Here is a 55088-nt window from a genome sequence, read left to right on the forward strand (position 1 = left end):
CCAGATGGCGCAGATCCTCGGGGACGAGAAGCGGACCGGCGCCATCGCGGCGGTGGCCGCCGAGCTCGCGCAGCGGCGCAGCGTGCTGTTCATCGGTAGGCGTCGCGGCTACCCCGTGGCCCGCGAGGGGGCGCAGAAACTCAAGGAGGTCTCCTACATCCACGCGGAGGCCTACGCGTCGGCCGAGCTGAAGCACGGACCCCTCGCGCTGGTCAGCCCGGACCTTCCGACGGTCGCCGTCGTGCCCGACGACGACCTGCTGGAGAAGAACTCCTCCACGCTCGCCGAGATCCGCGCTCGCCGGGGGCCGGTGATTGCCGTGGCCCACCGGGAGCTTCCTGCCGACCTCGCCGACCACACGATCCTCGTCCCGAGGAACGAGCCCGAGCTGGACTCGATCCTGATGTCGGTGCCGCTCCAGCTGCTGGCCTACCACGCCGCCGTGTCCCTGGGACGCGACGTCGATCGTCCCCGCAACCTGGCCAAGAGCGTCACGGTCGAATAGCCCAGGTCACCGCGGCCTGTGAGTGCGTAACAGTGTTAGAACACTGTTACGCACTCACAGGGGCTTGGGAGCTGAGGAGATGGAGATGAGGTTGAGGGCGGAGCAGGCCTGGCAGCGGGCGCAGCCGGCCGCGGCGGTGTCGGCGCCGAGGCCGCGCTCGGCGAGATAGGCCGCGACCTTGCGGTAGATCGGTTCGGTGTACTCGCGCGGCGGCGCAGGCACGTCCTCCAGCAGCGAGCCCTCGACAGGCCGCAGCGGCACGACGAACGGGTAGACGCCGATGTCGATCGCCCGCTTGCACATGGCGACCGTGAGATCGGGGTCTTCGCCCATGCCGAGGATGACGTAGGTGGAGACGCGGCCCTCGCCGAAGAGTGCGACGGCGCGCTCCCACGTCCGGAAGTAGGTGTCGATACCGGTGCGGTACTTGCCCGGGGCAACCCGCGCCAGCACCGCGGGATCGAAGGTCTCGATGTGGATCCCGACCGCGTCGATCCCCATGCCGTGGACCTGGTTGAGGACATCGAGGTTGCGCGGCGGTTCGAACTGGACCTCGACGGGTAGCCCGGCGGCCTGCTTGACCGCCTCCCCGCATCGGGCGACGTAGAGCGCGCCGCGGTCGGGAGCGACGGAGGAGCCGGTCGTCAGGGTGGCATCGACGGCGCCGTCGAGGTCGCGAGCGGCGACCGCGACCTCGGCCAGCATCTGCGGGGTCTTCTTGGCGATGGTGCGTCCGGCGGCCAGCGAAAGCCCGATGCCGCAGAAGCCGCATTGGTCGGAGGTGCCCCAGTAGTTACAGGCCTGGACCACCGTGGAGGCCAAGGAGTCCAGGTGCATCAGGGCGATCTGGTGATAGGGGACGCCATCGGCGGTCGTCAGGTCGTAGAAGCGGGGCCGGGAGGTGCCGGAGACCGACGCGAGTTTGACGCCGTCGCGGTAGATCCCCTGCCCCTCGTCCTCTGCGCGCAGCGCGTACGGGGAGTCGGCGCGGGGTGGGACCGTGGCGGGAACACCGTCGATCCACATCATCCCGGAGTCGGACGGACCGGCGCCGCCCTGGCGGCGGGTTTCCAGCTCGGTCTCGATCCGCAGTCCTACCGCCTGCAGTTCCATGATGAGGGCCGCCACGGCGGAGGAGTCCGCCGGACCTGCCGGAGTGGAGGCCCCGGAAGGCTGTGCGGTATCCAACACGTCGGTCATGCGACAAACCACCTCGGGATCGCGAACAGGTTGCATCCACTATAAGAGGTGAAGTGTCGGATGCGATACGTCAGGTTTCGGAACGGTGTGAGTACCGCGACGATGGCTCATGATCGCGTCATGGCTCCACGGCGCGCGTCGGGGCGTCTCGACGGGACTGTTGTGGCTCCATATCGCGAGATGCGGGGCGGATGGCCCTCGCACCCGAGCAGGCTCGCCGCCCGGACGGGACGCTACCGGCGCCGATGTCCTATCGCAGTCTGATGAGTCGCACCCCGACCGACGCCGGGCCGTTCTTGGCGGTGCCCGCGTTCGTCATCGGGGTCGAGGCGGTGCTGGAGAAAGGCGTGAGCCCGCCCGGGGTGCTGCCCTGGCCAGGCGGCGGGGCGGACGACTCCGGTTGCGTCCTGGTCGGCTGGGCTGTCCCGGTCGGCTGGGCTGTTGTCCTGGTCGGCTGGGCTGTCCCGGTCGGCTGGGGCGTCCTGGTCGGCTGGGGTGTCGTCGGGGGCGCGGTCTGGGCGGCCGTCGTTCTGGTGGACCGTTGCGCGGTGGTGGCCGACGGCGAAGCCTGCCGCGGGAGTGACGACGGTGGCGTGGCCTGCCGGGTGGTCGGCGGGCTGTCGCTGGTCGGATGGGAGTGCTCGGTGAAGCTTTGCGGCGCCTTCGCCGCGGGCCGACCGGTGGTGGTCGGCGCCGGTTCGGTCGAGCTGGTGGTCGAGGGCTTCGTCGTGGGCGGTGGGGTGGTGGTCGGCGGCGGGTGCTCGCCGGTCGGGTGGATCTGCTCGGTCGCGGTCTTCCCGGACGTCGGGGACGGCGTGGTGCTTGCCGGCGGTTCCGGTGGACGAGGCGGCGGTTGGGCGGAGGGGTCGGCGGTCGGGGTCACGCCGGTATGAGGGGCCACGGCCGCCGAGCTGGCGGCCGGGGTGGACGCCGACGGTCCGCTCGGTGCCGCGGCGGCCGCGCCAGGGCCGGTCGCAGGGGTGCCGCGGTCGGCTTTGGGGATCGCGTCGGCCGGTAGTTTCGCCGTCAGCTGGTCGTGCTCGCGGCGCAGCTCGTCCCGGCCGTCACTGGGGCGGATGTCGGGCAGGGCCGAGCGCACCTCTGCGATGCTGCGGGCAGCGTCGGCGGTACGCCCCTGCTGCAACGCCACCCGCGCCTGCGCCAGCTGGTCGTTGGCCGTGACCGCTGCCTCGATCGAGCGCGCATGATCGGTGTACAGGACCCTCGTGACGGTCCAGAGCGGATCGCCGGGCCGCGCGCTGTGCGCGCCGACGGCCAGTCCCGTCACGACGACCAGCGTGAACAGTGCCGCGACAGCCAGGCGGACGACGTGACGAGCCAACCATGCCGGGTGCGTGGCGACCGCTGGCCGAACGACCGATGGCGGGGCGCCCGCAGTGCAGGGTGCCTCCGCGGCCGGTTCGGGCGGGTGCTCGTCCTCCGCCTCCGGTTCCCGTACCGATGCGACCCAACCGGCCAGCATCGCCGCCAGCCGTTCGTCGACGTCATCGCTCTCGACCAGCTCGGGGTCGGGCCACAACTGCCCGGAGCCGAGGGCATCGAGCAGGGCATCATCGGCGTGGACGGCGCTCAGGTCGAAGGGCTGGTCATCCTGTCCAGCTCCGGCCGGGCGACCGTTGTCGCCCTGGTCCTCGGCCGGATCTCGCACGCGACCCTCCCCGTCAGCCCTCGCCCAAGGAAGTCGCCGCGGGTCGCACCAGCGTTACTACGGGTCAGGAGCTGGGTAAACCGGGCGCTATCGGGCATCCGGCCATTGCTGACCTTCGTCGTGGCTGCATCCAGAGTGCGGCGCGGCCAGGCCGTCCCGCAACCTCTCGTCGCATGGGTGCGCGTCACCCGCGCGGGGTCGCGTGCTCTTCGAGGACGGCTACTCGTGCGTCGGCGTCGGCCCATCCGCTGGACCAGGCGGCAACCGCGATCGCCGAGGTCTTCATTTCCACGGCAACCCCGCTGAGCAGCTCGACGAACTCCTGGAGGGCGGGGTTGTGGCCGACCAGCACCGCCGTCCTGGCCTCCTCGGGCAGCTTCCGGACCACGGTGAGCAGTTCGCGGGCGTTCGCGGCGTACACCCGCTCGTCGAACCGAGGGGCGGGCGGGTCGTCGAGCTCGCCCGAGGCGAGCTCCCATGTCTGCCGGGTCCGCAACGCCGGCGAGCAGACCACCGTGTCGATACCACCGACGTGCGCGCGTAGCCACCGCCCGACCGCGGGCGCGTCCCGGAGGCCGCGCTTGCCGAGCGGGCGGTTCGGGTCCGGGACGCCGTCGGGCCAGGCCGACTTCGCATGCCGGAGGAGCACGAGTCGATGGCGAGGGCTGACCACCCCGCCAGCCTGCCACCAGTGTGCGCTGTCGCGCTCGTGGGCATTCGGTACCGCTGGATCACCGGGCCGGCTCGACCATCCTCACAGTCAGGCCAGATAGGTTCGGCGCAGCGCCGGCAGGTCGGGCAGGTCGATCGGCTCCAGGTCCCGGCCCGTGGCCAGCTGCAGGATGTGGTCGGCGAGCAGGGGGTTGCGGGCCAGCACGGGCCCGTGCAGGTAGGTGCCGATGATCCGCCCACTCCAGGCGCCTTCGCCGTGGCCGTGGCGGCCTCTGGTGCCGTTCCCGGTTCCCGACTGGACCACGCCGAGGGGGGACTGGTCAGGTCCGAGGGTGGTCACGCCCTGGTGGTTCTCGAATCCCGTGAGCGTGCCGACACCGGGGAGCAGGCAGGACGACACCACCTCCCCGACCGCGCGGCGCGGGCCGGCGACCGTGCTGAGATCGAGCAAACCCAGGCCCGGATGGTCGTGGCCACTGCGGTCGCGCATCGTGGAGCCGAGGATCTGCAGGCCGGCACAGACGGCCAGGGTGACGGCGCGGCCGGCCATCGCCGCGCGCAGCGTCCGCTGCCGGCCCAGCCAGTCGGCGGCGAACAGCTGCGCGGTGTCCTCACCGCCGCCGATGAGATAGATGTCGCACCCCGCGGGCGGTGTGGTCGTGGCGGTGATCCGGTGGATCTGCGCGGGGATTCCCCGCCATTGGGCCCGCTTGGCGAGGATGACCGCGTTACCGGCGTCGGAGTAGGTTCCGAGGACGTCGGGCAGCAAGACCCCGATCGTCAGCTCGGCGGCGCTCATCGCTGTCCCTCCGCAGCCAGCCGCCTGCGCAGCTGGTGGAAGGCGGTGTAGTTGGCGACGAGATCGACCTTACCCGGCGGCAGCAGCGACAGCCCGGCAAGCGGGTCCGAGGCAGTCTGGTGATCGATCTCGGCGTAGCTGAGCCGGACGCCGAGGTCGGCCGCCCGCTCCCCGGCGGCCACCACCGGTCGCGGGGTGAGCTGCTCGAACGGGACGTCCCACAGCCATGAGGTGTCCCGGCCATCGGCCTCGCGAGCGTTGATGACCACCATCAGCGACCGGGCCTCGTCGAGCAGCCCGATCGTCTCGCTCCAGCCGGCGGGATTCTTCGCCAGCAGCAGACGCAGCTCATGGCCCCGGTACGTGACGACGTCGTAGCGCCCGGCCACGGCCTCGAGTTCGCCCATCGCGTGCGCAGCCCGGCACGGTTCGACTCCCAAGATCGACGCCGCGGCCAGCGCCATCACCGCGTTGCCCAGGTTGAACCGTCCGGGGATGCCGAGCGTGATCGGTATCGTGGCATCGGCGCGGACGGCCGCGCCCCCGGCGGCCCGCCAGGCGGGAACCGGGCGGGTGAGCCCGCAGGCGCACACCCACCGTTCGCCCGTGGCGTCGAGCGCGCGCCCGCACCGCGGGCAGGTCGAGGTGTCGCCCGACCATCCGTTGCCGACCGACACCCACAGCTGGTCGGCCCCCTGCGATGCGGTCCAGACCACCATCGGATCGTCGGTGTTGGCCACCACGGTGGTCTGTGGATGGCGGCTCAGGGCTGCCCCGATCGCGCTCGCGACGGCGCGTACCTCGGTGCCGCGGTCGAGTTGGTCGCGACTGAGGTTGAGCAGGATGATCGCGACCGGGTCGACGGCCTCCGCCACCTTGGCCAGGTGCAGCTCGTCGACCTCGATCACCGCGAACTCGGCCTCCCGGTCGTGGGCCAGCGCGGCCACCGCGCCATCGGCCATGTTGGAACCTGTCGCGTTGTGGGCTACGCGACCTGCCGTGCCGAGCGCTGCGGCCAGCAGGTGGCTGGTGGTGGTCTTGCCGTTGGTTCCCGAGACCAGCACCACCCGGCGCCCGGACGCCAAGCGGGCCAGCGCCGTGGGGTCGAGCGCGAGGGTGACGCGGCCCCCGATGATCGATCCGGCGCCGAGGCCGAGCCTGCGCGACACCCAGGACGCCACGAGGCCCGCGCGCACGGCGAGCTCGGTCCACCGGTCGCGCGCTCGTCGAGCGGCTCCGGGAACTCGCCGTCTGTCCAGTGCCTTCGGCGAGCTCATCTGCTGACCACCGTCCCCCAACCGGCCATGCTTTCCCCCAGCACACTCCACCACACCCCAGGCGAAAATGGTGGACCGAGTGCCGACGGTTACCGAAACTGCGTGGCTCTCGCGCCGGCGGATGATGGCACAGTCGGGCGGTCCCGCGCGGGGTGGGGCCGTAGCCCGAAACGGGGACGCCCATCGCGTCCGAACGGAGCACGGGCCGCCTTGACCATCATCGCCGCAGGGAGTGCCGACTCGCGTGTTCCCGCAAGCCGTTCGGCCTGGGTGCGACGGCGGCAGCACCCGTCCGCCAACCCAGCGTCCAGCCACAGTGGCACGGCGATGGACAGTAGCAAACGCCGGGTAGCGTGCTCGACACCCAGAGTCCGGTCGGGTACTCCCGCGGAGGGCACCGCGCTCGTGCGGACCGGACCAGCACGCGCGGCACCGCGGTCGACCGGATGCGCGCCACGTCACCGGCAACCCGGCGGCCCGGCGCCTTCACCGGGGCTCCAGCTGCGCCGCGGCTAGGCGGCCGGAGCGGTGTTGATAGTGGCTCGCACGACCGCTGCAAGTTCCGCGGAACCCGCCATCTGCCTGCCGTCCAGTTCGCGGATCAGCTCGGCGTGAAGCCGCTGCCGAGCGGCCGGTTCGAGCCCGCCGTAGATCCCGTAGGCCACATCGGTCACCAGCGCCCAGCCGAGGCAGGTCGACTGCACGGGACACGTGCGGCACAGCTCGGTCGTGACTGAAGGGCCGTTCGTCTCGCCCCGGGCGGGAGCGAACGCCATCGGGTCGATCTTCACGCAGTGACCGCGGCGCTGCCAGTCCGTTCGTTCAACACGCACCGTGGTCACGCCCTCTGCAGCTCGGCCGAGGTGTGCGGCGCGGTGTCTCCGGCGGTGGTCCGGTGGCTCTGTTCCCCCGACGGGACGACCACGACGGCACAGCCGGCGCGCGCGACACAGTCGAGTGCGACGGAACCGATCGATCCGGGAGATCGGCTGCCGCGCCGGGTACGGCCGACGACGAGCAGATCGGTGCTCTGGTTGGCGAGCCGGACCAGCTGGGCGCCCGGCTGTCCATCGAGGACGACGATCCGGATGTCGACGTCATCGGCGGCGTCGCCGAGCGCGGAGAACGCCTGGTGCACGCCCTGCATCCGGGGCGGCTCACCGGGTGCGGGCTGCGCTGGGACCGCGCCCTCCGGCTTGTGCTCCTGTATGTCCACCGCGTACAGCACCGACCCGTGTGCCCGCGCGAGCGCGAGAGCCGTGTGCAAGAGCTGGCGATCCTCGCCCGATCCGTCCACACCGACGATCACCCGTCGCTGCACAGCCGAGCTCACCCATCCCTTCCGCCGGGCGTCGGCAGCCGCGAAAGCGCCGCCCATGCCCGTGCCGCCGTCTCCTTGTCCTCCATCTTGACCTCCGGGCGCCGCCTTTCCAGCGGTCGACCCGCGCAGACTTGACGTGCCTCTGATTGCCGACCTGCGGCAACGTCGAATCCACATCCTGTTGTGCCTGTGCCCGGGAGATGCGCGATGTGCCCGGATCGGTGCCCGCCGTTGCCGTTCACCGGCAACGGCGGCAGGCGCCGTTCTGCACCCGGCTTGACAATGACGTAGGCTAGCGCCGAGCACGGTCCTTTCCGTCTGGGCCGTGCTCGTTTGCATCCGGACGGCTACCGCCGTGGCGCTGCGCACACCGGCGCCGGCGGTCAGAATGCACGTCCGGGCTGAGGCGAGGAGAATCGAGGATGACCGAGGCACCGCAAGTCTGGCTGACCCAGGACGCATACGAGCGTCTGAAGGGAGAACTCGCCGAACTCCTCGAGGAGCGCGCCGCACGCAGTTCGGGAAGTGGATCCAACGGAAACAGGGAAGCGGCATCCGACAGCGCCGATGACGCCGTCTACGCCGACCAGCGCGAGCGCGACCAGCGGATCAGGAAACTGCAGGAGATCCTGCAGAACCCGATCGTCGGTCAGGAACCGCCGGACGACGGAGTCGCCGAACCCGGGATGGTGCTCACCGTTCGCTTCGAGGACGAGACCGAGACCGAGACCTTCCTGCTGGCCGACCGGGAGCAGGGAAGCTACGGCGAGATCGAGATCTATTCACCTGACTCTCCGCTCGGCAAGGCATTGACCGGCGCGAAACAGGGCGAGCAGCGGCAGTACGAACTGCCGAACGGCCAGATGATGACGGTGTCCTTGATCCGCGCCGTGCCCTACGGGAGCCATCTGCAGGACTCCTGACCGCCGCCGCCCACGGAGGGAATCCACTCCCAGTTCGGGCCACCGCGATCCGCGTCCAGATTGCCGAACCCAGGCAATCTGGACGCTCTTTCTTGGCTCGCCCCGCCTCCAGCGATCCACGCCGCGTTAGGGCAGTATCGAGGGAGCTTCGAATTCGCTTCTGATTCCGGACGCAGGCCTGCTCGTCTCAGGAGGTGCGCGTGCTGAGTGACCATGAACGGAAGTCGTTGCGTGCGGTCGAGGATCTGCTCATCGCGGACGACCCCGTCTTTGCCGCCTCTTTTCGACGCGCTCAGCAGCGCCTCTCCGGCACCGAGAACATTCGCCTCCTCACCATCGCGACCTGCGTTTCGGTCGGAGCGACTCTGGTGCTGCTCCTGCTGTCGCTTCCCGTGCTTGCGCTGATCACCTCGGGTGCCTCGATGTATTTTTCCTGGCGCCGCGCAGATGCCATTTTCGCTCGGCAGGATCGGTGAGGCCGCCCCGCCTGCCGACCTTTTCGCGAGTCCCGGAGGTGAACCCGGAAGTTCGGGTGCCGGCGACGGATGCCGATCATGGGGTTCCGACGTGCGTGTCGCTCCGGCGACTGCTCGGGTGCGCCGTCGTCGGCGAGCACGGTGCGCATCTCGGGCACGTCCGCGACGTCGTCGTCCATCGATCGCCCGATCCGGCCGCCGCTGTGGTCAGCGGGCTGGTCGCCGATATCGGCGGCGTCCCGTTCTTCGTCTCCGCCCAGGCGGTCGCGGGCTGGCAGGCCGCCCGGGTCCGACTGCGTTCGGCGCCGGTCGAGCGCCGGTTCGTCCCGCGGCCCGACGCGCTGCTGCTCGCCCGTGGCGTGCTCGGCCGGTTGGTCGTGACACCCACATCGCGGCGGCCGACCCGGATCAGGGATCTCACCCTGCGCCGACGCGGGGCGCACTGGGTCGTCTGGGCCGCGGACACCCGTGGCGCGATCGCGCGCCTGCTCAGGGCGCCGTCGCCGGTCGAGTGGAACGCGTTGGTGCAACGACGGCTGCTCGGAACCGAGTGAGTGGACCGGCGCTCGGGCGGCCGGCGGCACCCTGACCGGTCGATCAGGCGGACGGCCTCCGGTAGATCCTCGACCGGCGAGGCCGCGAAAGGCGTGCCATCCCATCCGCCCCAACGTGATCGACGGTGCGCCGGATCGGTCCGTCGGGGGTCCGGCCTGTCGCAGGTGGGTCGGGCGTGGGCGCTGTGTCCCGCCATATTGCCGAACCCTGGCAGTCTGGCTCCGGCGTCGACCGCGACGTCCGGTCCCGCGATGCTGCCGGGTCCTGACAGGTCGCGGCGCCGACGGGACCGGAAGCCGGATCGGGAGTGGCGGGGATGACAGGGGCGGGCGGACAGCGCAGGGCCGAGTGGGCCGAGGAGGCGTGGCTGGCCGAGGTGGCCCAGGATGCGACCCGGGCGGCGGGCGGGGCATCGGTCGAACTGCTGGGCGACTACCTGTCGCTGCTGGCCGAGGCCGCCGCGACCGGGCACCGGCCGCAGCCCCAGGAACTGGAGGCCGTGGGCCTGCTGGGGCGCCGGGCCGCCGAGTCGGGCATGTCCGCGGGCAACGCGGTGCAGCTGTACCTGTCCGCTGCGTGGCGACTGTGGCGGGAACTGCCCTCGGTGGCTCGTTCCGCTGACGGCGAGACGGTCCGGCTCGCCGCCGAGGCGGTGCTGCGTGCGGTGGACCGTGCGGTGGCGAGCCTGGTCGACGGCTACACGGCCGCCCGCAGGGACATGGTGCGGCGGGAGGAGACCCTGCGCCGGGAGCTGATCGAGGACCTGCTGCGCGGTGACGCCGACGTCGGTGGGCTCGTGGAGCGGGCGGAGCCGTTCGGTCTCGACATGGCGCAGCCCCACCAGGTCGCGCTCGCGGCGCCCACCGGCAGGCTGGCGGAGGCCGAGGCCGCGATCGGTTCGCTGGAACGCGCCGCGGTGCAGTGGCTCGGGGATCGGGACGTGCTGATCGCGACCAAGGACGGCTCGATCGTCGTGGTGGCACCGGCCGACCCCAACCGCACGTCCGCAGCTGCGTCCGCGGCCAGCACCGACAACCTCGGCTCCTTCATGCACTCCGAGCTCAGCCGCTCGGCGCGCGGCGGCCCCTGGCGGATCGCCGTCGGAAGGCCGTACCCGGGGTCCTACGGCATCGCCCGCTCCTACGAGGAGGCGCGCGAGGCGTTGACGATGGGGGTTCGGCTGCGCCTGGACACCCCCGTCATCCACGCCGAGGAACTGCTCATCTATCGCGTTCTGCTGCGTGACCAACCCGCGATCGCCGACCTCGTCCAGGCGGTGGTCAGCCCGCTGGCCGCCGCCCGGGGTGGCGCCGAACCGCTGCTGGCGACCCTCGACGCCTACTTCGCGACCGGCTGCGTGGTCACCGAAACCGCGCGCAGGCTGCATCTGTCGGTGCGGGCGGTGACCTACCGGCTCGACCGGATCGCGACGCTGACCGGCTACGACCCCGCCGATCCCGCTCAGCGGTTCACGATCCACGCGGCCGTGCTCGGCGCGCGGCTGCTCGGCTGGCCCCAGCACGACCTGACCGATGTCGGGCGGCGGGGCGGCTGAGCGACGAGGGCCGGCAGGGCGCGGTGCTGGGGCACGCGTCGTTGCCGGGTCTCGGCAGCCTGACGGTGCTGATGTTGTCCGGAGTCGGGCCCTGACCCGGTCGCGGGCCCCCCGGCATCGTGGGCGCGTGTTCGGAGGGTCCTTCGAACCGGGCGTGCGGATCCCGACGGCGCGGTCCGCACGCCACGCGCCGGATACCGGGGCCCGCCGGCCGAGGTGCCCCCGAGAGCTTGCGAGGGATCGCGATGACATCCGCCCGACGCCGCGTGATCGTCGGTGTGACCGGGTCGCTGACCAATCTGCGAGCCCTGCGCATGGCCGTGGACCAAACCAGGCAGCGGGACGCCGTGCTGTACGCGGTCCAGGTGTGGGAGCCGGACAGGACCGAGACCCCGTCGGGGGCCGAGCCGACATCGGGGATCTTCCCCCGGGTCCTGCACGTGCACAAGGCGTTCACCGAGGCGTTGGGCGGCCTGCCACGCGATGTCGACGTGCGCCTGGTCGTCGTCGAAGGCCAGCCCAAGGTCCGGCTGGCGAGGCTCGCGGACAAGGACACCGACCTGCTGGTCGTCGGTGCGTCGACCCGGAGTTGGCGGCGGCTCCGGCTGGGTGACTCGGTGGCCGCCTACTGCACCCGGCACGCGCGCTGCCCGGTGCTGGTCGTCCCCCCGCACGAGATGGCCCGCGAGGCACTCGCCCGCCGTGACGTGGCCTGGTCGCGGTCCTGAACGGTCAGGGATCCGTGACGTAGATGCCTGGGACCCGGCCACCACCTCGTGGCGACCGGCCCGCAGCAACACACCGCCGTCCTCGGCGCGCCCTCGACGTCGATCCGGCGACGGCCACCGCCGTCCGGGAGAGCTGGGCGCTGGTCGAGCCGCGGTTGCCCGAGTTGGCCACGACGTTCTACCGGTTGCTGTTCGAGCACGTCCCGCAGGCACGCACGCTGTTCCCGGGGAACCTGCCGCCGCAGCGCAGCCGGTTGCTGCCCGCCCTCGTCGATGTCCTCCAGCGGGTCGACCGACCCGGCGAGCTGGTCCCGGTCCTGGCGCAGCTCGGCCGCGACCATCGCAAGTTCGGCATCGACGCCGTGCATTACGAGGCCGTCGGCGCGGCGTTGCTCGCCGCCCTCGAGGACCAGCTCGGTGACGCCTGGACGGCCGAGCTCGCCGAGGCGTGGGCGGGGGCCTACTCCGTCGTCTCCCGCACCATGCTCGCCGGGGCGAGAGCCGGGAACGGACCCGCGACCTGGCTGGGCCGGGTGGTCGATCACCACCGGATGGGGTGGGGTCTGGCCCTGATCACCGTGCAGACGCTCGAACCGATGCCGTACCGGGCGGGCCAGTACCTGTCCGTCGAGACCCCGCAGCGGCCGCGGTCGTGGCGCTACCTGTCACCGGCGAACCCGCCCCGGCCGGACGGGCTGTTGCAGTTCCACGTGCGGGCCGTGGCGGGCGGCCTGGTCAGCCCCGCGATGGTGGCGCACACGCGGGTCGATGACGTCTGGCGGCTCGGGACACCGATGGGCGGGCTGCACCTCGGTGTCGAGTCGGGACGCGACCTGCTCCTGGTCGCGGGCGGTACGGGCGTCGCACCGATCAAGGCGATCGTGAACCAGCTGGCGGCCCAGGGCGGACCGTGCCGGACCCACGTCTTCGTCGGGGGCCGGACCTGGAACGACCTCTATGCGGTTCCGGGGCTGACCGCCCTCGCCCACCGCAGCCCGTGGCTCGACGTCGTCGCGGCCGTCGAGCAGAACGCCGGGGAGGCCGAGCACGGTCCGGTCGGTGATGTCGTCATCCGGCACGGTCCGTGGACCGACCACGATGTGCTCGTCGCCGGCCCGCCGGCCATGATCCGGGCCACCTCGACCGCTCTGGTCGCGGCGGGAACCCACCCCGCTCGCATCCGGCACGACCCGCTGCTCAGCGCCTACGCCGGATAGCCTCCGGGGTCGCGCACCCCGTACCCCCAGGGAGCCCCGAGGTCGATTCAGGGTCGAGCCCCGATCCCGTCATCCCATCGATGGGACATCCTTCGTCGAGACAGCGAAACCGGACGAAGGGAACGGCCCGTGATCGAGGCCAGCGATCTGACCAAACGCTACGGCTCCACAGTGGCGGTGCAGGATCTGTCCTTTGTCGTCAAGCCGGGCCAGGTCACCGGGTTCCTCGGGCCCAACGGCGCCGGGAAGTCGACCACGATGCGGATGATCCTCGGGCTCGACCGGCCGACGGCAGGCCAGGTGCTGATCGACGGTCGTCGCTACTGCGATCTCGAGCATCCGTTGCGCACGGTGGGGGCACTACTGGATGCCCGCTGGGTACATCCGAACCGCTCGGCCCGCGCGCATCTGCGCTGGCTGGCCCGATCCAACAGGCTGCCGCGGTCCAGGGTGGACGAGGTCCTCGAACTGGTCGGGCTGACCTCGGTCGCCGACAAGCGGGCCGGTGGCTTCTCGCTGGGTATGTCCCAACGGCTCGGCATCGCCGGAGCGCTGCTCGGCGACCCGCAGGTGCTGCTGTTCGACGAGCCGGTCAACGGCCTCGACCCGGAGGGCATCCTCTGGATCCGGAAGCTGATGCAGGGGCTCGCCGCGCAGGGGCGGACCGTGCTGGTCTCCAGCCATCTGTTGTCGGAGATGGCCCTGACCGCGAGTGAGCTGGTGGTGATCGGGCGCGGCAGGCTGATCGCGCAGGCGTCCACCGCCGAGTTCGTCGAGATGGCGGCCGGGCAGTCGGTTCTCGTTCGCAGTCCGCAGGCCGCCCGGCTCAGCGCGCTGCTGACCGCGAACGGGGCGAGCGTCGTGGCCGATCCCGGTGACGGCCCACCCGGGATGCTCGTCACCGGCGTCACCGCTGAGCAGATCGGTGACACCGCCGCCGCGAACGGCATCGCGCTGCATGAGCTCTCGCCTCGGCGCGGCTCGCTGGAGGAGGCCTTCATGCAGATCACCGGCGACGAAACCGAGTACACATCGGGTTCCGGGAACGCCCGGCACCGCGCCGAGGACAACCCCGTGGGAGTGACGTCATGAGCACCTTGGCCGTCGAGCGCATCAAGCTCACCTCGACCCGTTCGCCGTGGTGGTGCACCGTGCTGGCGTTGGGCGCCACCGCGGGAATCGCCGCGCTCTTCGCGGGGCTCGCGCCCGATGACATCGAGCTGGACGTGGCGGCCACCCAGATGGGCCTCCAGTTCGGAATGATGATCATGATGGTGATGGCCGCGCTGGCCGTGACCACGGAGTACCGGTTCGGCACGATCCGGACCACGTTCCTGGCCGTCCCGTCCCGACCCCAGGCGCTGCTGGCCAAGACCGCTGTGGTCGGCCTGGTCGCCGGGGTCGTCGGGCTGGCCGCCGCGTTTCTGAGCTGGGGTGTCGCGGTACTGCTGCGGCCATCGGTCGACCTCGGTCTGCACACCGCGGCCGACTGGCGGACGGTGGCGGGATCCGGGCTCACCTACCTGTTCGCCGCGGTGCTCGCCGTCGGGCTCGGCATCCTGGTGCGCCAGAGCGCCGCCGCGGTGGCGATCCTGCTCGTGTGGCCGCTCCTGCTGGAGCAGCTGGTGATGCTGATCCCGAACGTCGGACTGGACATCCAGCACTGGCTGCCGTTCACCGCCGCCGACCGGTTCGTCTCGATGACCGAGGCGGTGCCCCAGATCCCCTACGGGCCGTGGGGTGCGTTCGCCTACTTCGCGGCGGTCTCCGTGGCGGTGCTGGTCGTGGGGATCGTGGTCGCCCAGCGGCGCGACGCCTGAACGTTCATGGTTTCGCGGTGGGCGGCGCGAAAGCCAACGCCGCACCCCCGACGAGCGCCAGAACCGCCCGAGCCCGGGAGGGTAGCTGGATAATGTGACCATGACGAGTGACGCCGATCTGCGCCGGTATCGGCGAAACCACCAGGACGAGATCGATGGCGCAGCGCTGTACCGGGCGATGGCGGAGGCGGAGGAGAGCCCGGAGCTGGCCCAGGTGTACCGCAACCTCGCCGATGTCGAGGAGCGGCACGCCCGCTTCTGGGCCGAGCGGCTGGCCCGCGCCGGCCGGCCCGTCCGTGACGATCGCCCGACGCCGCGGACCCGGCTGCTGATCTGGCTGGCCGGCCGGTTCGGCGCCGGGATTCTGGTGCCGACGGTGACCCGGTCCGAGGTCGCCGGCCGCGCGATGTACGACGATCAGCCGGAGGCCGCGAAGACGTCGATGCGGCGTGACGAGCGCTCGCACGCCTTCCTGCTCGGGCAGATTCGCGGCGGCGTTCCGGGGCCGGCGCTGGCCCGCTTCGAGGGCCGTCACCGGACCCCGGGCGGCAACGCCCTTCGCGCCGCGGTGCTGGGGGCCAACGACGGCCTGCTGTCCAACCTGAGCCTCGTCGTCGGGGTCGCGGGCAGCGGGGTCGCGGCCAGCACCGTCATGATCACCGGTCTGGCCGGGCTGCTTGCCGGGGCGTTCTCGATGGCACTGGGGGAGTGGGTCTCGGTGCAGAGCTCGCGGGAGCTGGTCGAACGACAGCTCGAGCTGGAGGCCGACGAGATCGCCTCGCTCCCCGAGGAGGAGATCGAGGAGCTGCGGTTGATCTACCAGGCTCGCGGGCTGCCCGAGGAGGAGGCGTACTCGGTCGCCAAACAGGTGATGGACGATCCCGACATCGCCCTCGACACGCTGGCGCGCGAGGAGCTCGGCATCGACCCCGACGAACGCGGCGGCAACCCGTGGACGGCGGCGCTGACATCGTTCGGGCTGTTCGCCATCGGGGCCGTCATACCGGTGCTGCCCTTCTTCTGGCTGGGTACCTGGCCGGGGGTGCTGGTCAGCGCGGCGGCCGGGGCGGTCGGGCTGTTCGCCCTCGGCGCGGCGACGACCCTGTTCACCGGGCGCGGGATGCTGCGGTCCGGGCTGCGCCAAACGGCGCTCGGGCTGATCGCCGCGGCGGCCACCTACGGCCTCGGGACGCTGCTCGGAGTGGCTGTGGGCTGATGCCCGAGGACCGGCGACCGATGTCGCCCACCCGCATGTCCACCAGCGCTGCCGGCAGCGCCGTGCGTATCCCGCGGAATGCCGACCGGATGGTCCGGGCAGATGTCCGCGCAGATGACCTTGCGGATGCAAGCGGTGCGGGGGAAACTCACCTGGAGCCGGGGACCGCTCCCCCCGAACCCCGACGCTCCCCGTTCGTCCACCCCGTGCAGTAGGAAGGGCCGTGGCCAGAGCTGAGCGAGAGCGACCCGAACCGCTCGGGTCGCCGGTACCCGAGACGGTGTCGGTCCGGTGTTGTATCGACGACCGATCCCATGAGGTGCCTGATTCCGAACTGGTCGTCGGCTCCGGGTACTACCGCGCGCTGTGCGGGCACATGATCGCCGCTGCGTCCATGGCCTCCCCCGACGGCGCACCTTGCCCCGACTGCTCGCAGCTGCGCGGTCCGGCCCAGAAGCAGCGCACCCGCACCGGGCGCTGAGGCGTCCGGAGCCCGCCGCGACGCATTCGGCGCCGCTCCAGATCGTGTGCCCGGCGCCGGTCACCGCCCAGTGCCCGAGTCACCGCAGGTCCCCGGGGGTGCTACGTCGTCCGCAGGTCCTTGAGCCGCTGCAGCTTGCCCACCGATCGTTCGAGAGTCTCAGGGTCGACGATCTCGCACTGAACGCTGACCCCGATCGTCTCCTTGACACCCGTGACCAGCTCCATGGCCGCCGCGGTGCGGCGCTCGGGCGGGCAGTCGGGCCGGGACTCGACGCGGACGGTGAGCGCGTCCATCCGGCCTTGTGTGCTGAGCACGAGCTGGAAATGCGGGGCGAGCCCGGGGGTGCGCAGCACGATCTCCTCGATCTGGGTGGGGAACAGGTTCACCCCACGCAGGATGATCATGTCGTCGCTCCGGCCGGTGATCTTCTGCATCCGGCGCATCCCCGGCCGCGCGGTGCCCGGCAGCAGCCGGGTGAGGTCGCGCGTGTGGTACCGGATGATGGGCAGCGCCTCCTTGGTCAGCGAGGTGAACAGCAGCTCGCCCTCCGCGCCGTCGCGCAGTGGCACGCCGTCGATCGGGTCGACCACCTCGGGATAGAAGTGGTCTTCCCAGATGTGCAGCCCGTCCTTGCTCTCCACGCACTCCTGGGACACGCCCGGGCCCATCACCTCGGAGAGGCCATAGATGTCGACCGCGTGCATGTCCATCCGCTCCTCGATCTCGGTGCGCATCTGCTCGGTCCACGGCTCCGCGCCGAAGATGCCGATCCGCAGCGACGAAGCAGCGGGGTCGAGACCCTGCTTCTCGAACTCGTCGATGATCGTGAGCATGTAGGACGGCGTCACCATGATGATGTCGGGACGGAAGTCGTTGATGAGCTGGACCTGCCGCGGCGTCATTCCGCCCGAGACCGGGATGACGGTGCAGCCGAGCGTCTCGGCGCCGTAGTGGGCGCCCAGCCCGCCGGTGAACAGGCCGTAGCCATAGGCCACGTGCACCGTGTGCTCGGCCCGTCCGCCCGCGGCCCGGATGGAGCGGGCCACCAGCGCGGACCAGTTCCGGAGGTCCTGCTCGGTGTAGCCGACGACCGTGGGGCGGCCGGTCGTGCCGGACGAGGCGTGGATGCGCCGGATCCGGTCCGGCGGCACGGCGAACATGCCGAACGGGTAGTTGTCGCGCAGGTCGGCCTTCGAGGTCGTGGGGAACTTCGCCACGTCGGCGAGCTCGCGACAGTCGTCGGGATGCACTCCGTGGGCGTCGAAGCTCTGCCGGTAGAAGGGCACGTTCTCGTAGGCGTGCCGCAGGGTCCACCGCAGTCGCTGTAGTTGCAGTGCGCGAATCTCGTCGATCGACATCCGCTCGGCCGGGTCCAGCAGGTCCGCCTCGGGCGCCTCGCCCAGCCTGCGGCTGGTCGGAGGGCCGCTCGACGCCATCGTCGGAGTCGTCATCAGGCCTCCTTCTTCGCCACCAGGGTCAGTACGTCGTAGCGGGCGACGGACTCGCCGTCCTGGCGGGTCACGTCGGCGTCCCAGCGAACCTCGCCGTAGCCCGCGGTGTCGCGGGGGGTGAGCTGCTTGCAGGTCAGCGTCACGGTCAGCTCGTCGCCGAACTTGACGGGGGTGAGGAACCGCAGGTTGTCCACGCCGAAGTTGGCCAGCACCGGACCCGGGTCGGGGTCGACGAACAGGCCGGCGGCCAGCGAGACGACCAGGTAGCCGTGCGCGACCCGCTCGCCGAACAGCGGGTTGGCCGCGGCGGCCCGCTCGTCCATGTGGGCGTAGAAGGTGTCGCCGGTGAACTCGGCGAAGTGCTCCACGTCCTCCTGGGTGACGGTGCGTGGCCCCGCGACGATCGTGTCGCCGATCCGCAGCTGCTCGAGGTGTTTGCGGAACGGGTGGACCCCCTCGGTCTCCAGGGTCTCGTGCCGTTGCGAGCCCGGCACCCACCGGCCGGTGATCGCGGTGAGGGTATCGGGATCGGCCTGGACCGCCGTGCGCTGCATGTGGTGCAGCACTCCGCGGATGCCGCCCATCTCCTCGCCGCCGCCCGCGCGGCCGGGGCCGCCGTGGACCAGCGCCGGGAGCGGCGAGCCATGGCCCGTCGACTCCTTGCCGTCGCGCTCGTTGAGCACCAGCAGCCGCCCGTGCCACGGAGCGACACCGAGCACGATCGTTCGCGCGAACGCCGGATCCGCGGTGACCACCGAGCCGGTCAGGCTTCCCTGGCCGCGGGCCGCCAGCTCGATCACGTGCGCGGCGTCGTGGTACGGCAGGACGGTCGAGACCGGCCCGAACGCCTCGACCTGGTGCGGCTCGGCGCGGTCGGGGTCGGAGACCAGCAGGATCGGGGCGACGAACGCGCCCCGCTCGGGGTCGGCGTCGACCACCTCGACGCGCTCCGGGTCGCCGAGGACGATGCGACCGGCCTCGGCCAGTGCCTTGACGCTGCGCCGGACCTCCTCGCGCTGCTCGAGGCTGGCCAGCGCGCCCATCCGCACCCCCTCGGTCAACGGGTTGCCGACGGTCGTCCTGGCCAGGCGCGCCGACACGGCGTCGACCACCGCGTCGAGCTGCCGCTCGGGGACGAACGCGCGGCGGATGGCGGTGCACTTCTGCCCGGCCTTGACCGTCATCTCGGCTACGAGCTGCGCGACGTAGAGGTCGAACTCGGGTGTGCCCGGGGTGGCGTCTGGGCCGAGGATCGACAGGTTCAGTGAGTCGGCCTCGGCGGTGAAGCGCACGGCCCGGTTGACGATCACCGGGTGGGTGCGCAGCCTGGCCGCGGTGGACGCCGAGCCGGTGAACGCGACCGTGTCCTGCTCGGTGAGGTGGTCGAACAGGTCGCCGACCCCGCCCGCGACGAACTGCATCGTCCCCTCGGGCAGCAGCCCGGACGCCACGATCAGCTCGATGAGCTTGGCGGTGAGGAAGGCGGTCGGGCTCGCCGGCTTGATCAGGCTCGGGACGCCGGCCAGGAACGCGGGGGCGAGTTTCTCCAGCGGCCCCCACACCGGGAAGTTGAAGGCGTTGATCTGAACGGCAACCCCGCGCAGCGAGGTGCAGATGTGCTGGCCGACGAACGTGCCGCCCCTGCCGAGCGGCTCGACGGCGCCGTCGACGTAGACCGTGTCGTTGGGCAGCTCTCGGCGGCCTTTCGAGGCGTACGCCAACAGCACCCCGATGCCGCCGTCGACGTCGAACCGGGAGTCGAACGGCGTGGCGCCGGTCTGTGCGGAGACGGCGTAGAGCTCCTCGCGATGCTCGCGAAGGTACTGGCCGAGCGCCTTGAGCAGCGCCGCGCGCTGGTGAAAGGTCAGCTCTCGCAGCGCGGGCCCGCCCACCCGGCGGCCGTGCTCGAGGGCGGCCGCGAAGTCGATGCCGGTGGAGGACAGCCGGGCGACCTCCGTGCCGGTCACCGCGTCGTGCAGCGCTCTGCCCTCGTCCGGCGCGGTGTGCCAGCTTCCCTGCACATAGCTGCGTAGCTTGGTCATCCCGTCTCCCCTCCGGCGTGGCCGCGGCATCTCCGCGCCTGAGCCCGCGGAGCGCGGCCGGTCCGCGCCGGTGTCGCGCCTGACGTGCCGAGTTCTCCCTGCGGCGAACGATCGTTCGGTTGTTCGGTACGCTAGCATGTCCCGGTGACCCAGGACAGAGCCGAATCCGGGAACGCGACCCGGCAGGCCGCCGGTGACGCGGTGCTGGTCGAGAAGGACACGATGGTTCCCGCGGTCGCGGTGCTGACGCTGAACCGTCCGGCCCGGCACAACGCGCTGACGCTGGAGATGAAGCAGGCGCTGGTGGCCGCCGTGGAGCAGGTCGCCACCGACCCGGCGGTGCGGGCGGTGGTGCTCGCCGGATCGGGGAAGGCGTTCTGCGTGGGGCAGGATCTCGGCGAGCACGCCGAGACGCTGCGTGCCGGGGGCGGTCCGTCGTTCGACACCGTCGAACAGCACTACAACCCGATCGTCCGCGGGTTGACCGGGATGCCCAAACCGGTCGTCGCGGCGATCAACGGCACCTGCGTCGGGGCCGGGCTCGGTTTCGCGCTGGCCTGTGACCTTCGGGTGGCGGCGGAGAACGCCGTGTTCGCGACGGCGTTCGCGGCCATCGGCCTGACGGCCGACTCGGGCCTGTCGGCGTCCCTGGTGCATTCGCTCGGCGCCGCGCGAGCGCTGGAACTGCTGCTGCTCGGTGACTCCTTCACCGCCGAGCAGGCCGCCGCCTGGGGTCTGGTGCGCACCGTCGTGCCCGCGGACCAGGTGCTCGACTCGGCCCTCGACCTGGCGCGCAAGCTGGCCGCGGGGCCCACCGCGGCGTACGCGGAGATCAAGAAGGCGGTCGCGATCGGCGCCGTGTCCCCGCTGGAGGAGACGCTCGCCGCCGAGGGTGCCGCCCAGGCCCGCCTCGGGCGGACCCGCGACCACGCCGGCGCCGTCGAGGCGTTCCTGACCAAGCAACGGCCGACGTTCGAGGGTGCATGAGTCCCGCCGGCCCACGCGTTCCCGTGGAGGCTGTGTGAGTGCCGACGCTGCGCGCGGAACCGTGCCGCAGATGGATCCGGCCCGGCCGCGGAGCCGCCGGGCGCGGGGCCAGGCGGGGGCACGGCGCCCGGTCTACGACGCTGCCTCCCTGCTGGCGGTCGCGGTCGCCGAGTTCAACACCCGCGGCTACGACGCCACCTCCATGGAGGACCTCTCGCGCGCCGCGGGCATCACGAAGTCGTCGTTCTATCACCATGTCAGCGGCAAGGAGGACCTGCTGCGCGCGGCGCTCGAACGCGCCCTCGACGGGCTGTTCGCCATCCTTCAGGAGCGGCATGCCCGGTCGGGGCGGCCGGTCGACCGGCTGCGCTACATCGTGCGCCGCCAGGTCGAGGTGCTGCAGGCGGAGCTGCCGTACGTGACGTTGCTGCTGCGGGTGCGCGGCAACACCGCGACCGAGCGCTGGGCCCTGGAGCGGCGGCGCAGCTTCGACGCCACGATCGCCGAGCTGGTCCGGGAGGCCGCCGCCGCGGGGCAGGTCCGTGCCGATGTCGATTCTGCGGTCGCGGCCAGGTTGTTGTCCGGCACCGTCAACTCGATCGTCGAGTGGTACCGCCCGGGTCGTCCCGGCGCCGGGGAGCTACCGGAGGACGTCGTGCGCACCGTGTTCGAGGGTGTTCTGCCGAGGGGCTGATCGTTCGACGCTTCGCCTTGCAGGCGGCGGCGCGGTGCGTCATCATGAGACGAACGAACATTCGGTTTAGGAGGCGGGCGTGACCGCTACCGAGCAGGAGCTCTCCGCGGCCTTCGAGCAGACGATCGCGGCGGACCAGCGCATCGAACCGCGGGACTGGATGCCGCAGGCGTACCGCAGGACGTTGATCCGCCAGATCGCCCAGCACGCGCATTCGGAGATCATCGGCATGCAGCCGGAGGGCAACTGGATCCTTCGGGCGCCGAGCCTGCGCCGCAAGGCGATCCTGCTGGCCAAGGTGCAGGACGAGGCGGGCCACGGGATGTACCTCTACGCCGCGGCCGAGACGCTCGGCGTGGATCGTGCGGAGCTCACCGAGAAGCTCATCGCGAACCAGCAGAAGTACTCCTCGATCTTCAACTACCCGACGTTGTCCTACGCGGACGTCGGGGTGATCGGCTGGCTGGTCGACGGCGCGGCGATCTGCAACCAGGTGCCACTGTGCCGGTGCTCCTACGGGCCGTACGCGCGGGCCATGATCCGCATCTGCAAGGAGGAGTCGTTCCACCAGCGGCAAGGCTATGAGCTGCTGCTGGCCATGGTGCGCGGCACCGAGGCGCAGCGCGAGATGGTGCAGGAGTCGACGAACCGGTTCTGGTGGCCGTCGCTGATGATGTTCGGGCCGCCCGACGCCGACTCACCCAACACCCGGCAGTCCATGGCCTGGCGGATCAAGCGGCACACCAACGACGAGCTGCGCCAGCGGTTCGTCGACATGACCGTCCCGCAGGCCGAGGCGTTGGGTGTCACCCTGCCCGACCCGGATCTGCGCTGGAACGAGGAACGGGGTCACTACGACTTCGGCGAACCGGACTGGGACGAGTTCAAGGCCGTGATCTCCGGCTCCGGACCGTGTAACGCCCAGCGGCTCGCGCACCGTCGGCGGGCGCACGAGAACGGGACGTGGGTGCGCGAAGCGGCGCAGGCGTACGCGGACAAGCAGGCGGCCGCAGCGACGGGCAGTGAGGTGGCGGCGTGATTCCCGACGACTCCGCGGGCGAGACCGGCCCCGAGCAGGCCCCGGTGCAGGACGCGCGGCGTGGTGGCTGGCCGCTGTACGAGGTGTTCGTGCGCGGCAAGCGCGGGCTCAACCACGTGCACGTCGGGTCGCTGCACGCCGCCGACGCGGAGATGGCCCTGCACAACGCGCGCGACCTCTACACCCGGCGCAACGAGGGCGTCTCGATCTGGGTGGTGCGAGCCGAGGACATCACGGCGTCGAGCCCGGCGGAGAAGGACCCGTTCTTCGCCCCGTCCGGCGACAAGGTCTACCGGCATCCGACCTTCTACGCGATCCCGGAGGAGGTGCCACACCTGTGAACGAGCGGGCGAGCGGACCCTCCACGCCCGGCCTGCACCACACCGAGGTCGCGGAGCACGACGTCACCAACGCCTACCGGTCGCTCGCCGACACCGTCGCGCACGACGACCCGCGCTGGGCGTTCGGTTCGGGCGTGGCGGACGTCCAGGCCGAGATCACCGCACCGATCCCGGACGGCGTCGACGCCGCCGACCTTGCCGAGTACTGCCTGATGCTCGGCGACGACGCGCTGGTGTGCGCGCAACGACTGTCGGAATGGGTGAGCAACGCGCCGGAGCTGGAGGAGGAGGTCGCGCTCGCCAACATCGCGCTGGACCTGCTCGGTCAGGCCCGGGTGCTGCTGGCCCGCGCGGGCCACGTCGAGGGCCTGGGCTCGGCGGCCGGCTGGGCCGGGCGCGGCCGCGACGAGGACGCCCTCGCCTACCAGCGGGCGGAGTCGGACTTCCGCAACGTCGCGCTGGCCGAGCTGCCCGACGATCTGGACTTCGGCCGCGCGATCGCCCGGCTGCTGTTGTTCGCGACCTGGCGGCTGGCGCTGCTGCACCGGCTGCTCGGCTCGCGCGATCCGGTGGTCGCGGCGGTCGCGGGCAAAGGCGTCAAGGAGATGGCCTACCACCGCGACTACGCCGGGCGGTGGACCCTGCGCCTCGGCGATGGCACCGCGGAGTCGCACCGGCGGATGCAGGCCGCGCTCGAGGCGGTGTGGCCGCACTTCGAGGAGCTGTTCCGAGCCTCGGACGTGGAGCGGCGGCTCGCCGAATCCGGCGTCGCCGTCGATCCCGCCGAGATCCGGGCCGAGGTCGACGCGGTGCTGGACGAGGTGCTGGCCCGCGCGACGCTCGCCCGCCCGCAGGTCCCGCCCGCCGGGACGATCGGCGGGCGCGGCGGCCGGCAGGGGCTGCACACCGAGTACCTGGGCCATCTGCTGGCCGAGATGCAGAGCCTGGCCCGCCAACACCCGGGGGTGACGTGGTGACGTGCTCGCGAGCGCGCGACGCCGTGGCGAGCGTGGCCGATCCGGAGATGCCGATGCTCACCCTGACGGATCTCGGGGTGGTGCGCGGGATCGAGGTGGCCCACGACGCGGTCACCGTCACGATCACGCCGACCTACTCGGGTTGCCCGGCGGTCGAGGTGATGCGCGAGGACCTGCGCGCCGCGCTGCGCGCGGCCGGGTTCGCGCGGGTCGAGGTGCGCACCGTGTTCGCGCCGCCGTGGAGCACCGACTGGATCTCCGAGGAAGGGCGCCGGAAGCTGGCCGACAACGGGATCGCCCCGCCGGAGCGCGTCGGCTCGCCCCGCCCGGGGCCGGTGCCGCTGACCCTGACCGTGCCCTCGGCGACGGTGCGCTGCCCGCGTTGCGGTTCGCCGGCCACCGAGGAGCTCTCCCGGTTCGGGCCGACGGCATGTACCGCGCTGCGGCGATGCACCGCCTGTCGCGAGCCGTTCGAGCACATGAAGGAGCTGTGACATGACGACCACCCCGGTGGCGACGGCGGCCACCGCCGCGCGCGTCGGCAGCGAGTTCCACACGCTGCGGGTGGCCGGCATCGAGCGCCTGTGCGCGGACGCCGTGGCCGTCACCTTCGACGTTCCCGCCGAGCTGGCGGAGACCTTCGCGTTCCGGCCGGGTCAGTACCTCACGTTGCGGCGCTTCGCCGACGGGCGCGAGGAGCGGCGCTCGTACTCGATCTGCTCTCCGGCCGGGGCGCTGCCGAGGATCGGGGTCCGCCGGATCGACGGCGGGCTGTTCTCCGGATGGTTGGTCGACGGGCTGGTGCCCGGTGACGAGGTCGAGACCGCCCCGCCGTCGGGCACGTTCACTCCCGAGATCGCGGCCGGTTCCCGGCACGGCCTGATCGCGGCCGGGTCCGGTATCACCCCGGTGCTGTCGATCGCGGCGAGCGTGCTGGCCGCGCACGAGGACACCCGGGTCACGCTGATCTACGGCAACCGGCGCACCGACACGGTGATGTTCGTCGAGGAGCTCGCGGATCTCAAGAACGCCTACGGTCCGCGGCTGCACCTGTTGCACGTGTTGTCGAGGGAACCGATGGAGGCGGAGATCTTCACCGGCCGCCTCGACGCGAACAAGATCCGTACCCTGCTCGGCAGGCTGATCGCGGTCCGTGAGGTGGACGACTGGTGGTTGTGCGGTCCGCTCGGCGTGACCGACGCCGCGGTCGAGGTGCTGCTCGGCTTCGGCGTCGACAAGAAGCGGGTGCACCGCGAGCTGTTCTACGTCGACGAGCCACCGCCCGAGCTGCACCGCCCGGACCCCGCGGTCGAGGGGGCGGTCAGCGCGGTCACCGTCGTCCTCAACGGCCGGTCCACCACGCTGACGCTGCCCAGGACCGGCACCGTGCTGGACTCCGCGCAGAAGGTCCGCGGGGACCTGCCGTTTGCCTGCAAGGGCGGGGTGTGCGGGACGTGCCGGGCGATGGTGACCGACGGCGAGGTGCTGATGCGGCGCAACTTCGCCCTGGAGGACGAGGAGGTGCAGGCCGGGTTCGTGCTCACCTGCCAGACCGTGCCGGTCTCCGACGCGGTGACCGTCGACTTCGACGTATAGGGCACGCCGCCGGCACCCCGTGATCGGCTGCTTCTCGTCCAGGGGTCCGCGGCGGTTCGAGCGCCGCTACAGCTGGTCCGATCCCGTCCGCAGCACCCGGGACAGACCCAGCGCGGCGGTGCGGACGGCCGGCGCGAGCCGTTCGGTGTCGAGCCGGTTGGCCCAGCCGGTGATCGAGATGGCGGCGACCGCGCGGCCGCTGTGGTCCAGCACCGGCGCGGCGACGCAGGCGATTCCGACGGTCGACTCCTCGTGCTCCTCCGCGACCCCGCGTTCCCGGATGCGGCCGAGTTCCTGGTCCAACAGGCCCGGGGCGACGGTGGTGCGGGGGGTCCGGCGCGCCAGCCCGGCGGAAAGGACGGCGGACAGGCGCTCGGGCGGGGCGAAGGCGAGCATCGCCTTGCCCACGCCCGTGCAGTAGGCGGGCATCCGGCCGCCGACCCGCGAGCCGACCTTCGGGCCGCGCCGCCCGGGGATCTTCTGCACGTAGACGACGTCGACGCCGTCGGGCACCGCGAGATGGACCGTCTCGTGGGTGGCCTCGAACAGGTCCGCCAGGAACGGGGCCGCAGCTTCACGCAGGCCGCGCTGCAGCGGGGCGAGCTGGCCGAGCTCGAACAGTCCCATGCCCAGCCGGATGCCGCCCGGGGTGCGCTCGACGATGTTCCAGCTCGCGAGCTCGGCGAGGAGTCGATGCGCCGTCGGCTTGGGGATACCGGTGCGGCGAGACAGCTCCGCGAGGCTCAGTTCGCCGTCGCCCGGCCGGAACGCCGTCAGCAGGGTCATCGTGCGTCCGAGTACGGATTTCGGCGGGGCATCTCGTTCAGCGGAACGCATGATCCCATCATGCGTTCTGGCTCATCGCCCGCCAAACTCCGATCTCCCGTTCCGTTGAACGGAATAGCGGGGTTCCCTGCCCAGGTCCCGGGGCCGCACGCTGCGTGACATGAGCTCTACGAGAGTCACGGCCGCCATCGTCGGGCCGGGCAACATCGGTACCGATCTGCTGGCGAAACTCGAGCGCAGTGCGGTGCTGGAGGTCGGGTATGTGGTGGGGGTCGTCGAGTCCGACGGGCTCGCGCGGGCCCGCCGGCGAGGGATCACCGCCTCGGCCGAAGGGGTGGACTGGCTGCTCCGCCAGAACCCGCTTCCGGAGATCGTCTTCGAGGCCACGTCGGCGAAGGCACACCGCGCCAACGCGCCGCGCTACGAGGAGGCGGGCATCCAGGCCGTCGACCTGACGCCGGCGCATCTGGGGCCGATGGTGTGCCCGCCGGTGAACCTGAACGCCCACCTCGACGCCCCGAACGTATCGATGATCACGTGTGGCGGGCAGGCGACGATCCCGATGGTGCACGCGGTGTCGCGGGTGACGCCGGTGCCGTACGCCGAGATCGTCGCCTCGGTCTCCTCGCGGTCGGCGGGTCCCGGTACCCGGGCCAACATCGACGAGTTCACCCAGACCACGGGCCAGGCGGTCGCCCAGGTCGGGCGGGCCGCCAGAGGTAAGGCGATCATCATCCTCAACCCGGTCGAACCACCGATGATCATGCGTGACACCGTCTTCTGCATGATCGGGCCGGACGCCGACACCGACGCGATCACCGCGTCGGTGCACGAGATGGTCGCCGAGGTGCAGCGGTACGTTCCCGGTTACACCCTGCGCGCAGAACCGCAGTTCGACGCACCACGCGAGGTGTGGTCGGGCAACGGTCGCGTCGCGATCTTCCTCGAGGTCAAGGGCAACGGCGACTACCTGCCGCCCTACGCCGGCAACCTCGACATCATGACGGCCGCGGCCGCCCGGGTCGGCGAGCTGATGGCCGCGGCGAACCACGGCGCCGCGAAGCAGGAGGTTTCGGCATGACCCGTCCGACACTCGCGCACGACGTGCGGATCGTCGACACCACACTGCGCGACGGCAGCCACGCGGTGGCGCACCGGTTCACCGAGCAGCAGGTCCGCGACACCGTGCGCGCCCTGGACCGGGCCGGGGTCGAGGTCATCGAGGTGACCCACGGCGACGGGCTGGGTGGCAGCTCGTTCAACTACGGCTTCTCCCACACCGACGAGATGACCCTCATCGCCGCCGCCCGTGCGGAGGCGAAGCAGGCGAAGATCGCCGTGCTGCTCGTCCCGGGGATCGGCACCGTCGAGGACCTGAAGAGGGCCCGCGACGCCGGAGCGGACATGGTCCGCGTCGCCACCCACTGCACCGAGGCCGACGTCTCCCCGCAGCACTTCGCCGCGGCCCGCGACCTCGGCATGGAAACCGCCGGATTCCTCATGATGGCCCACCGCACGCCGCCGGAGGATCTGGCGAAGCAGGCGCGGATCATGGTCGACGCGGGCTGCCAGGCACCGTATGTCACCGACTCGGCGGGCGCGCTGCTCATGCACGAGGCCCGCGCCCGGTTCGAGGCGCTGGTCGCCGAGGTCGGCGACCAGGCCTGGGTCGGATACCACGGCCACCAGAACATGAGCTTCGGCGTGGCGAACTCGGTGATCGCGCACGAGGTCGGGGTCCGCTACATCGACGGTTCGCTGTGCGCGCTCGGCGCGGGTGCCGGGAACTCCCCGACCGAGGTGCTCGCCGCGGTGTTCGACCGGCTGGGCATCGACACGGGGCTCGATGTGCTGGGGCTGCTCACCGCGGCCGAGGAGGTCGTGCGCCCGTACCTCGACCGTTGGCCGAAGATGGACCGCAACGCGATCGTCCAGGGCTGGGCCGGGGTGTACTCCTCGTTCCTGCTGCACGCCGAGGCCGCGGCCGAGCGCTACGCCGTCCCCGCGCACGAGATCCTGCGCCGCTGCGGCGAGCGCGGGCTCGTCGGCGGCCAGGAGGACATGATCATCGACGTGGCCATCGAGCTGGCGAACCAGAAGGCCGAAGGAGACTGACGGCAGCCCACCCCGCGCGTTATGGCTCCATGACGCGCGGGGCGGCGGCGCGGAAACGCGCTGTGGCGCCATGGTGCGCTGGGGACTTCACTTGTAGTTTCTGATACTTCAGGTGTAGTTTCATGGCGTGGTGCGGCGCCGGGAGTTGCTGTTGGACGCGGCCATCCGGGTGCTCGGCGAACGCGGAATGCGAGCGCTCACGCACCGGGCGGTGGACGCCGAGGCGGGCGTTGCGATCGGCTCGACGACCAACTACTTCCCGACCCGGGAGGCGTTGTTCGTGGCGGTCGTCGAGCGGGTCTCGGTGATGGAGCGCGACCACTTCGACGAGGTCGCCGTGCGGGTCTGCCCGACGACCCCCGCCGAACTCGGGCGCGCGCTCGCCGGCTTCGTCCGGGATGCGGTCGGTGCTCACCGGGCCCTGACGCTGGCGCGGTACGCGATCCTCGTCGAGGCCGGCCACAACATCAAGATCCGCAGTCGGCTCGCCGAGACGGGAAGCCGGGTCGATGCCTGGTGCGCGAACTGGTTGCGCCAGATCGGGTCCCGGGACCCGGACCATGCCGTCCACGTGCTCGGCAACTACCTCACCGGGCTGATCCTGCACCAGCTCGCCATCCCGGACCCCGAGTTCGAACCTGCCGGGAGCATCACCGCTCTGCTCGAGTCCCTGGTCCGGCCCGGCAGTCGCCGGCCCGTGGCAGTGGACCTGCCGGAGCGCACCAGCACACCATGATCGACCCCAGGCAGGGGTCGCCCGGGTCGCGAACGGAGGAGCCGATGGAGCGCGGCGACGTGTGGACCGCGATCGATGAGCAGCGGCGTGCCCTGGTGCGCCTGCTGGAGGATCTGTCGCAGGACGAGTGGCGTCGGCCGTCGCTGTGCGACGGCTGGACGGTCCGCGATGTCGCGGCACACCTGGCTCTGCAGAACGTGACCTGGGCGATGATGCCGCGGGCGGTGCTCGACGTCGTCCGTCACGGCGGCATGAACGCCGCGATTCACGCGATGGCGTGCCGCCATGCGACGCTGCCGGTCCGGGCGATCGTCGGCGAGATCCGGGAACGGATCGGGGTGTGGCAGCCGCTGCCGACCGTCACGTTCCGCGACACGGCCATCGACTACCTGGTGCACGGCCAGGACATCGCCGTCCCGCTCGGGCGGAGTCTGACGATGCCCCGCGACCTCGCCGTCGTCGCCGCGGATCGGGTGTGGGCCCGCTCCCGGATGTTCCACGCCCGGAAGAGGCTGACGGGCTACCGGCTCGTGGCCGACGATGTCCCGTGGGCCGCCGGGCAGGGCGCCGAGGTGTCCGGGCCGATCGGGGCGCTGCTGCTGCTGCTCACCGGTCGGCCGGCGGCACTGTCGCAGCTGTCGGGTCCCGGACTCGCGGGTCTGCGCAGGCTTCTGACGTCGTCGTCCGTGGCGTAGCCCGGGCCTAGCCGGCGGTCCGGCGCCGGTAGAGGACCATCGAAACGGCGTAGGCAACCCCGAGGATGCCGATGCACCAGGCGAGCGCGATCCAGATGTCGGCGCCGACCGGGGTTCCGGCGAACAGGTTGCGGATCGTGTCCACGATCGCGGTCGCCGGCTGGTGCTCGGCGAACCAGCGCACCGGGCCGGGCATCGACGCGGTCGGCACGAACGCGGAGCTGATCAGCGGCAGGAAGACGAGCGGATAGGCGAAGGCAGTCGCCCCGTCCACGGTCTTCGCGGTCAGGCCCGGGATGATCGCGAGCCAGGTCAGCGCCAGCGTGAACAGGATCATGATCCCGACGACGGCGAGCCATTCGAGCATCCCGGCGCCGGAGCGGAAGCCGATGAGCAGGGCGACGCCCATGACGATCGCCAGCGAGATGAGGTTCGACACGAGCGAGGTCAGGACGTGCGCCCAGAGCTCCGCGGAGCGCGCGATGGGCATCGATCGGAAGCGCTCGAAGATGCCGCCCTTGAGGTCCAGGAACAGCCGGTACGCGGTGTAGGAGATACCGGAGGCGACCGTGATGAGCAGGATGCCGGGCAGCTGGTAGCTGATGTAGGAGTCCGAGCCGGTTTGGATCGCGCCTCCGAGCACGAAGATGAACAACAGCATGAACGCGATCGGCATGATCGCGGTCGTGATGATCGTGTCCGGGCTGCGCAGGATGTGCCGCAGGGAGCGGCCGGTGAGTGTGACGGTATCGCCGATGAAGCGGCTGGCGGTCACGGTCATGGCTCACTCCGCTCCATGTCGTTGGCCGACGACGGCGAGGAACACGTCTTCGAGGGTGGGCTGCTGCTCGACGTACTCGACCTTCGCGGGCGGGAGGAGCCCTCTGAGCTCCGCGAGCGTGCCGTTCACGATGATCCGGCCCTCGTGGAGGATCGCGATCCGGTCCGCGAGCTGTTCGGCCTCATCAAGGTACTGCGTGGTCAGCAGCACCGTTGTGCCGCCGTCGGCGAGTTGCTTGATGGTGCGCCACACCGCGATGCGCGCTTCGGGGTCGAGCCCGGTGGTCGGCTCGTCGAGGACGATCAGCTGGGGGCTGCCGATGAGACTCATCGCGATGTCGAGGCGGCGGCGCATCCCTCCCGAGTAGGTCGTCACCTTCCGCGCGCCCGCCTCCGTCAGCGAGAACCGCTCAAGCAGGTCGTCGGCGACCGAGCCGGGGGCAGGCAGGTGGCGTAGGCGCGCGACGAGCACGAGGTTCTCCCGCCCGCTGAGCGCCTCGTCGACTGCGGCGAACTGTCCGGTGAGGCTGATGGTCTCGCGCACCTCGGCCGACTGCGTCGCGATGTCGAAGCCGTTGACGTTCGCTGTCCCGGCGTCGGCGCGCAGCAGGGTCGACAGGATCTTCACGACCGTGGTCTTGCCGGCGCCGTTCGAGCCGAGCAGGGCGAAGATGCTGCCTGGCGCGACCTCGAAGTCGACGCCGCGCAGCACGTGCAGCTTCTTGAACGACTTCTGCAGGCCCCGGACTCGGATCGCTGGAGTGCGCTCGGCGATCGCGTCGGTCATCGTCCGGCCTCCCGATCCTGCTCCTGAATGGCCTTGTCGATCGTTGAGGCGAGTCGCCGGCGTTCCTTCTCGACCCAGCTCTTGCCCGTGCCGCGGTATGTGTCGAGGAAGGTCTCCATGAAGTCGGCGGGGTCGTCGCCCACGACCTCGCGGATCGGCAGACCATCGGCGGCGCTCCGCTCAAGCAGGTCGGCGAGATCGTCGAACATCCTCACGAGCGTCGGGCCATCATCGACGGGGCCGAAGTTCATCACATAGTGCTCAAGCCCCTTGGCCGCTTCCCGGTAGCCGGCGGGTAGCTGCTTCACGCGAGCCCGGTACGCGCGCCACTTCCGCTTGTCGTCGAGGTTCCCGAGGAGCAACTCGATCGGATTGCGCATGATCATTTCCCTTCGCGTCGGAGCTGTTCCAGCCGCCCTGCGAGGAAGCTCCACATCCTCCAGAACTCGTCGAGGTAGCCACGGCCCTGTGCGTTGAGGGAGTAGACCTTGCGCGGCGGGCCCTTCTCCGAGGGCACCTTCTCCACATCGACGAGGCCGCGTTGCTCGATCCTGACCAGGAGCGCGTACACCGTGCCCTCCGCGATGTCGGAGAAGCCCTGCTCGCGCAGCCACGCCGTGATCTCGTACCCGTAGGCGGGCCGCACGGACAAGATCGCGAGGACGACACCCTCCAGCGTGCCCTTGAGCATCTCCGTCATCTGCTTGCCCACGAACCCGCCTCTATCTACTCAGTGTCATTGAGTACTGGTACATAGTACTGCTGAGTACCAGCTTCGCAAGGCGTCTCAGCCGCTCGACCTACAGCTCCGCTAACCCCGGTGATTCATGACCGACAGCAGTTGATCTTTCGTCGGGGATTGTCGCGGGTTTCCGGGTCGGGGCGTGCGGGATCATCCGGCCTGCTGCTCTGGTGAAGGAGATTCTTCGGCTGTGGCTGGCGGGTCACTCGCTGCGCGACGGCGGCCCGCGCCGACCGCGGTCACCCAGGCCAAGGTCGACGCGATGATCGATTCAGTGCGGGAGATGGACGCAGCGCTTCAGGAGACTATTCCGGAGAGCCTGGGGTGGCCCTACCGGGAGCTTCGTCTTGAGCTGAACAACCGACCATGCGAGCGAGCGGCTGACGTTCAGCTCGCTCCGCGTGTGGTTAGCACGTGTCCGAGGGGGGACTTGAACCCCCACCCCCTACTCGGGGACTAGCACCTCAAGCTAGCGCGTCTGCCATTCCGCCACTCGGACCCACCCGCGGCCTGCGCGGCCGCGACGAAGGAAGGATAGCCGACGCCCACCGAGACCCCGTAACCGCACCCGCGATGGTAGGAAGATCCGCATGACCGGCCCCACCGCTGCTGAGGACGAGGTCGTCCAGCTGACCTCCGAGCTGATCCAGATCGACACCTCCAACACCGGCGACCCGGCCACGGTGGCCGGTGAGCAGGAGGCCGCGGAGTACGTCGCGGCCAAGCTGACCGAGGTCGGCTACGACGTCGAGGTGCTCGAGTCCGGCGCGTCGCGGCGGACGAACGTCTTCGCCCGGCTGGCCGGCGCCGACCCGGACCGAGGCGCGCTGCTCGTGCACGGACACCTGGACGTGGTCCCGGCCGATCCGAGCGAATGGTCGGTGCATCCGTTCTCGGGGGCGGTGCGGGACGGCTATGTCTGGGGCCGCGGCGCGGTCGACATGAAGGACATGGTCGCGATGACGATCGCCGTCGCGCGGCAGTTCAAGCGCGACGGTGTGGTGCCGCCGCGGGACATCGTCTTCGCGTTCGTCGCCGACGAGGAAGCGGGCGGGAAGTACGGTGCGCAGTGGCTGGTCCGCAACCGGCCCGACCTGTTCGCCGGGTGCACGGAGGCGGTCGGCGAGGTCGGTGGGTTCTCCTTGACGCTGGGTGAGGACCAACGCGTGTACCTCATCGAGTCGGCGGAGAAGGGCATCGCCTGGATGCGGTTGCGCGCCAAGGGCAAGCCGGGGCACGGTTCGTTCCTGCACGACGACAACGCCGTCACCCGCGTCGCCGAGGCGGTCGCCCGGCTGGGCAACCACACCTTCCCGCTGGTGCTCACCGACACCGTCCGGGACTTCCTCGTGCACCTGCGCGACCTCACCGGCCTCGAGTTCCCCGAGGACGACCTGGAGGGGGCGCTCGCGAAGCTGGGACCGCTGGCGCGGATCGTCGGCGCGACGGTGCGGGACACCGCCAACCCGACGATGCTGCAGGCCGGTTACAAGGCCAACGTCATCCCGTCGACCGCCGAGGCGGTGGTGGACTGCCGGGTGCTACCGGGGCGGGAGGAGGCGTTCCTGCGCGAGGTCGACGAGCTCCTCGGGCCGGACGTCACCCGCGAATGGGTGGCGAACCTGCCGCCGCTCGAGACCCCGTTCGAGGGCCCGCTGGTGGAGGCCATGGCCGCGGCCCTGCGCGTCGAGGACCCGAACGCCGCCGCGATCCCGTACATGCTCTCCGGGGGCACCGACGCCAAGCACTTCGCGGAGCTGGGCATGCGCTGCTACGGGTTCGCGCCGCTTCGGTTGCCGCCCGACCTCGACTTCGCGTCGCTGTTCCACGGCATCGACGAACGCGTTCCGATCGATGCGTTGCGGTTCGGCACCCGGGTCCTGGACAGGTTCCTGCGCACATGCTGAGGAGCGGCTGATGGATCTCACCGGCAAGGCCGCGCTCGTCACGGGCGGGGCATCGGGCATCGGCGCGGCGGCGGTCCGCAGGCTCGCCGCGGCGGGGGCGGTCGTGGCGGTCGCCGACCTGGACGAAGCGGCTGCGCGCAGGCTCGCCGACGAGGTGGGCGGCCTCGCGTTGCCGGGTGACGTGACACAGCCCGACACCATGGCGATGGCCGTCGACATCGCGGAGGACTCCTTCGGCCGGCTCAACGTCGTGCTGCTCAACGCCGGGATCACCGCGGGCCAGTCGGGGCTGGAGGACCTCGACCTCGCGGGATACCGGCGGATCATGGGCGTGAACGTCGATCACGTCGTGTTCGGACTGACCTCGGCGGTTCCGGCGCTGCGGCGCGCGGGCGGCGGGAGCATCGTCGCGACGGCGTCGCTCGCCGGCCTGCTGCCGATGCCCGGCGACGCGCTGTACACGCTGACCAAACACGCCGTCGTCGGATATGTCCGCTCGGCGGCGCCGACCCTCGCCCCCGAGGGCATCAGGGTCAACGCGGTATGCCCCGGGTTCGCCGACACCCCGCTGATCGCGAAGGCCAAGGCACAGTTCGGCGACTTCCCGCTGCTGACCGCCGAGGACGTGGTGGACGCGATCGAGCAGGTCCTGGAACGGGGCGCGCCGGGCGAATGCTGGTTCGTCCAGCCGGGCCGGGAGCCCGCGCCCTACCGGTTCCGAGGCGTTCCGGGGCCCGCGGCCGGTGACGCGCCGCCACCGATCAACTGGAGGGATCACTGATGCGAGGATGGCAGGTGCACCGGCACGGTGCGCCGAACGACGTCCTGACGTGGCACGACGATCTGCCGGACCCGCGGCCGGGACCCGGTCAGGTGCTCGTGCGGGTGCACGCCGCCGCCTGCAACTTCCCCGACATCCTGCTCTGCGAGGGCACCTACCAGGAACGCCCGCCGCTGCCGTTCACCCCGGGTCTGGAGATCGCCGGTGAGGTCGTCGCGGCGGGGGAGGGCGCCGCGGCATCCGTCGGCGACCGGGTGCTGGGCACCCCGCCGAGCGGCCGGGGTGGGTTCGCCGAACTCGCCGTCCTCGACGCCCCCGCGACTCTGCCGTGGCCGGACGGGATGAGTGCGGCACAAGCCGCCGGGATGTTCATCACCTACCAGACCGGGTACTGCGCGCTGCATCGCCGGGCGAACCTGCGCGCGGGCGAGACGCTGCTCGTGCATGCGGCGGCGGGTGGTGTCGGCAGCGCGGCGGTCCAGCTGGGCAAGGCCGCGGGTGCCCGGGTCATCGGCACCGCAGGCGGGCCCGAGAAGTGTGCGGTCGCCAAGCGGCTGGGCGCCGATGAGGTCGTCGACTACCGCGACACCGACCTGGTCGCCGCGGTGAAGGACCTCACCGGCGGGCGCGGCGCCGACGTCATCTTCGACCCGGTGGGCGGCGACGTCTTCGACGCCTCGCGCAAGGTGGTCGCGTTCGAGGGCCGGATCCTGGTCATCGGGTTCGTCGCGGGCCGGTTCGCCGAGGCGCCGACCAACCACATCCTGATCAAGAACTACTCGGTGCTCGGCGTGCACTGGGGCTACTACCGGCAGATGAACCCGGGCCTGATCCCGCAGTGGCAGGACGCCCTGGGCGCGCTGTGGGCGCAGCGCAAGATCGATCCGCTCGTGGCGGCCGAGCTTGCGCTGACCGAGGCCCCCGAGGCGCTGCGCAGGCTCGGCTCACGCGAGACCACCGGCAAGATCGTGCTCATCCCCTGAGCGGGCCCGGCCGGTGGGTGGGGCGGCGGCCGTCACGACCGGCAGGTGGGCGGCGATGACCGCGATGAACCGCGGCGCTCGGTTCCCGGCCGTCGATCATGGCGACGACGGCCCGGGGCCGCGCCGGGGCGCGATCAGACCGAGAGCTCCGGAAGCATCCGATTGGAGCGACGCCGCCGCAGCACGACCTTGCGGACTCCGCCGGGGTAAAGACGCACTCGGGCGAGTTCCCAGCCACCGAACTCGGCGTGAATGCTCAGCCGCACCGCCGCCGTCACCCGGGACACGTCACCGGGCAACTGGACGGGGCGGTACTCCCAGTCCCCCTCGCTCAGATCCCCCGCATCCTCCGCAGTCGCGCTGGGAGCTCCCACGGGCCCACCTCCCGCCAGGTCCTGCGGCCGGGCGCCGGCTGGCCCGGCTCTGAGTCAAACCCCACGTGAACGCGGGGTTGCCCCACACCATAGGCGTGGTTGCCCGGGGCTGCCAGTGGCCGATGCGGGCGAATCGTTCAGACCGGGACGCTCACGTCGTCCAGCGCCGCCCGGATCTCAGCGGGCAGCTCGATCGTCTCGGTCGCCATCGACGCCGAGAGCTGCGCGGCGTCGCGGGCGCCGACGACCGCGGTGGCGATCCCGGGCCGGTCCCGCACCCAGGCCAGCGCGACGGCCAGCGGCGAGGTGCCCAGCCCGTCCGCGGCGGTCAGCACGGCATGCACGATCCTGGCCGACCGCTCGTTGCGCCGGGCTTCGACGTAGGGGGCGAGCACGGGCGAGGCCGCGCGGGAGTCGGCCGGGGTGCCGCCCGCGTACTTGCCGGTGAGGACGCCGCGGCCGAGTGGTGCCCAGGCGATCAGCCCGACGCCGTGGTGCCGGGCGGCGGGTACCAGCTCGGCCTCGGCGGTACGTATCAGCAGCGAGTACTCCACCTGCGCCGACACCGGAACCGTGATGTTGCCCAGCACGCGGGCCCGTTCGGCGACGGTCGAGAGCTGCCATCCCGACGGCGCCACCAGACCCGCGTAGCGCACCCGGCCCGTCAGCACCGCCACCTGGATGGCCGACAGCGTCTCGTCCAGCGGCACCTCGTCGTCCCAGCCGGGGAGCTGCCACAGATCGAGGTGATCGGTGCCGAGCCTGCGCAGCGTCGCATCGAGCGCACGCAGGAGGGCGCCCCGCGCGGCCCCCTCGCCGAGCACCCCCGCGGGCAGCCCGCCCCGGCCGGCCAGCACCAGCTCCTCGCGTCGCACCCCACCGGCCATGATCTTGCCGAGGATCTCCTGGGAGCGTCCGTCGGCGTAGACGTCGGCGGTCTCGATGAACGTGCCGCCCGCGTCGACGAACGCGACGAGCTGCGCGGTGGCGGCGTCGGCATCGGTGTCGTCGCCCCACGTCATGGTGCCCAAGCCGATCCGGGACACCTGAAGACCACTGGTCCCGACCCGTCTGCGTCGCACGGGTCGCAGCCTATTGGGCGGCCATCCGACCCAGCCCGGTACGGTGCCTCGCCGTGACCGTGTCCCGTTCGGAGGCTCGTTCGTGAGCTGGCTCGAGGTCGTCGTCCTCGGCCTTCTGCAAGGTCTGACGGAGTTCCTGCCCATCTCCTCCTCGGCGCATCTGCGGATCGCCTCGGGGGCCTTCTTCGGCAATGACCCCGGCGCGGCCTTCACCGCGGTGACCCAGTTGGGGACCGAGCTCGCGGTGCTCATCTACTTCGCCCGCGACATCGGCCGCCTGGTCGCGACCTGGTTCCGCGGCCTGCGCGATCCGCAGGTGCGGGCGAACCCGGACTATCGGCTGGCCTGGCTGGTGATCATCGGCAGTGTCCCGATCGTGGTGTTCGGGGTGCTGTTCAAGAACCAGATCGAGACGGTCGCCCGCAATCTCTGGCTGGTCGCCACCACACTGATCGTCTTCGGCGTGCTGCTCGGGCTCGCCGAACACTTCGGCACGCAACGGCGCCCGCTCGACCAGCTCAGCGTGCGCGACGGCGTCCTGCTGGGGTTTGCACAGGCACTCGCCCTGGTGCCCGGCGTGTCCCGCTCCGGAGGGACGATCACCGCGGGCCTTGCCCTCGGGCTGACCCGTCCGGCCGCGGTGCGCTACTCGTTCCTGCTGGCGATCCCGGCCGTGGTCGGGGCCGGGATCTTCCAGCTTCCGGACGTGTTCGAGCCGGGGGGACCGAGTGGGATCCAGATGCTGGTGGCGACGGCGATCGCGTTCGTGGTCGGGTACGCGTCGATCGCGTGGCTGCTGCGGTTCGTGCAGACCAACACCGTCTACGTGTTCGTCGCCTATCGGATCGCCCTGGGCGCGGCGTTGTTCGCCGCGCTGGGGATCGGCGCCGTCGCCGCGGTCTGAGGCGGGGCGGCGACGACGTAGGCTCGATCACGTGACCACCCTCATCCTGTTGCGGCACGGCAGGTCGTCCGCCAACGCGGCGGGCGTCCTGGCCGGTCGCAGCCCCGGCGTCGAACTGGACGAGACCGGCCGGGCGCAGGCGGAGAAGGTGGTCGAACGGCTGGCTCCGCTGCCGATCGCGGAGATCGTCACCTCGCCGATGACGCGCTGCCGGCAAACCGTCGCGCCGCTGGCCGCCGCGCGCGGGCTCACCCCGGTGCTCGACGAGGGGTTCAACGAGGTCGACTACGGCTCGTGGACCGGCGGAACGCTCAAGGCACTGGCCAAGGAGCCGCTGTGGAAGGTGGTGCAGGCCCATCCGTCGGCGGCGGTGTTCCCCGCCGGGGAGGGGCTGGCCGGGATGCAGGCCCGCGCGGTGGCCGCGGTCCGCGCGCACGCCGCCCGGATCGCCGCCGAGCACGGGCCGAACGCGCTGTGGCTGGCCTGCAGCCACGGCGACGTGATCAAGGCGGTGCTGGCCGACGCCCTGGCCACGCACCTGGACAACTTCCAGCGGATCATGATCGACACCTGCTCGGTGAGTGTGGTGCAGTACACCGAGACCCGCCCGTTCGTCGCCCGGGTCAACGACCTCGGCGACGGCCCGGGGGCCCTGGCCGGGCTCGTACCGCCCAAGAAGCGGCGGCGCCGGAGCGGTACACGCAGCTCGGACGCCGTCGTGGGGGGCTCGACATGACAGGCAGCCCGGACGAAGGCGTGCCCGGCGCGCCCTGGTGGCCTACCCTCGGAGGTGCCATGTCACGCGTCATCCACGTCTTCCGCCAGCCCAAGCGGTTCGTCGCCGGAACCGTCGGTGAGCCCGGCGAGCGCGCCTTCTACCTCCAGGCCATGGAGGACGCCAGAACCGTCAGCGTGCTGCTGGAGAAGCAGCAGGTCTCGGTCCTGGCCGAGCGCATCAGCGCGCTGCTGACCGAGATCGTCCGCCGGTTCGGCACGGAACTGCCGGACGACGAGACCAGCCAGGACAACGATCCGCTCTCCGTTCCCCTCGAGGAGGAGTTCCGGGTCGGCACGATGGGACTGGGCTGGGACGCCGACTCGCGGTCGATCGTCGTGGAGCTGCTCGCGGTGACCGATGAGGAGATCGACGAGTCGGTCGTGCTCGACGACACCGACGAGGGCCCCGACGCCGTGCGGGTCTTCCTCTCGCCGGTGCAGGCCAAGGCGTTCGCCGAACGCGCCGAGATGGTCGTGTCCGCGGGCCGGGCGCCGTGCCCGTTGTGTGCCGAGCCGCTCGATCCCCATGGCCACGTGTGCGTCCGGCTGAACGGGTTTCACCGGCGGTCTGCGGTGGCGGACTAGAGCCACGCCGTTGGACCCCCTGGACCCGGCGGTGCCGGGAGTGCTGCGCGACGGTCGGATCGAAGTCACCGGACGGCTGGTCGACGCCTCGAACGCGACCCTGTACGGCGCCGTCACCCTCGACGGCGTCGACCTTCGCTGTGTGTACAAGCCGATCCGCGGCGAGCGCCCCCTGTGGGACTTCCCCGACGGGACCCTGGCCGGCCGCGAGGTCGCCAGCTTTCTGGTCTCGGAGGCCGCGGACTGGCATGTCGTGCCACCGACGGTGCTGCGGGAGGGCCCGTTCGGGCCGGGAATGGTGCAGGTCTGGGTGGATACCGACGAGGACCGTGAGCTCGTCACCGTCTGCGCGCCCGCCGACCTTCCGGCCGGCTGGCTGGGAGTGCTGCGCGCCCGGGACCGGCTCGGTGAACCCGCTGTGCTCGCCCACGCCGATCTACCGGAGTTGCGGGCGATGGCGGTGTTCGACGTCGTCGCCAACAATGCCGACCGCAAGGGCGGGCATGTGCTCGCGGGCGCCGACGGCCGGATCTACGCCGTCGACCACGGGCTCACGCTGCACACCGAGAACAAGCTGCGCACCGTGCTGTGGGGCTGGACCGGCCAGCGGTTGCCCGACGAGGTGCTGGCCGGGCTGCGCAAGCTGCGCGCCGCGCTGGACGACGGGCTGTGCGAGACGGTGGGCGAACACGTGACGCGCCGGGAGGTGGCGGCCCTGTCCTCCCGGGTGGATGCCCTGCTGCGGAAGCGGCGCTATCCCGAGCCCTCCCGCCACGGGCCCGCGATCCCGTGGCCCGCGTTCTGAATCCCCCGCAGCCAGCAGTTCCTCGGGCCGAACCAGCACGTTCCGGGTTCCGGTGCGCGGCGGCGGCTCGTGATCGAACTGTCGCGTCCTGCCGGGTGAGCGACGAGGAGCGGGTAGCAGGATGGAGGCCGAGGGTGCACGACCGTACCGGCGCCCAGGCGGACGACACGAGGGAGCGACGATGGCGGGACAGAGCCGAATCGGGGTTACCGGGCTGGCGGTGATGGGAGCCAATCTGGCTCGCAACATCGCGCGCCACGGTGTCCCGGTCGCCGTGCACAACAGGACCACCGCGCGGATGACCGAGTTCATCCAGGAGTACGGGCACGAGGGCACGTTCACCGGGGCGGAGCGCCTGGAGGACTTCGTCGCGGCCCTGGAGAAGCCCCGGCGGATCATCGTGATGGTCAAGGCCGGCGCCCCGGTCGACGGCGTGATCGAGGACCTGGTGCCGCTGCTCGATCCGGGCGACATCGTCATCGACGCCGGCAACTCCCATTTCGCCGACACGAAGCGGCGGACCGAGGACTGCGCCCGGCGTGGGCTGCGGTTCATGGGGATCGGGGTGTCCGGCGGCGAGGAGGGCGCGCTGCTCGGGCCGAGCATCATGCCCGGCGGGGACCCGGCTGCGTACGCGCAGGTCGAGGAGGTCCTGACGGCCATCGCCGCGCAGGTCGACGGCACCCCGTGCTGCACCCACGTCGGTCCCGATGGCGCCGGGCATTACGTGAAGATGGTGCACAACGGCATCGAGTACGCCGACATCCAGCTCATCGCCGAGGCCTACGACCTGCTCACCCACGTCGTCGGCCTGGACGCGCCGGACATCGCGAAGATCTTCGCCGAGTGGAACACCGGGGACCTGGAGTCGTTTCTCATCGAGATCACCGCGAAGGTGCTCGCGAAGACCGACGAGCGCACCGGCGGCCCGCTCGTCGACGTCATCGTCGACGAGGCCGAGCAGAAGGGCACCGGCCGGTGGACGGCCATCGACGCGCTCGACCTCGGCGTCCCGCTGACCGGCATCACCGAGGCGGTGTTCGCGCGCACCCTGTCGGCGCTGCGGGCCGAGCGGGCGGCCGCGGCGGCCACCCTCGCCGGCCCGGCGCCCGGCCGTGTGGAGAACGGATCGGACCTGGTCGACGACATCCGCCAGGCCCTCTACGCGAGCAAGGTCGTCGCGTACGCCCAGGGCTTCGCGCAGATGCGCGCCGCCTCGATCGCCAACGGCTGGAACCTCGACCTGGGGGCGATGGCCACGATCTGGCGGGGCGGCTGCATCATCCGGGCGCAGTTCCTCAACCGGATCCGTGACGCCTACGCCCAGCATCCGGACCTGGACAACCTGCTGATGGTGCCGTACTTCACCGAGGCGGTGGCGAACGCGCAGGACGCCTGGCGGCGGGTGATCGTGAAGGCCACCGAGCACGGCGTCGCGATCCCGGCGTTCTCCTCGTCGCTGTCCTACTACGACGGCTACCGTCGCGAGCGCGGTCCGGCCAACCTCATCCAGGGGCTGCGGGACTTCTTCGGGGCGCATACGTACCGGCGGCTCGATGTCGAGGGCAGCTTCCACACCCGCTGGGCGCAGGACGGCGCCGAGGTCCGCACCGACAGCTGAGCGGCTCAGCCCGGCGCCGGGTCCGGGGTGGGCAGCACGCGCGGCGGAACGCCCGGCGCGGGCTGGACGAGAACGCCCGGACCGGGTCCGGTGCCGGTGTGCGGGGCGGGCAGGTGTCTGCCCAGCCAGTCGACGAGCGCGGGCAGTTGCCCGCGCACGGCGTTCTGGTTGTGCCCGCCACCGGGGAAGACCATCGTGTCCAGCCGCACCGGCGGGGCTACGGCCGTCCGGATCCGGCCCAGCGCGGCCTTCTCGTCGGGTTCGTCGGCGCCCGCCGTGGCCAGGATGTCCACCGGGGCCGGGTGGGTGCGCAGCAGCGCGTCGACGTCGTTGGCCGCGACCAGGTCGGCTCGGTGGTCGAACAGGTCACCGGTGACGACGTCGTCGGGGGTACGGTCGAAGCCACTCTGGCTGAGCGCCACGCCGTAGAGATCGGGATGGCGCAGCGCGAGGTTCATCGCGCAGTAGCCTCCCGACGACCAGCCCGCCAGTGCCCATGCCGCGCGCTCCGGGCGGACCCGCAGCGCGCGGGTCGCCCAGGCGCGCAGGTCGGTCGTCAGGTAGGTGTCGTCGGCGACGCCGGCGTTGGCGTCGACGCACTCCTGGTCATGGCTGAACCGCGGCTCGCCGTTGGTGTCTGGGATGATCAGGATGGTCGGGGGCATCCGGTGTGCGGCGATCGCCGCGTCGACCAGGTCGGGCACCCGGAACAGGGCCGCGACCTCGCGGGGCTCGCCCGGGAACCCCGGCAGCCATTCGACGACCGGGTAGCGCACATCGGCCTGCTGCGGGTCGGTGTAGCCCGGGGGCAGGTAGACGTCGGCGTCGCGGGTGAGCCCCGAGCGGGCCCCATGCAGCACCAGGTGCAGGGTGGCTCCGTGCCCCTCGGCGGCGTGGGCGGCAAGCACCGGCAGCGCCGCGTTCAGCCCGGCCCCGTCCTCCCCGATATCGGCGACCGTCCCGTCGCCCGGGTTGCCCGACGAGCCGAGCAGCGAGCCGAGCGTGGGGTAGAAGCCGCCGAGCTGGTTCACCGCGATCCCGCAGGCCACCAGCACCGCGACGACGGCGAGCAGCACGGTCACCGTCCGTCCGGTGCGGCGACGCCGCCAGGCGTCCCAGCGGAACGGGACCAGCGCGACGAGGGCGACGGCCAGCCCGGTGGTGATCAGAATGGCCGTGGTGTCGTCCAGCCGGATCGTCGAGGCGTGGAAGCCGAGCACCCATTCAGCGTCGCAGACGGCCCTCGAGCGGAGCCGAGGAGTTCCGCCTCGGGGCGGAATCGGCGAGAGTGGGACGGTACGCGCCGCCGCGTGCAGGAGGTCGTCCGATGGTCGCCGATCCCGACGTCCCCGTCCCCGACGCGCTCGCCGCCCATGCGGCCGCGAGCCCCGGGCGCCCCGCGATCATCGACGAGCGCGGGACCCTCGGCTTCGGTGAGCTCAACGCGATGGTCAACCGGCTCACGCACGGCCTGCTCGGGCTCGGGCTCCGGCCGGGCGACCGGGCGGTGTGGTGCGGTCCGAACAGCCGCGAGGTGGTCACCTTCGTGCACGCTGCACGCAAGATCCAACTGATGGCGGTGCCGCTGGCCTACCGGTTCACCGCGGACGAGATGCGCTACGTGATCGCCGACAGCGAAGCCGTGCTGGTCGTGGTCGACGCCGAGCAGGCCGGTCGGATCGCGGCGATCCGGGCGGCGCTGCCCGCGGTGCGGCACGTTGTCGTGTTCGGTGGCGAGCCGTTCACCGGTGCGCTGGCCTGGGACGACGTGCTGGCCGTCGGTGCGGAGGGCGACCCCGCGGTCCCGGCTGGTCCGGGCGGCTCGATGATCTACACCTCGGGGACGACCGGGAGACCCAAGGGCGCGTTGCGCGGGCCGGTCGACCCCGCGATGACCGCCGCGATGGTGCATTCGCTGCGGCTGCAGCCCGGCAACGAGGTGCACCTGACCACCGGTCCGCTCTACCACTCCGGTCCGCTGGTCTGCGCGAGCCTCAACCACACGCTCGGCGGCACGGTCGTGCTCATGCGCCGCTTCGATGCACAGCGCTGGCTCGATCTGGTCCGCGAGCACCGGGTGACGAACACGTTCACCGCCCCCACGCAGCTCAAGCGGATCGTCTCACTGCCCGCCGAGGTGCTGATGCGCGCCGACCTGTCGTCGATGCGGTCGTTGGTGGTCAACGCGGCACCGATGCCCTATGCGCTCAAGCAGGAGGTGATTGCGCGGTTCGGCGATGGCTTCCTGTTCGAGGTCTACGGATCTACCGAGCTCGGCGTCGCCACTGTGCTCGCGCCGGAGGATCAGCTGCGCAAGCCCGGCTCCTGCGGGCTACCGGTGCCGGGTGTCGAGGTCGCCGTGCTCGACCCCGATGGGACCCCGGTGGCGGTCGGTGTCGCGGGGGAGCTGTTCGTCCGGTCGTCGGCCACCTACCGGGGCTATCACGGGCACGGCCCCGCCGTGGAGCGGGACGGCTGGAAGTCCGTCGGCGACGTCGGCTACCTGGACGAGGAGGGCTACCTCTCCATCTGCGACCGGCTCGGCGACATGATCATCACCGGTGGGATGAACGTGTATCCCGCCGAGGTCGAGGCGGTGCTGCATGCCCATCCCGACGTCGCCGACGTCGCGGTGTTCGGGGTGCCGTCGGCCGAATGGGGCGAATCCGTGCACGCGGTGGTCGTGCCACGGCCGGGGCGCACACTCGACCCGGACGAGCTCGACAGGCATGTCCGCCGGTACCTCGCTGGGTACAAATGTCCGCGGACGTGGAGCGAACGTGCGACGTTGCCGCGGACGGAATCGGGCAAACTCCTCAAACGGCAGCTGCGCTCCGAACACTCGGCGGGTCAAGGAAATGGCGGCATGGGGCTCACCCGATGAGCGCACGTCAGCGGGCGGATCTCACCGAGCGGCTGTTCACCCTCGCGCTGCTGATCAAGGGGATCGACGGTGCCATCGAGCTGATCGGGGCCGTCGTGCTACTGCTGGTCTCGGGAGCGGCGGTGCACCGGCTGGTGGGCGAGGTGCTGGCCCACGACCTGCTCGGACCGCCCAGCGGCTCGCTCGCCCGGCACTTCGTGGCCAGCACCGCCGAGTTCGCGTCGGGGAACCGGGCGTTCGCGGTGCTCTACCTCGCCCTGCACGGCATCGTGAAACTCGCGCTGGTCGCGGCGCTGCTGCGCCGGTGGCTGCCCGCCTACCCGATCGCGGTCGTCGTGCTGGGGGCGTTCGTGGGTTACGAGATCTTCCGGGCCACGCAGACCGGTTCGGTGGTGCTGCCGTTCCTCGCCGCGATCGACGTCGCGATCATCGTCGTGATCATCCGGGAGTACCTGCTGCTACGCGCCCGTGAGCGCTGAGTGCCGCCCGGCGGACACCGCCGCGCGAAACCAGATCCGGCTCCGGCCCGACCCGTCACTCGCCGGGCGTCAGCCAGTCGAAGGTGCGTCGCACGGCCTTTCGCCAGCGGGCGTATCCGGTCTCGCGCTGCTCGGCGCTCCACCGCGGGCTCCAGCGCTTTCCCTCGTTCCAGTTCTCCCGCAGCTCGTCGGTCGACTTCCAGAAGCCGACGGCGAGCCCGGCGGCATAGGCCGCGCCGAGCGCGGTCGTCTCCGCGACGACCGGGCGGCTCACCGGAATGCCGAGCACGTCGGCCTGGATCTGCATGCACAGATCGTTGGCGGTGACGCCGCCGTCGACCTTGAGCACCTCCAGCTGCACGCCGGAGTCGGCCGCCATCGCCTCGGCGACGTCGCGGCTCTGGTAGCAGATCGCCTCGAGGGTGGCCCTGGCCACGTGCGCGTCCGTGTTGAACCGGGAGAGCCCGAGGATCGCGCCGCGCGCCTCCGAGCGCCAGTACGGTGCGAACAGCCCGGAGAAGGCGGGCACGAAGTACACCCCGCCGTTGTCCGGCACCTGCCGGGCGAGAATCTCCGACTGCGCGGCGTTGGAGATGATCCCCAGCTGGTCGCGCAACCACTGCACCGCGGAACCGGTGACCGCGATCGAGCCCTCCAGAGCGTAGACGGCGGGCTCGTCGCCGAACCGGTAACAGACCGTCGTCAGCAGTCCCGACGTCGATCTGACGAGCTCGGTCCCCGTGTTGAGCAGCAGGAAGTTGCCGGTGCCGTAGGTGTTCTTGGCCTCGCCGGGGGCGAAGCACACCTGGCCGACCGTTGCGGCCTGCTGGTCACCGAGGTCGCCGGTGAGCGGCACCGCACCGCTCAGCGGACCCGCGGGGCGGGTCGTACCGTACGGGTCCGGCGAGGAGCTGGACCGGATCTCGGGCAGCATCTGCCGCGGGATGCCGAAGAACCCGAGCAGCTCGTCGTCCCAGTCCAGGGTCTCGAGGTTCATCAGCATGGTGCGGCTGGCGTTGGTCACGTCGGTGACGTGCACGCCGCCGTCCCGGCCGCCGGTGAGGTTCCACAGCAGCCAGCTGTCGGTGGTGCCGAAGATCGCGTCGCCGCGTTCGGCGGCGGCGCGGACGCCGTCGACGTTCTCCAGGATCCACTGGAGCTTCCCGCCGGAGAAGTAGGTCGCGGGCGGCAACCCGGCCTTGCGCCGGATGACGTCGCCACGGCCGTCCCGGTCGAGCGCGGCGGCGATGCGGTCGGTGCGGGTGTCCTGCCAGACGATCGCGTTGCAGAGGGGACGGCCGGTGCGCCGGTTCCACACCACCGTGGTCTCGCGCTGGTTGGTGATTCCCAGCGCCACCAGGTCGTTCGCGGTGAGCCCGGTCCGGTTGAGCGCGGTCTGCACGACCGCGCAGGTGCGTTCCCAGATCTCCACCGGGTTGTGCTCGACCCAGCCGGGCCGCGGCAGGATCTGCTCGTGCTCGAGCTGGTGTCGGCCCACCTCGTCACCGCCCTGATCGAAGATCATGAAGCGGGTGCTGGTCGTGCCCTGGTCGACGGCGCCGATGAGCTCGGCCATGGGTCTCCTCGCGGGTCTCGGTCCTCGCAGACTAGCGGGCCGCTAGCGTGCGGGTGTGCGCATCGCAGCCATCGGCGTCGCCCTCGTGCTGTCGCTGACGCTCGCGGCATGCGGCGGGGCCGGGCCGGCGACGCCGTCGGGGGCGGACGCCGTCGTCGAGGTCGCCGCCACGGCACCGAGCGGATCGCTGATCCCGCAGCGGGCGGCCGGGGCGCCCCGAACGCTCGTGACCGGCCTCGAGGTCCCGTGGGGGCTGGCGTTTTTCCCGGACGGTTCGGCGCTGGTCACCGAGCGCGAGTCGGCGCGGCTGCTGAGGGTGTCTCCCGAAGGCGCGGTCACCCCGGTGGGGACGGTGACCGGTGTCGCGGCCCGCGGCGAGGGTGGGCTGCTCGGCGTCGCGGTGTCGCCGGCGTTCGCCACGGACCGGGCGGTCTTCGTGTACTACACCTCGGCCACGGACAACCGGGTGGTCCGGCTGCGGGTCGCCGCCGACGGCACGATCGACGGTGCGGCGCAGCAGGTGCTCGTCTCGGGTATCCCGGCGGCCTCGATCCACAACGGCGGCGGGCTCGCGTTCGGCCCCGACGGCCTGCTCTACGTCGCCACCGGTGACGCGGGTCGTGGCGCTGCGGCACAGGACCTCGGCGATCTCGGGGGCAAGATCCTGCGCATCACCCCCGACGGCGCCCCTGCCGCGGGTAACCCGTTCGGCACGGCGGTGTTCACCTACGGGCACCGCAACGTCCAGGGCCTCGCGTTCGGCCCCGACGGCAGGATGTACGCCACCGAGTTCGGGCAGAACAGGGTGGACGAGATCAACCGCATCACCCCGGGCGCGAACTACGGCTGGCCCACGGTCGAGGGCATCGGACACCGGGCCGGGCTCACCGATCCGTTGCTCACCTGGACGACGAGCGCCGCCTCGCCCAGTGGCCTGGCCTATGCGGGCGGGTCGCTGTGGGCGGGCGCGCTGCGCGGGCAACGGCTGTGGCGGGTCCCGCTCGCCTCGGGCGGCACCGGCGGCGCCGAGCCGGTCGGCACGCCGCAGCCGCTGTTCACCCACGAGTTCGGCAGGCTGCGCGCGGTCGTCGCGACCCCGGACGGCTCGGCTTTGTGGATCACCACCAGCAATCGGGACGGCCGTGGCTCGCCCACCGCCGAGGACGACCGGATCCTGGTGGTCCGGCTGAGCTGAGCGGCCGTGGTCCGGCCAGCCGGCGGGTGTTCGACCGGCTCGGCGGTCTCGGCTCGGGCCGGTGATCGGCTGGGTGTCCTACGCCGAGAAGGCGACGGGCTCGACGCGGCCCACCGGGGTGCCGTGCCCCAGCACGTCGACGCGGCCGAGCCGGTCGAGCGCGGGCGCGTCGACGCCCAACCGTCGCAGGGCCGCCGCCACGACCGCGGGAACGGGCCGCGGCGAACCATCGAGGATCTTGACCGCCAGCGCCCGCCCGTCGGGCAGCGCCGCCGCGAACACGCCCTCCGCGCCGTCCTTGGCGACCAGCCCGGGAACGGCCTGGAGGAACCGGGTCACCGGGCGGCCGGTGCCGCCCAACCACCAGGGGTGTGCCCGGATGGCCGCGGCCACCCGGCCTTCCGGGGTCCCGGCGGGTTCGACGGCGATCCGGGCGAAGGCCCGCGCGAGCCCGCCGATCGTGCAGGAGAACAGCGGCGCGCCGCACCCGTCGACTCCCACGTGCGTGACCGCATCACCGGTCAGTGTGGTGACGTGCTCGGCGATGGCCAGCTGCAGCGGATGGCCGGGATCGCGGTAGGTCGCGGTGTCCCAGCCGGCGGCGACACAGGTCGCCAGCATCGCGGCATGCTTGCCGGAGCAGTTCTGCGCGGTCGCGGAGGGTGGGCGGGCGGCGGCCCGCCAGACGAACGCCGCCTCGTCGTCCAGCGGGACGGCGGGGGTGTTCTGCAGGTCCGGCTCGCCGCGCCCGGCCCCGTGCAGGATGCGCCGGACTCCGTCGAGGTGATCCGGCTCGCCGGAGTGGCTGGCGCAGGCCAGGGCCAGCGGCGCGTCGTCGAGATCGAGCCCGGCGCGGAGCATCGCGGCGGCCTGCACCGGTTTGAGCGACGAGCGAGGAAAGAACGTCGCGGCCGGATCGCCCAGGCACCCGCGGAGGTGTCCGTCCGGTCCGAGAAGGGCGACATGGCCGAGATGCACCGACTCGACGACTCCGCTGCGCACCACCCGCGCGACCGGCACCGCCCCGTCCTCCACCGACACGTCCCACGACGCTACCGGTGGACCGGAACGCGTGGTCACCCCCGGCGCGGCGGCCATCGGGCATCGACGATCCCGGTGGTGTGAGTGATCGACGGCACGCGGCTCCACCCGCGTGCCCACCCCGCTGGGGGATGGCCCACGCGCGCCTCGGTTGGAGGCTTGTCCGGGCGGTTCGGTTTCCGGGCAGGACCGGCCTGCCCACCGGTCATCTGTCCGCCGTCCCGAGGGAGAGCCATGCTCGCCGACCGCACGACGCTCGCACAGTTCCTCATCGAGCAGCGGCGGCACCATCCGGACGCGAGCGGGGATCTGAACGGTCTGATCCTCGATGTCGCGTTCGCCTGCAAGGCGATCGCCAAACGGGTCGCCCAGGGCGCGCTCGGCGGGGTGCTCGGCGCAGCAGATCGGACGAACGTCCAGGGTGAGGCTCAGCAGAAGCTCGATGTGCTGGCCAACGAGCTGTTCCTGAGCGCCAACGAGTGGGGCGGCTACGTGGCGGGCATGGTCTCGGAGGAGATGGAAGCGCCCTATCTCCTGCCGACGCGGTACCCGCGCGGGAAGTATCTGCTGGTGTTCGACCCGCTCGACGGTTCGTCCAATATCGATGTCAACGTCTCGGTCGGCAGCATCTTCTCGATCCTGCGGGCCCCCAACCCCGGTGCCGACCCGGCCATGGAGGACTACCTGCAACCCGGCACCGAGCAGGTCTGCGCGGGATATGCGATCTATGGCCCCTCGACGATGCTCGTCCTCACGGTGGGGACCGGGGTGCACGGCTTCACGCTCGAACCCCAGCTCGGGGAGTTCATCCTCTCCCACCCGGCGATCCGGCTTCCGGTCGCCGCGAGCGAGTTCGCGATCAACGCCTCGAACCGGCGCTTCTGGGAGCCGGCGGTGCGGCGCTACGTCGACGAGTGCCTGGCAGGCCGCACGGGGCCGCGGGCCAAGGACTTCAACATGCGCTGGGTCGCGTCGCTCGTCGCCGAGACACACCGCATCCTCACCCGTGGTGGCGTGTTCCTCTACCCGCGCGACTCGAAGGACCCGGCCAAGCCGGGCCGGCTGCGGCTGCTGTACGAGGCGAATCCGGTGGCGTTGCTCATCGAGCAGGCGGGCGGCGCCGCGAGTACCGGGCGGGGCCGGGTGCTGGAGGTCGTGCCCGACGACCTGCACCAGCGCATCCCCCTGATCTTCGGGGTGACCGAGGAGGTCGAGCGGATCGAGCGGTACCACCGCGAGAACAACGAGCGAACCTTCGACTCTCCGCTCTACGCGACCCGCGGTCTGTTCCGCGCGACGGCTGTCTGAGGAAGGGCGACACGTGTCACAGAAGCACCCCATCATCTCGGTCACCGGTTCCTCCGGCGCCGGCACGACCTCGGTCATGCGCACGTTCGAGCAGATCTTCCGCCGGGAGGGGGTGAACGCGGCGTTCATCGAGGGCGACAGCTTCCATCGCTACGACCGGGTCGAGATGCGGGCGGCCATGGCCGACGCGCACGGCCGCGGCGACGATTCCTTCAGCCACTTCGGGCCCGAGGCGAACCTGTTCGGCGAGCTCGAGGAGCTGTTCCGGACCTACGGCGAGACCGGCACCGGCAAGGTCCGCCGCTACCTGCACGACGAGGTGGAGGCGGCGCCCTACGGGCAGGAGCCGGGTACGTTCACGCCCTGGGAGAACCTGCCCGCGGACTCGGACCTGATGTTCTACGAGGGCCTGCACGGTGCGGTCGTGACCGACGAGGTGGACGTCGCCCAGCACGCCGACCTGCGCATCGGGGTCGTTCCGGTGATCAACCTGGAGTGGATTCAGAAGATCCAACGCGACAAGACGGCGCGCGGCTACTCCACCGAGGCGGTCACCGAGACGATCCTGCGGCGGATGCCCGACTACGTGAACTACATCTGCCCGCAGTTCTCCCGGACGGACGTCAACTTCCAGCGGGTCCCGGTGGTCGACACATCCAACCCGTTCATCGCCCGGACCATCCCGACGCTGGACGAGTCGATGCTCATCATCCGGTTCCGTGACCCGCACGGAATCGACTTCTCGTACCTGCTCGCCATGCTGCACGACTCGTTCATGTCGCGGGCGAACACCATCGTGTGCCCGGGCGGGAAGATGGACCTGGCGATGCAGCTGATCTTCACGCCGATGATCCTGCGGCTGATCGAGCGACGCAAGGCCGCGCTCCGGAGCCGGTGAGGCCCGCCGCGCAGATCGCGGACCGGCGGCGAGGCGGCCGGCGCCGGGCCAGGCCCCCGCTGCGGCGATCGAAGATCGGCATTTGGGCAGCGTGAGCCGCGTTCTTCGCGGCTCACGTTTCCGGATCGTCGATCACGCCCGTCACCGCGTCGAACGGCCCGGGAAGCTAAAGCGGTGGCTCAGCGGCGCCGAACGGGGTTCGGCGTCACCGCCGTGGCCGTCTCCCTACCGGTAGTCGGGGTTGTCGTAGCTGAAGTGGCAGCCGGCGTCCCATTCCGAGCGCTGGTTGCCGTAGGCGGGAATGCCCCCGGCACCGCGCAGCATCGCGGCCAGGTGCAGCAGGTTGTAGGTCATGAACGTGGTGTTGCGGTTGGTGAAGTCGTTGTCCGGGCCGCCGGAGCCCTCGTCGAGGTAGGACGGGCCGGGCCCGGCCTCGCCGATCCAGCCGGCGTCGGCCTGTGGCGGGATCGTGTAGCCGAGGTGCTGCAGGCTGTAGAGGATGTTCATCGCGCAGTGCTTGATCCCGTCCTCGTTGCCGGTGAGCAGGCAGCCGCCCACGCGGCCGTAGAAGGCGTACTGGCCCCGCTCGTTGAGCAGCGCGGAGCAGCCGTAGAGCCGCTCGATCACCCGCTTGGTCACCGAGCTGTTGTCGCCGAGCCAGATCGGCCCGGCCAGCACCAGGACGTCCGCGGCCAGCACCCGCTCGAACAGGGCCGGCCACTCATCGCGCGCCCAGCCGTGCTCGGTCATGTCCGGCCACACCCCGGTGGCGATGTCGTGGTCGATCGCGCGGAACTGGTCGACCTCGACGCCGAGCGTGCGCATCAGCGCGACGCTGCGGTCGACCAGGCCCTGGGTGTGGCTGCGTTCCGGGGAGCGCTTGAGCGTGCAGTTGACGAACAGCGCGCGCAGCCCGTCGAACCGCGGTGCGGCCGACGACGCAGCGGTGGTGCCCATCGGGCCGGTGCCGGCGGTCGGGGCCGCGTCGCCGCGGGTCATGAGAGCTGCTCGCGGTGCTCGGCGCCGGCCAGCTCGCCGTCGATGGTGATCGCGAACCGCGATCGTTCGGGTGCGTCGGTCACGGCGATGCCGAGAGCCTGCGGGTGCTGGTCCATCAGCGTCCTTTCCGTGCGTGTCCTTCGGCGGGCCGGCGTCGACCGGCCCGCCGCACCAGGTCCGGGGTCGATCCTGCCCGGTATCCGCCCACGCCGACATGCGGAACGTGCTGGGTGGGAATCACCGTCCGGCCAGAACCTGGCCGGACGTGCCCGGACTTGACGCAGGTGGCGATCGCCGCACTGCTCGCCGTGGCGCAGGACCACGCGTTCGGTCAGCGGCCCAGCACCTCGCGACGGCCGCCCGTCGGGGCGGCCCCGGCCGGGGAGAGCGGGCGGGCCAAGAGGGGGTTGTCGTACGAGTGGCCCCTGATCGAGGCAGGCCGCAGCGACAACGCTGCGGCCTGCCTGGTGGTGCGCCGCCAGGGACTCGAACCCCGAACCCGCTGGTTAAGAGCCAGCTGCTCTGCCAATTGAGCTAGCGGCGCAGATCTTGACTTGTTCTGTTGTCGCTGCGCCCCACCGCTCGACGCCTGCGGAACGCTAGCACAGCGTCTCGCAGGACCGGCGGCGGGACTCCGCTCCGGGTGAGTGACGGGACTCGAACCCGCGACTTCCTGGACCACAACCAGGTGCTCTACCAGCTGAGCTACACCCACCATCAGCACCGACCGCGGCCGGTGTTGACACGATCCTAGCGCCCGGCTCCGTCCCCCTCGACAGGGGCTCCCGGCTGTGGTTCGGCGAGCCCCGCGGCGACCGCCTTGGCCTGTGCCGCGCTCGGGCCGGGCGGTGTCACGAACATCGTCTTGCGGTAGAAGGTCAGCTCGCGGATCGACTCCCGGATGTCGGCGAGCGCGCGGTGGGCCAGCGTCTTCTCCGGCTTGGTGCTGAACACGCCGGGGTACCACCGCCGGGCGAGTTCCTTGATCGAGGAGACGTCGACGCTGCGGTAGTGCAGATGCGCGTCGAGTTCGGGCATGTCGCGGGCCAGGAAGCCGCGGTCGGTCGCGATGGAGTTCCCGGCCAGCGGCGCGGTGCGGGGCTCGGGGACGTGGGTCCGGATGTAAGCCAGGGCGAGCCGCTCGGCCTCGGCGAGGCTCACGGTCGACCTGCGCACCTCGTCGGTGAGCCCGGAGCGGGCGTGCATGTCCCGCACCACCTCGGGCATCCCGGCAAGCGCGGATTCGTCGGCGTGGATGACGACGTCCACGCCCTCGCCGAGCACCGTCAGCTCGCCGTCGGTGACCAGCACGGCGATCTCGATGAGGGCGTCGCGCCGCAGGTCCAGCCCGGTCATCTCGCAGTCGATCCACACAAGACAGTCGTTCATTCCGTCACACTAGGCGCTAGGCTCCGAGCCCGTGGGGCAGAACCCGAACGCCGCCGCGCAGATCGCCGCCGGTTACGCGACCGAGGGTGCGGCACTCGAACTCGGTGCGGTCGTGGTCGACGGTGCGGTCGACCCGACGGCGCGGGTGCGTATCCCGTTCGCCACCCTGAACCGCCACGGTCTCGTCGCCGGTGCCACCGGAACCGGGAAGACCAAGACGTTGCAGGGACTCGCCGAACAGCTCTCCGGGGCCGGCGTGCCGGTGCTGCTCGCCGATGTCAAGGGTGACCTGTCGGGGCTGGCCAGGGAGGGCGTGTCCAACGCCAAGATCGAGAGCCGGGCCGCGGACACCGGCGACGACTGGACGCCCACCGCCTTCCCCGTCGAGTTCGTGTCGTTGGGTGGCAACAGTTCGGCCGTTCCGATCCGGGCGACGCTCACCCAGTTCGGCCCGATCCTGCTCGCGAAGGTGCTCGATCTCAACGACACCCAGGAGTCGACCCTCGGGCTGATCTTCCACTGGGCCGACCAGCGGGGGTTGCCGCTGCTGGACACCAAGGACCTGCGGGCGGTCATCCAGCATTTGACCTCCGACGAGGGCAAGGCCGACCTCAAGGGGATCGGCGGGGTGTCCTCGGCGACGGCCGGGGTCATCCTGCGCGCGCTGGTCAACCTGGAGGCCCAGGGCGGCGAGGACTTCTTCGGCGAGCCGGAGTTCGATCCGGCCGATCTGATGCGGGTGGTCGACGGCAAGGGTGTGGTGACCCTGCTCGAACTGGCCGACCAGGCCACCAACCCGCGGCTGTTCTCCACCTTCCTGATGTGGCTGCTCGCCGAGCTGTTCGAGCAGCTGCCCGAGGCGGGTGACCTCGACCGGCCCAAGCTCGTGTTCTTCTTCGACGAGGCACATCTGCTGTTCACCGACGCCTCGAAGGCGTTCCGGGAGCGCATCGAGCAGACGGTGAAGCTGATCCGGTCCAAGGGCGTCGGCGTGTTCTTCTGCACCCAACTGCCCACCGACGTCCCGAATGCGGTCTTGTCGCAGCTCGGCGCGCGGATCCAGCACGCGCTGCGGGCGTTCACCCCGGAGGACCAGGCGGCGCTGGCCAAGACGGTCAAGACCTACCCGACCACGAAGCACTACCGGCTCGACGAGGCGCTGACCTCATTGGGCATCGGTGAGGCGATCGTGACGGTGCTGTCCGAACGGGGTGCGCCGACGCCGGTCGCCTGGGCCCGGATGCGGGCGCCGCGCTCGCTCATGGCCGCGATCGGCGACGACGCCGTGACGGCGGCGGCCAAGGGTTCTCCGCTG

Annotated in this window: 57 protein-coding genes, 3 tRNA genes and 1 pseudogene (2 of these 61 cut by a window edge); 37 read left to right on the forward strand and 24 right to left on the reverse strand. The window is 71.3% G+C overall.

Features of this window, described 5'->3' with window-relative positions:
* Window positions 1-505 carry the final stretch of a glutamine--fructose-6-phosphate transaminase (isomerizing) gene (gene glmS / locus ACFQE5_RS12825; protein WP_379585122.1) on the forward strand. The gene continues 1331 nt to the left of window position 1, outside the view, so the window shows 505 of its 1836 coding nt (coding positions 1332-1836); its start codon lies beyond the left edge, outside the window; it ends in the stop codon at window positions 503-505.
* A 54-nt stretch (window positions 506-559) separates the two neighbouring features.
* Here glmS and ACFQE5_RS12830 read toward each other — a convergent pair whose 3' ends face one another.
* Window positions 560-1705: an MSMEG_0568 family radical SAM protein gene (locus ACFQE5_RS12830; protein WP_379585123.1), complete on the reverse strand. Its 1146-nt coding sequence runs from the start codon at window positions 1703-1705 to the stop codon at window positions 560-562.
* Window positions 1706-1968: 263 nt separating this feature from the next.
* Between ACFQE5_RS12830 and ACFQE5_RS12835 the strand changes: the two genes are divergently transcribed.
* Window positions 1969-2598: a hypothetical protein gene (locus tag ACFQE5_RS12835; protein WP_379585229.1), complete on the forward strand. Its 630-nt coding sequence runs from the start codon at window positions 1969-1971 to the stop codon at window positions 2596-2598.
* A gap of 569 nt (window positions 2599-3167) precedes the next feature.
* On the opposite strand, the pseudogene ACFQE5_RS12840 reads toward ACFQE5_RS12835, so the two are convergent.
* The 6 genes and pseudogenes from ACFQE5_RS12840 to ACFQE5_RS12865 all read right to left on the reverse strand — a co-directional run.
* Window positions 3168-3374 (reverse strand): annotated as a pseudogene (locus tag ACFQE5_RS12840) (anti-sigma-D factor RsdA); the annotation flags it as partial.
* Between the two features lie 184 nt (window positions 3375-3558).
* Window positions 3559-4023: a SixA phosphatase family protein gene (locus ACFQE5_RS12845; RefSeq protein ID WP_379585124.1), complete on the reverse strand. Its 465-nt coding sequence runs from the start codon at window positions 4021-4023 to the stop codon at window positions 3559-3561.
* A 111-nt stretch (window positions 4024-4134) separates the two neighbouring features.
* Window positions 4135-4845: a type 1 glutamine amidotransferase gene (locus ACFQE5_RS12850; RefSeq protein ID WP_379585125.1), complete on the reverse strand. Its 711-nt coding sequence runs from the start codon at window positions 4843-4845 to the stop codon at window positions 4135-4137.
* The gene (locus ACFQE5_RS12855; RefSeq protein ID WP_379585126.1) at window positions 4842-6122 is read right to left on the reverse strand and encodes a MurT ligase domain-containing protein; all 1281 of its coding nucleotides are present in this window, start codon (window positions 6120-6122) and stop codon (window positions 4842-4844) included. The genes ACFQE5_RS12850 and ACFQE5_RS12855 overlap by 4 nt, the downstream gene beginning before the upstream one ends.
* Window positions 6123-6634: 512 nt before the next feature.
* Complete coding sequence (locus ACFQE5_RS12860) at window positions 6635-6964, reverse strand: WhiB family transcriptional regulator (protein ID WP_379585127.1); 330 nt, start codon at window positions 6962-6964, stop codon at window positions 6635-6637.
* On the reverse strand, window positions 6961-7500 hold the full coding sequence (locus tag ACFQE5_RS12865; RefSeq protein WP_379585128.1) for a universal stress protein: 540 nt from the start codon (window positions 7498-7500) through the stop codon (window positions 6961-6963). Before ACFQE5_RS12865 ends, ACFQE5_RS12860 begins: the two co-directional genes overlap by 4 nt.
* A gap of 365 nt (window positions 7501-7865) precedes the next feature.
* On the opposite strand from ACFQE5_RS12865, the gene ACFQE5_RS12870 reads away from it, so the two are divergent.
* From ACFQE5_RS12870 to ACFQE5_RS12915, 10 genes are all read left to right on the forward strand, one after another.
* Window positions 7866-8366, forward strand: coding sequence for a GreA/GreB family elongation factor (locus ACFQE5_RS12870; protein WP_379585129.1), 501 nt, complete (start codon window positions 7866-7868; stop codon window positions 8364-8366).
* A gap of 200 nt (window positions 8367-8566) precedes the next feature.
* On the forward strand, window positions 8567-8842 hold the full coding sequence (locus ACFQE5_RS12875; protein WP_379585130.1) for a DUF3040 domain-containing protein: 276 nt from the start codon (window positions 8567-8569) through the stop codon (window positions 8840-8842).
* A 95-nt stretch (window positions 8843-8937) separates the two neighbouring features.
* Entirely contained in the window at window positions 8938-9396 is a 459-nt protein-coding gene (locus ACFQE5_RS12880) for a PRC-barrel domain-containing protein (RefSeq protein WP_379585131.1), read from the forward strand.
* Between the two features lie 317 nt (window positions 9397-9713).
* Entirely contained in the window at window positions 9714-10952 is a 1239-nt protein-coding gene (locus tag ACFQE5_RS12885) for a PucR family transcriptional regulator (RefSeq protein ID WP_379585132.1), read from the forward strand.
* 245 nt (window positions 10953-11197) lie between these two features.
* Window positions 11198-11680, forward strand: a complete 483-nt coding sequence (locus ACFQE5_RS12890; RefSeq protein WP_379585133.1) for a universal stress protein — start codon at window positions 11198-11200, stop codon at window positions 11678-11680.
* 23 nt (window positions 11681-11703) lie between these two features.
* Window positions 11704-12897, forward strand: a complete 1194-nt coding sequence (locus tag ACFQE5_RS12895) for a globin domain-containing protein (RefSeq protein ID WP_379585134.1) — start codon at window positions 11704-11706, stop codon at window positions 12895-12897.
* Window positions 12898-13026: 129 nt separating this feature from the next.
* Window positions 13027-13989, forward strand: a complete 963-nt coding sequence (locus ACFQE5_RS12900; RefSeq protein WP_379585135.1) for an ABC transporter ATP-binding protein — start codon at window positions 13027-13029, stop codon at window positions 13987-13989.
* Window positions 13986-14717: a hypothetical protein gene (locus ACFQE5_RS12905; RefSeq protein ID WP_379585136.1), complete on the forward strand. Its 732-nt coding sequence runs from the start codon at window positions 13986-13988 to the stop codon at window positions 14715-14717. Before ACFQE5_RS12900 ends, ACFQE5_RS12905 begins: the two co-directional genes overlap by 4 nt.
* A 100-nt stretch (window positions 14718-14817) precedes the next feature.
* Complete coding sequence (locus tag ACFQE5_RS12910; RefSeq protein ID WP_379585137.1) at window positions 14818-15933, forward strand: VIT1/CCC1 transporter family protein; 1116 nt, start codon at window positions 14818-14820, stop codon at window positions 15931-15933.
* 319 nt (window positions 15934-16252) lie between these two features.
* On the forward strand, window positions 16253-16414 hold the full coding sequence (locus tag ACFQE5_RS12915) for a hypothetical protein (protein WP_379585138.1): 162 nt from the start codon (window positions 16253-16255) through the stop codon (window positions 16412-16414).
* Window positions 16415-16515: 101 nt separating this feature from the next.
* Here the strand turns inward: ACFQE5_RS12915 and paaK are convergent, their stop codons facing one another.
* Both paaK and paaZ read right to left on the reverse strand, forming a co-directional pair.
* Window positions 16516-17868 carry a phenylacetate--CoA ligase PaaK gene (gene paaK, locus ACFQE5_RS12920; protein ID WP_379585139.1) on the reverse strand — a complete coding sequence of 451 codons (1353 nt, stop codon included), beginning with the start codon at window positions 17866-17868 and terminating at the stop codon, window positions 16516-16518.
* The gene (paaZ, locus tag ACFQE5_RS12925) at window positions 17868-19910 is read right to left on the reverse strand and encodes a phenylacetic acid degradation bifunctional protein PaaZ (RefSeq protein ID WP_379585140.1); all 2043 of its coding nucleotides are present in this window, start codon (window positions 19908-19910) and stop codon (window positions 17868-17870) included. The genes paaK and paaZ overlap by 1 nt, the downstream gene beginning before the upstream one ends.
* 144 nt (window positions 19911-20054) lie before the next feature.
* On the opposite strand from paaZ, the gene ACFQE5_RS12930 reads away from it, so the two are divergent.
* From ACFQE5_RS12930 to paaE, 7 genes are all read left to right on the forward strand, one after another.
* Window positions 20055-20897: an enoyl-CoA hydratase/isomerase family protein gene (locus ACFQE5_RS12930; protein ID WP_379585141.1), complete on the forward strand. Its 843-nt coding sequence runs from the start codon at window positions 20055-20057 to the stop codon at window positions 20895-20897.
* A gap of 70 nt (window positions 20898-20967) precedes the next feature.
* On the forward strand, window positions 20968-21591 hold the full coding sequence (locus ACFQE5_RS12935; protein ID WP_379585223.1) for a TetR/AcrR family transcriptional regulator: 624 nt from the start codon (window positions 20968-20970) through the stop codon (window positions 21589-21591).
* Between the two features lie 79 nt (window positions 21592-21670).
* Window positions 21671-22630, forward strand: coding sequence for a 1,2-phenylacetyl-CoA epoxidase subunit PaaA (gene paaA, locus ACFQE5_RS12940; RefSeq protein ID WP_379585142.1), 960 nt, complete (start codon window positions 21671-21673; stop codon window positions 22628-22630).
* A 44-nt stretch (window positions 22631-22674) separates the two neighbouring features.
* Window positions 22675-22971, forward strand: coding sequence for a 1,2-phenylacetyl-CoA epoxidase subunit PaaB (gene paaB, locus ACFQE5_RS12945; protein WP_379585224.1), 297 nt, complete (start codon window positions 22675-22677; stop codon window positions 22969-22971).
* A gap of 32 nt (window positions 22972-23003) precedes the next feature.
* Window positions 23004-23948, forward strand: a complete 945-nt coding sequence (gene paaC / locus ACFQE5_RS12950) for a 1,2-phenylacetyl-CoA epoxidase subunit PaaC (protein ID WP_379585225.1) — start codon at window positions 23004-23006, stop codon at window positions 23946-23948.
* Window positions 23942-24442 (forward strand): 1,2-phenylacetyl-CoA epoxidase subunit PaaD, encoded by a 501-nt coding sequence (paaD, locus tag ACFQE5_RS12955; RefSeq protein ID WP_379585143.1) that lies wholly within the window; start codon window positions 23942-23944, stop codon window positions 24440-24442. Before paaC ends, paaD begins: the two co-directional genes overlap by 7 nt.
* A 1-nt stretch (window position 24443) precedes the next feature.
* On the forward strand, window positions 24444-25544 hold the full coding sequence (paaE, locus tag ACFQE5_RS12960; RefSeq protein ID WP_379585144.1) for a 1,2-phenylacetyl-CoA epoxidase subunit PaaE: 1101 nt from the start codon (window positions 24444-24446) through the stop codon (window positions 25542-25544).
* Window positions 25545-25610: 66 nt separating this feature from the next.
* Here the strand turns inward: paaE and ACFQE5_RS12965 are convergent, their stop codons facing one another.
* Window positions 25611-26381: an IclR family transcriptional regulator gene (locus ACFQE5_RS12965; RefSeq protein WP_379585145.1), complete on the reverse strand. Its 771-nt coding sequence runs from the start codon at window positions 26379-26381 to the stop codon at window positions 25611-25613.
* A gap of 109 nt (window positions 26382-26490) precedes the next feature.
* Here ACFQE5_RS12965 and ACFQE5_RS12970 point away from each other — a divergent pair, with 109 nt between their 5' ends.
* From ACFQE5_RS12970 to ACFQE5_RS12985, 4 genes are all read left to right on the forward strand, one after another.
* Window positions 26491-27411 carry an acetaldehyde dehydrogenase (acetylating) gene (locus ACFQE5_RS12970; RefSeq protein ID WP_379585146.1) on the forward strand — a complete coding sequence of 307 codons (921 nt, stop codon included), beginning with the start codon at window positions 26491-26493 and terminating at the stop codon, window positions 27409-27411.
* Window positions 27408-28445, forward strand: a complete 1038-nt coding sequence (gene dmpG, locus ACFQE5_RS12975; RefSeq protein WP_379585147.1) for a 4-hydroxy-2-oxovalerate aldolase — start codon at window positions 27408-27410, stop codon at window positions 28443-28445. Before ACFQE5_RS12970 ends, dmpG begins: the two co-directional genes overlap by 4 nt.
* 127 nt (window positions 28446-28572) lie before the next feature.
* Window positions 28573-29181, forward strand: a complete 609-nt coding sequence (locus tag ACFQE5_RS12980; RefSeq protein WP_379585148.1) for a TetR/AcrR family transcriptional regulator — start codon at window positions 28573-28575, stop codon at window positions 29179-29181.
* 44 nt (window positions 29182-29225) lie between these two features.
* Window positions 29226-29876, forward strand: coding sequence for a maleylpyruvate isomerase family mycothiol-dependent enzyme (locus ACFQE5_RS12985; RefSeq protein WP_379585149.1), 651 nt, complete (start codon window positions 29226-29228; stop codon window positions 29874-29876).
* Window positions 29877-29883: 7 nt separating this feature from the next.
* Here ACFQE5_RS12985 and ACFQE5_RS12990 read toward each other — a convergent pair whose 3' ends face one another.
* The 5 genes from ACFQE5_RS12990 to ACFQE5_RS13010 all read right to left on the reverse strand — a co-directional run bounded on the left by ACFQE5_RS12990 (window position 29884) and on the right by ACFQE5_RS13010 (window position 32684).
* Window positions 29884-30657, reverse strand: a complete 774-nt coding sequence (locus ACFQE5_RS12990) for an ABC transporter permease (RefSeq protein WP_379585150.1) — start codon at window positions 30655-30657, stop codon at window positions 29884-29886.
* A 3-nt stretch (window positions 30658-30660) separates the two neighbouring features.
* Window positions 30661-31443, reverse strand: coding sequence for an ABC transporter ATP-binding protein (locus ACFQE5_RS12995; RefSeq protein WP_379585151.1), 783 nt, complete (start codon window positions 31441-31443; stop codon window positions 30661-30663).
* Entirely contained in the window at window positions 31440-31823 is a 384-nt protein-coding gene (locus tag ACFQE5_RS13000) for a DUF1048 domain-containing protein (protein ID WP_379585152.1), read from the reverse strand. Before ACFQE5_RS13000 ends, ACFQE5_RS12995 begins: the two co-directional genes overlap by 4 nt.
* A 2-nt stretch (window positions 31824-31825) precedes the next feature.
* Window positions 31826-32155: a PadR family transcriptional regulator gene (locus ACFQE5_RS13005; RefSeq protein ID WP_379585153.1), complete on the reverse strand. Its 330-nt coding sequence runs from the start codon at window positions 32153-32155 to the stop codon at window positions 31826-31828.
* A gap of 445 nt (window positions 32156-32600) precedes the next feature.
* A tRNA-Leu gene (locus ACFQE5_RS13010) sits at window positions 32601-32684 on the reverse strand.
* 91 nt (window positions 32685-32775) lie between these two features.
* On the opposite strand from ACFQE5_RS13010, the gene ACFQE5_RS13015 reads away from it, so the two are divergent.
* The 3 genes from ACFQE5_RS13015 to ACFQE5_RS13025 are packed head-to-tail and all read left to right on the forward strand — an operon-like array spanning window position 32776 to window position 35856.
* Window positions 32776-34092, forward strand: coding sequence for a M20/M25/M40 family metallo-hydrolase (locus ACFQE5_RS13015; RefSeq protein ID WP_379585154.1), 1317 nt, complete (start codon window positions 32776-32778; stop codon window positions 34090-34092).
* A gap of 10 nt (window positions 34093-34102) precedes the next feature.
* Window positions 34103-34873, forward strand: a complete 771-nt coding sequence (locus ACFQE5_RS13020; RefSeq protein WP_379585155.1) for an SDR family oxidoreductase — start codon at window positions 34103-34105, stop codon at window positions 34871-34873.
* The gene (locus ACFQE5_RS13025) at window positions 34873-35856 is read left to right on the forward strand and encodes an NADPH:quinone oxidoreductase family protein (protein ID WP_379585156.1); all 984 of its coding nucleotides are present in this window, start codon (window positions 34873-34875) and stop codon (window positions 35854-35856) included. The genes ACFQE5_RS13020 and ACFQE5_RS13025 overlap by 1 nt, the downstream gene beginning before the upstream one ends.
* A 134-nt stretch (window positions 35857-35990) precedes the next feature.
* Here ACFQE5_RS13025 and ACFQE5_RS13030 read toward each other — a convergent pair whose 3' ends face one another.
* Both ACFQE5_RS13030 and ACFQE5_RS13035 read right to left on the reverse strand, forming a co-directional pair.
* Window positions 35991-36230 carry a DUF5703 family protein gene (locus ACFQE5_RS13030; protein WP_379585157.1) on the reverse strand — a complete coding sequence of 80 codons (240 nt, stop codon included), beginning with the start codon at window positions 36228-36230 and terminating at the stop codon, window positions 35991-35993.
* 137 nt (window positions 36231-36367) lie between these two features.
* Entirely contained in the window at window positions 36368-37312 is a 945-nt protein-coding gene (locus ACFQE5_RS13035) for an aldo/keto reductase (protein WP_379585158.1), read from the reverse strand.
* Window positions 37313-37394: 82 nt separating this feature from the next.
* Between ACFQE5_RS13035 and ACFQE5_RS13040 the strand changes: the two genes are divergently transcribed.
* From ACFQE5_RS13040 to gndA, 5 genes are all read left to right on the forward strand, one after another.
* Entirely contained in the window at window positions 37395-38216 is an 822-nt protein-coding gene (locus tag ACFQE5_RS13040; RefSeq protein ID WP_379585159.1) for an undecaprenyl-diphosphate phosphatase, read from the forward strand.
* A gap of 31 nt (window positions 38217-38247) precedes the next feature.
* Window positions 38248-38952 (forward strand): histidine phosphatase family protein, encoded by a 705-nt coding sequence (locus ACFQE5_RS13045; protein WP_379585160.1) that lies wholly within the window; start codon window positions 38248-38250, stop codon window positions 38950-38952.
* 59 nt (window positions 38953-39011) lie between these two features.
* The gene (locus ACFQE5_RS13050) at window positions 39012-39578 is read left to right on the forward strand and encodes a DUF3090 domain-containing protein (protein ID WP_379585161.1); all 567 of its coding nucleotides are present in this window, start codon (window positions 39012-39014) and stop codon (window positions 39576-39578) included.
* 10 nt (window positions 39579-39588) lie between these two features.
* On the forward strand, window positions 39589-40383 hold the full coding sequence (locus ACFQE5_RS13055) for an SCO1664 family protein (RefSeq protein ID WP_379585162.1): 795 nt from the start codon (window positions 39589-39591) through the stop codon (window positions 40381-40383).
* A 181-nt stretch (window positions 40384-40564) separates the two neighbouring features.
* A complete protein-coding gene (gene gndA / locus ACFQE5_RS13060; RefSeq protein ID WP_379585163.1) occupies window positions 40565-42004 on the forward strand; it encodes an NADP-dependent phosphogluconate dehydrogenase in 1440 nt (479 codons plus the stop codon).
* A gap of 5 nt (window positions 42005-42009) precedes the next feature.
* Here gndA and ACFQE5_RS13065 read toward each other — a convergent pair whose 3' ends face one another.
* Complete coding sequence (locus ACFQE5_RS13065; protein WP_379585164.1) at window positions 42010-43224, reverse strand: alpha/beta hydrolase; 1215 nt, start codon at window positions 43222-43224, stop codon at window positions 42010-42012.
* A gap of 107 nt (window positions 43225-43331) precedes the next feature.
* On the opposite strand from ACFQE5_RS13065, the gene ACFQE5_RS13070 reads away from it, so the two are divergent.
* Both ACFQE5_RS13070 and ACFQE5_RS13075 read left to right on the forward strand, forming a co-directional pair.
* Window positions 43332-44888, forward strand: coding sequence for an AMP-binding protein (locus tag ACFQE5_RS13070; RefSeq protein WP_379585165.1), 1557 nt, complete (start codon window positions 43332-43334; stop codon window positions 44886-44888).
* Window positions 44885-45367: a DUF2127 domain-containing protein gene (locus ACFQE5_RS13075; protein ID WP_379585166.1), complete on the forward strand. Its 483-nt coding sequence runs from the start codon at window positions 44885-44887 to the stop codon at window positions 45365-45367. Before ACFQE5_RS13070 ends, ACFQE5_RS13075 begins: the two co-directional genes overlap by 4 nt.
* A gap of 55 nt (window positions 45368-45422) precedes the next feature.
* On the opposite strand, the gene glpK is transcribed toward ACFQE5_RS13075, so the two are convergent.
* On the reverse strand, window positions 45423-46943 hold the full coding sequence (gene glpK / locus ACFQE5_RS13080; protein WP_379585167.1) for a glycerol kinase GlpK: 1521 nt from the start codon (window positions 46941-46943) through the stop codon (window positions 45423-45425).
* Window positions 46944-46998: 55 nt separating this feature from the next.
* Between glpK and ACFQE5_RS13085 the strand changes: the two genes are divergently transcribed.
* Entirely contained in the window at window positions 46999-48138 is a 1140-nt protein-coding gene (locus ACFQE5_RS13085; protein ID WP_379585168.1) for a PQQ-dependent sugar dehydrogenase, read from the forward strand.
* A 78-nt stretch (window positions 48139-48216) separates the two neighbouring features.
* Here the strand turns inward: ACFQE5_RS13085 and ACFQE5_RS13090 are convergent, their stop codons facing one another.
* Window positions 48217-49179: an asparaginase gene (locus tag ACFQE5_RS13090; protein ID WP_379585169.1), complete on the reverse strand. Its 963-nt coding sequence runs from the start codon at window positions 49177-49179 to the stop codon at window positions 48217-48219.
* 234 nt (window positions 49180-49413) lie between these two features.
* On the opposite strand from ACFQE5_RS13090, the gene ACFQE5_RS13095 reads away from it, so the two are divergent.
* On the forward strand, window positions 49414-50487 hold the full coding sequence (locus ACFQE5_RS13095) for a class 1 fructose-bisphosphatase (protein ID WP_379585170.1): 1074 nt from the start codon (window positions 49414-49416) through the stop codon (window positions 50485-50487).
* 13 nt (window positions 50488-50500) lie between these two features.
* The gene (locus tag ACFQE5_RS13100; RefSeq protein ID WP_379585171.1) at window positions 50501-51385 is read left to right on the forward strand and encodes a phosphoribulokinase; all 885 of its coding nucleotides are present in this window, start codon (window positions 50501-50503) and stop codon (window positions 51383-51385) included.
* Window positions 51386-51610: 225 nt separating this feature from the next.
* Here ACFQE5_RS13100 and ACFQE5_RS13105 read toward each other — a convergent pair whose 3' ends face one another.
* The 4 genes from ACFQE5_RS13105 to orn form a co-directional block, all read right to left on the reverse strand.
* A complete protein-coding gene (locus tag ACFQE5_RS13105) occupies window positions 51611-52342 on the reverse strand; it encodes a flavodoxin family protein (RefSeq protein WP_379585226.1) in 732 nt (243 codons plus the stop codon).
* Between the two features lie 510 nt (window positions 52343-52852).
* Window positions 52853-52928: transfer RNA gene (locus tag ACFQE5_RS13110), tRNA-Lys, on the reverse strand.
* A 98-nt stretch (window positions 52929-53026) separates the two neighbouring features.
* Window positions 53027-53099, reverse strand: a tRNA-His gene (locus ACFQE5_RS13115).
* A gap of 35 nt (window positions 53100-53134) precedes the next feature.
* Window positions 53135-53773 (reverse strand): oligoribonuclease, encoded by a 639-nt coding sequence (orn, locus tag ACFQE5_RS13120; protein WP_379585172.1) that lies wholly within the window; start codon window positions 53771-53773, stop codon window positions 53135-53137.
* Window positions 53774-53804: 31 nt separating this feature from the next.
* On the opposite strand from orn, the gene ACFQE5_RS13125 reads away from it, so the two are divergent.
* Window positions 53805-55088: the 5' portion of a helicase HerA-like domain-containing protein gene (locus tag ACFQE5_RS13125; RefSeq protein WP_379585173.1), read on the forward strand. 246 nt of this gene lie beyond the right edge of the window; the window shows 1284 of its 1530 coding nt (coding positions 1-1284); the start codon lies at window positions 53805-53807; its stop codon lies off the right edge, out of view.

It is taken from the genome of Pseudonocardia hispaniensis, assembly GCF_042658695.1.
Classification (GTDB): Bacteria; Actinomycetota; Actinomycetes; order Mycobacteriales; family Pseudonocardiaceae; genus Pseudonocardia; species Pseudonocardia hispaniensis.

Excerpts from the sequence above, each read along its gene's own strand:
- ACFQE5_RS12830 (WP_379585123.1), bottom strand. The coding sequence starts at position 1,705 with ATGACCGACGTGTTGGATACCGCACAGCCTTCCGGGGCCTCCACTCCG.
- ACFQE5_RS12835 (WP_379585229.1), top strand. The coding sequence starts at position 1,969 with ATGAGTCGCACCCCGACCGACGCCGGGCCGTTCTTGGCGGTGCCCGCG.
- ACFQE5_RS12850 (WP_379585125.1), bottom strand. The coding sequence starts at position 4,845 with ATGAGCGCCGCCGAGCTGACGATCGGGGTCTTGCTGCCCGACGTCCTC.
- ACFQE5_RS12855 (WP_379585126.1), bottom strand. The coding sequence starts at position 6,122 with ATGAGCTCGCCGAAGGCACTGGACAGACGGCGAGTTCCCGGAGCCGCT.
- ACFQE5_RS12865 (WP_379585128.1), bottom strand. The coding sequence starts at position 7,500 with ATGGGCGGCGCTTTCGCGGCTGCCGACGCCCGGCGGAAGGGATGGGTG.
- ACFQE5_RS12870 (WP_379585129.1), top strand. The coding sequence starts at position 7,866 with ATGACCGAGGCACCGCAAGTCTGGCTGACCCAGGACGCATACGAGCGT.
- ACFQE5_RS12885 (WP_379585132.1), top strand. The coding sequence starts at position 9,714 with ATGACAGGGGCGGGCGGACAGCGCAGGGCCGAGTGGGCCGAGGAGGCG.
- ACFQE5_RS12890 (WP_379585133.1), top strand. The coding sequence starts at position 11,198 with ATGACATCCGCCCGACGCCGCGTGATCGTCGGTGTGACCGGGTCGCTG.
- ACFQE5_RS12895 (WP_379585134.1), top strand. The coding sequence starts at position 11,704 with ATGCCTGGGACCCGGCCACCACCTCGTGGCGACCGGCCCGCAGCAACA.
- ACFQE5_RS12905 (WP_379585136.1), top strand. The coding sequence starts at position 13,986 with ATGAGCACCTTGGCCGTCGAGCGCATCAAGCTCACCTCGACCCGTTCG.
- ACFQE5_RS12910 (WP_379585137.1), top strand. The coding sequence starts at position 14,818 with ATGACGAGTGACGCCGATCTGCGCCGGTATCGGCGAAACCACCAGGAC.
- paaK (WP_379585139.1), bottom strand. The coding sequence starts at position 17,868 with ATGACGACTCCGACGATGGCGTCGAGCGGCCCTCCGACCAGCCGCAGG.
- paaZ (WP_379585140.1), bottom strand. The coding sequence starts at position 19,910 with ATGACCAAGCTACGCAGCTATGTGCAGGGAAGCTGGCACACCGCGCCG.
- ACFQE5_RS12935 (WP_379585223.1), top strand. The coding sequence starts at position 20,968 with ATGGATCCGGCCCGGCCGCGGAGCCGCCGGGCGCGGGGCCAGGCGGGG.
- paaE (WP_379585144.1), top strand. The coding sequence starts at position 24,444 with ATGACGACCACCCCGGTGGCGACGGCGGCCACCGCCGCGCGCGTCGGC.
- ACFQE5_RS12965 (WP_379585145.1), bottom strand. The coding sequence starts at position 26,381 with ATGCGTTCCGCTGAACGAGATGCCCCGCCGAAATCCGTACTCGGACGC.
- ACFQE5_RS12970 (WP_379585146.1), top strand. The coding sequence starts at position 26,491 with ATGAGCTCTACGAGAGTCACGGCCGCCATCGTCGGGCCGGGCAACATC.
- dmpG (WP_379585147.1), top strand. The coding sequence starts at position 27,408 with ATGACCCGTCCGACACTCGCGCACGACGTGCGGATCGTCGACACCACA.
- ACFQE5_RS12985 (WP_379585149.1), top strand. The coding sequence starts at position 29,226 with ATGGAGCGCGGCGACGTGTGGACCGCGATCGATGAGCAGCGGCGTGCC.
- ACFQE5_RS12990 (WP_379585150.1), bottom strand. The coding sequence starts at position 30,657 with ATGACCGTGACCGCCAGCCGCTTCATCGGCGATACCGTCACACTCACC.
- ACFQE5_RS12995 (WP_379585151.1), bottom strand. The coding sequence starts at position 31,443 with ATGACCGACGCGATCGCCGAGCGCACTCCAGCGATCCGAGTCCGGGGC.
- ACFQE5_RS13000 (WP_379585152.1), bottom strand. The coding sequence starts at position 31,823 with ATGCGCAATCCGATCGAGTTGCTCCTCGGGAACCTCGACGACAAGCGG.
- ACFQE5_RS13015 (WP_379585154.1), top strand. The coding sequence starts at position 32,776 with ATGACCGGCCCCACCGCTGCTGAGGACGAGGTCGTCCAGCTGACCTCC.
- ACFQE5_RS13020 (WP_379585155.1), top strand. The coding sequence starts at position 34,103 with ATGGATCTCACCGGCAAGGCCGCGCTCGTCACGGGCGGGGCATCGGGC.
- ACFQE5_RS13025 (WP_379585156.1), top strand. The coding sequence starts at position 34,873 with ATGCGAGGATGGCAGGTGCACCGGCACGGTGCGCCGAACGACGTCCTG.
- ACFQE5_RS13050 (WP_379585161.1), top strand. The coding sequence starts at position 39,012 with ATGTCACGCGTCATCCACGTCTTCCGCCAGCCCAAGCGGTTCGTCGCC.
- gndA (WP_379585163.1), top strand. The coding sequence starts at position 40,565 with ATGGCGGGACAGAGCCGAATCGGGGTTACCGGGCTGGCGGTGATGGGA.
- ACFQE5_RS13070 (WP_379585165.1), top strand. The coding sequence starts at position 43,332 with ATGGTCGCCGATCCCGACGTCCCCGTCCCCGACGCGCTCGCCGCCCAT.
- ACFQE5_RS13075 (WP_379585166.1), top strand. The coding sequence starts at position 44,885 with ATGAGCGCACGTCAGCGGGCGGATCTCACCGAGCGGCTGTTCACCCTC.
- glpK (WP_379585167.1), bottom strand. The coding sequence starts at position 46,943 with ATGGCCGAGCTCATCGGCGCCGTCGACCAGGGCACGACCAGCACCCGC.
- ACFQE5_RS13095 (WP_379585170.1), top strand. The coding sequence starts at position 49,414 with ATGCTCGCCGACCGCACGACGCTCGCACAGTTCCTCATCGAGCAGCGG.
- ACFQE5_RS13105 (WP_379585226.1), bottom strand. The coding sequence starts at position 52,342 with ATGGGCACCACCGCTGCGTCGTCGGCCGCACCGCGGTTCGACGGGCTG.
- orn (WP_379585172.1), bottom strand. The coding sequence starts at position 53,773 with ATGAACGACTGTCTTGTGTGGATCGACTGCGAGATGACCGGGCTGGAC.